Origin of the sequence: Herbaspirillum sp. VT-16-41 (assembly GCF_001994935.1) — a bacterium.
In the GTDB taxonomy this organism is placed as follows: domain Bacteria; phylum Pseudomonadota; class Gammaproteobacteria; order Burkholderiales; family Burkholderiaceae_D; genus Herbaspirillum; species Herbaspirillum frisingense.
On record NZ_MUXB01000103.1, the window covers coordinates 1 to 57,671 of the forward strand.

Consider the following 57,671-nt stretch of genomic DNA (forward strand, 5'->3'; position numbering starts at 1 on the left):
TAGTCGTAAAACTGGTCATAAGACTATCCTCTATTTTAAGAGAGTCTTCGTGTCCTGAGATTCAAGGGGCTATTCCAGACAAGCCGCGGGAGAATTTCCGCCGCGAATGGCACACCGCTATGACTCATCTTGAACAAATAGGTGAGTCTCTTGAAAAATATCGACCGGCTTGGATAACGGTTGACGTTCCTGCCGGATGGCAGGTAGACCAATTTCTACACGCCTATTACTACAACCACGTAGGAGAGGCTAATAGAAAGCCTTATGAAGACTATTTTCGTCGCAACTATCGTGATCCTAAAAGCGCGGTCGAAACAGCAATGCGGTGGTGGAAAAATACGTCTGCAGCACCTTCGAAAGAAGACGATACGCTTTATGTAAATGCTCCGTACATTCGAGAGCAGCTCAGCCGCGAAAAAATTGCGTATTTGAATGACGAAACGTTGACCGGAGTATGCTCCCGCACCCATGCGACGCGAGATCATGTGATCAAGATGAGCCTAGCTACGCTGGGTCGTCCGGATGCAAAAAGCATGACACGTGATGAACGCATGCCCTTGTATGCCAAATGGTTGCTTAAGCAAAAAAATAAGAAGGGGTGGGGAATATCTGAGCTATTGAATCACGTGCTCTACGGTGGAAAGGAGGAAGATACATGGGAGCGTCTTTATCAGGGAGCTCGTGATAAAGAATATCAATTGCCCCATTACGGTTTGAATACCTTAGCCGAGCTAGTTGGATGGGCCCGGCCAGAGGTTGCTCCTCCACGTAACGGTCGGACTAGCAAAGCTTTACGTGCTCTGGGATACGACGTCGAAGTTTATTGAGGAGCCTGCCAAATGCCGATCAAAATATTTATCGATACCGAATTCACGGATTTCATAGACTGCCATCTAATTAGTCTTGGGATGGCCGCCGAATCAGGTGAAGTGTTCTATGCAGAAGTCCCCTATCCTGACGAAGCGTGTAGTGCATTTGTGCGCGAGGCAGTAATTCCTCTCCTGGGAAAAATCCCCCATGCGCAATGCGCACGCGAAGACCTGGCGGATAACGTACTCAGATGGATGGATTTGATAAAGGGTGATGACGACGATGTCGAAATTTGCTTTGATTATCAGACTGATTGGGACCTGTTTATTGATGCGTTAGATTACCGAGTGCCGCAGTGGTGTATGTCCCGACTAGTGGCATCAGACATAGATGACGCACTGGTATATGCATTTCATAGGACGAACGGATTGCCGCCTCACCATGCGCTGTATGATGCTCAAGCCAATCTGTACGCCTTCAACGGACGGCAAGGGGCTACTGACACAGCAAGCGCAGTTCGGGTTACAGCCAGGGAGCCGTAGTTAGAGGTTGATTGGCATAGATAGATCAAGAGCGCTCACGAAATGCATACCGAGTTGCCTGCGCGTCATAAAGAGCATGGTGTTCGGGCAGATTTTTCTTCTTGTGGAAAGCGTAACGAAGAAGTTCATTGATGTTACGAGCGGATATCAAACGTGGTTTGCACCATGTAGGAATGGGGAACCCCAGCGAGTTTGAAAATAAATTCCAATCAGTTTCAAAGTCAAAGCAAATTTCTATATCCTGGTCTCGCCGAATCTTTTCTAACCAAGCAAGAATATTTCCGCCCAATTGAGCAGGTGCGTATTGGGAATCTGGAATACGACCCAGAAGCGGAATGACCATGTCACGGACGAATACGCTGCACTTATCAGAAGGATATGGAACCTCTGCATAGAATTGTTCACCAGAGGTACTGGCCATTCCGATGCTGATCATATGCGGGTCGATGAAGTCCGTAAATTCCGTGTCTAAAAATACCTTCAGGGCCATATGCTCTCCTTGCACCGGTAATCCCATTCTAAGGTAAAAATTGACGCGCCTAGAAGGGATGTGCGCTATATGATGCCCAAGCTAATCTATACGCCTTTAACGGAGGGTGACAGGGGCACGTTATTTATGTATCGGTACATACCGAATATCACCGTGCATCTGCTACTCCTGACTAATACCACGGCCATCTGCCGCGATGGCATCAAGTGTCGCGGTAACGCTGGAGAGTAAATCTGGGTGGTGCCGTTGAAGATGCCGACGAATATTCTCGTTGCGAAGAAGACGATTGATAAATCCTTTAGCAACGACAAGGGAAAGCATTGTGTCTCCAATAGTATCTTCTACAGCTAGGCTGTCATGTTGTAGCCGTTCCATCTCGGCTTCCATTCGAGTAATGTCCTCGGGTGAAATGTCCCTTCCTACCTGGCTTTTCGCTCTTTCTATTAACGCTTCTGGCCGCGTTGTAACAAGTATCATGTCCGCATAACTTTTCGCGAACTTATTCGCAGCAATCATCATTTCTGCAGCTTCAATTTGTCGTATGGGCTTCATTTTTCTGAGTACCCTGAAAACCTCAGGTGAGACTTGCCTATCTCTAAGAAGTCTGGCAGCCTCTGGTGCAATTCCATCGAGCAAATGCGCTTTCTCCCGTACTTTTTTGACGTCTATAGCCAAAACCTTTGCGATTCTTTCCTCGGAGGCTCCCTTCGCTAGCGCTGCGCGAATCATCCGGTATTCCTGAACTGAGGCAATCCGATTTATTTGCTTATTGTAGGTAAAGCTCTCGTCATCCAGCGCAACCATGCAGCGAACGGTACTTTGACCAAGTGACTTCACCGCCTCCAGCCTGAGTCTTCCATCTAAAAGATCGAAATGTTCTGGTTGTCCTTGGGATGGATGCACCGCCAGTGGTTCGATGATGCCAAGCTCTTTCACCGAACTCAAAATGCTTCTAAATTTCGGCGTCACAAGCACTTGCTTCTTAAGTGGTACCAACACGCGAATTTTGTTAATTTCCAAATCTAAGATGTCACGGTCAAAGCAGTGTCTGATATGGCTCATGGCAGCAGATCTCCTGGTAGACGCCTAGCAATGACTTCTGGAATGTCGTTTACCTGTTCAGCACGAAGAAGAGTTCGGAAGTGTTCGTCAGATAAAAAATGTCGTATTGCTGAAATGATGAGTAGAAGGCGTTCTTCTTGAACACGAGCCTTTTGAATATTCAGCTGCTGCCGGCGCACTTCGGTCTTATATATCCGGAGCAACTTCTGCGGTGTTGGACTATCTTGGTCTCTCTTGCGCTTGGGATACGCCGATTTTCCTAGTGCTTCTCGCTTGCTGATTATTTTTCTAACGAGAAGAAGTTCGTCACCCTTTAGTGTGCCGTCTTCATATGCATCCATCAGCGCTTTCTGCACCCCGTCGCTAGACGCACGTGAAATTTCAACGGCAAGCCAGACCGGTACTTGAGACTTTTCAACTGCGCGCAGAAGCCTTTGTTCGCCGTTATCGAGGAGATGGAGAATACTGCGAACATAGCTTGTCTCCAGATTTGTTTTGATGGCAATCTGCTCTAGACTGTATCCTTTTTGTCGTAGCACCAGAATGCCGCTGAGCAGTTCTTCGGTAGTGTGCCTTCGCCTAGCGATATTTTCGGTGAGCGATATTAGGAAGCGATCTATTTCAGGTGCGGCCACGATGCAGCAAGGTATCTCGGTCTCCCCAAGGTGTTTCAATGCCTCAAATCTGCCCTGCCCGCACAGGACCTCGTACCAATCACCAGTTACGTCTTTTCCCCCGATAGCGACCGTAACAGGGCGTTTTAATCCTAGTACAGAAATGTTCTCAACAAGTCGAGAAAAAATGAGTGGATTTCTGCTGCGCGGATTCAAAATCCGAATACGGTCGGCGGGGATAAGCGAAATTTGTTTGGACGCGTCTAGATGTTCCGGATGAAGCTCTTGAGGATTTTCCATATTTCCCTCTTAAAGTGCTATTCGGCGCGCTAAATAGGTAAGCATGGACAGGTCATCATAGCGGTACGCGTCGAACCCATTTTCATTCGTCTCCCCGAGCCGGAGCTTTTGAGAAAAGACGTCTATATGGGGAAGGAGATAATAGTCGCGGATCGCGCATGCGTCCTCGCTCATCCGGACTGCAATAGTGATTTCAGCTCGTACTAAATTGTCGAATCGCAAGATCCATCTGTTGACGCCGTTAGTCAGTCTGCGGCAACGACATAGCACAAGGGCTGCACTAAACTCCCTGTTGATCCACAGTAGATCGGATTTCTGGTCCTGTTCTGCCGTTGCTCCAACCGCATGTATCGCGGTAATCGCCGCGGAGACGATTTTTGGATGAGCTTCCCGGAGCTTTTTGTTGATTTCAAGATAGCGATAGTCCCGTCCAGGATCGTAACCAATAAGTGTATATGTTCTAATGAGGCTGCCGAAGCGGCTGGCGAACGCGCTGCTAGACGGGCAGCCATTAGATTCGTCAATGATTATTCCTGAGAGCCGTCCATGTTGATGCAATAATCGTTTCAGCGCATCCAGCATTTCATCGTCAGTAAGCCGATAAGAGCGGGCCAAAATGATTTGACGTGCTGCATTGAAAATGAGGCGGTCTACAAGAGGAGAAAAAGCTCCCTCAGCGCGGGCCCAAGCAGCTGGCGGGTTGTGAACACGCTCCAACTTAAGTTTGAACGATGTACGGTTCCAGACGTTATCTCCTACATACTTCTCATTAATCAAAATTTGATGAACCGTACCACGTGTCCATGACGTCCGGCGATCTGTCAGCTTACCCTGATCGTTAAGCCTGGCAGCAATTTCAGCCTCACTCAAACCGTCTTCGACAAATGCGCTGTAAATCCATCGAACCGTTTCCGTCTCGTCTTCCGGTCCTGGTACTAAGATTACTCTGTCTGTTTGAATGGATTTATGTTCGCCAGCCTGCAGTATTCCTTTGTGGTTCCCAGTATGATCAACCAGCATTCTTCGTAGGCCGTATCCAGCAGCGCCGCCTTGACGAACTCCAAGCTGAATCAGCCGTAGCTGACCTGCATGAACCTTTACACTTAATTCGCGGCTGTACTCCCCAGCCATTGTCCGTTTGACATTCTTGATGATGCTAGAAACCGCGCTACCGTCATTTTCAAATTGTTCTGCACAGTAAAGAACTCGAACACCCGCTTGCTTGCAACGAATCTCGTAGCTAGCACTCTCATCGGGATCCTGAAAACGCCCCCATCTGCTGACGTCGTAGACTAAAATAACTCCGAATTCAGCGACTCCAGACTCTACGTCAATCAAAAGTGACTTCAACTGGTCACGACCTTCTAGTCGTAATCCACTCTTGCCCGCATCCGTGTAGACCTTAGTAATTTCCAGGTTTCGTGACAGAGCGAACGCTGTTATTACCTCGAGCTGATTTTCGGTCGAATATTGCTGGTGCTCAGTGGACATACGTACATACGCAGCAGCACGCTGCTGAGTAGCTTTGTCCTGGGTGCGATTTGCGGGTCTGTTTGAAGACATCGCCTTCACCTCATCTAATGCATCTGCGCTACGACCTAACCTCCTATGTCTGGGATCAATATACTTTCGCTGAGGTGAAATATGTTGCGAGAAGCACGCAAAAAATTGCGGAATCAAGCTCCCAAAAATTTAACATCTCATGAATATGCGATAGCGATTGAGGTCGCGCTCAAGCAAGAGATTGGAACATCTCGGCACGCTGTGAAGACGCTGTGTAAGCTTACGAACGCAAGCGAGAGGACTGTGCAAAACTGGTTGGCCGGCGTCAGGGGGCCGAGTGCTGTGCATCTGATTTTGCTAGCGCAAAATTTTTCTTCCGTCCGATCTACGTTCATGTTTCTCTCCGGGCAAGAAAGCCAGTATGCCGTTGTATCGGAAATAATCGTTGACCTGTTATTTGAGGCCATTGCACTACTGACACAGCGTTAGGAGTTTAGCGAACCGAATTGAGCGGTCGGCGTTGATGCATACGCGAACAGAGGGAAATGAAGAAATAATCGATAATGGTCAGCAAATAGCGGTGACTGTGCTTGAGGAGTATCCCCAATTTCATTATCTGTGACGCATATTCATTTTTTTTCACTTAATCTGATTCTTTGCAGCTCCGGCGCATATTCACGATTGTGAAAAAAGCCTTTGAAATCAGTGCCCTGGATTTTCACTTACTGTGACTCCCTACAAAACAAACCCATAAACTGAGAAATTTATGGGTTTGTCCTGTTAATAGCTCGAATTTATGGGCTATTAGCAAACTCTTGTCGATACCTCTTGCAAATTGGCTCCAGACAGGAAGCAGTGGCTCCAGTATTCGAGGGGTAGCTAACTGCCCTGTCAGAGCAACAAGTTCATGCTTGGGAGAAGACCCTAACTGACTTCGTTGTGACGGTAGTTATCCATCCTGTGGTCTTCGAGTTTTTGTTGTCCAGAGGCGCTCCGTTTAATCTCGAGAGACTTCTCATCCATCGCCTCAAAAAACTCCGTGTCGTTCGGATAATGGACTGCGAGTACGTCCCAAATCATTTTGTCGCGAACAGCATGGCGGTCCTCACCAAAATGCGCACGGCGATGGTCATCGGCACAGATTGCCACCACGTTGCGAACGTCGTCCGGTCCTCCGCAGTTCAACGGGATGACGTGATGCGCTTCAAGATAGAATCCACCGCTTGCAGTTTTGAAGCCCTCCTGGCCACAAAACTCGCAACAACCATTAGCTGCCCGTTGCTTCACAGCTTTTACAACTTCTGAGTCACGCTCAAAAATCTCTGTGCCTGAACCTTTCACTTTGTTGGGTGGTGTTGGTGCAGCTGTCTGCTTTTGCTGTGGCTGTTCTTCGTTGTAGGGGTCAAAGTTATCTGGTTGCGGTTTGCCCCGAATGACGCGGATGTTGCCATCCGCCTCCTTATGATGCGGATACCAGAGGACTGAGTCGAGCTCCCTTTGTTTTGCTTGGCTGGTTTCGCGAAGCCCAACTGTTTTGCGTGTGCCGTCGAGAATGGCAACATTAACAGGCGCTTTGGTGTAGTAGGCCGTTTGGATTAGCGAAGATACTGCGCTCGCACGGTTCAGTTGCGCCTGCGTGGCTGTAGCTCGGTTTTCCTCCCCCCAGGTGGACGCTCTGTCGACAAAATAAATGACGCCGTTCTCTTCTTGCATTTGGTCATGCCAGATATTGACCAGATAGGGGCCGCTGGGATTACTGAAACACCAGTCATACTTCGTCGTCATTGCGATGCCGAGGTGGTTGACGACGTCCCGGACGCGCTGTCTCGTTGTTGGTGTTAGGTCTTGCACGGTCGACATGGTTGGAAGGAGATAGGTACAAACGCAGATTTATATATTACATTTCACAACGGTCGCTCTTGAACCAACAGCTACCGTTCAATTCTAGCGTTCTAGCCGAATTTTTCATTAGTTGAAGTATTCCGTAATCAGGTCTTTGACCCTGATGTCTTGTTTTCCCTTCCCGCATCAATAAGTACGATGTCCTCCCTGTCTTGGAGCTTCAAGTCACGGAGAATGCCCATGACCTTCTCCAGCTCACTAACGGAAAAATACAAAATCACCTTGATGGCGCGGTCAGTCTGACTGGCCTTGGCGTAGACTTCGACTTGTTTCTCAAGGTTACGCCGTAGGCTTGAATTGCTCGCCAGTTTAAACTCGACCAGGCTGGCGTTCCGCTTTCCTTTCGAGACCTTGTAATCCACTGGCCCGCGACCATTATTGACTTCGGCATTTACATCAAACGCCGTTGCATACCAAGTCAGACGGAACATGGTGTGAAGGTCGCTCTCGCGCTTGACGGGTGCGCCGTCTACGTAAAAGACCCGATATCCGTCGTTGTCTTCGATGACGTGTTTCAGATATTTCACTCGTTCCAGGGCTTCCTCGTATGAGTTGCCTCTCTCATAGAACTCGGTACCAGCAAGATGATTCAGTACCAATTCGCGGATGTTCTCTACGAACTGTGTATGTGTTTCCTGAACCTTCTTGTTGCTGATGGTATGCGCCTCGCCAGCATGGTCCTCTTTCCACTTGATGTAGTGGTCAATCAACTCGGTAAATTTCTCAATGGTGCGTAACGCGGCAGCCTTGCGTTCTTCCGTCGTCGACCGTTCATTGATTTGTCGAAGGAAATGGTCGTTAACTTGGGCACGGAGGTGTTCGTCGGGTAATGACTGTCGAAGCTGGAGGAACTGATTGAGCATGTCGCTTTGGTTAATCCAAGCCTCATCGCGGGTCAGAATCTCGCACGGCGTGAGGATGACGTAGTCGCCGGCATGCCATGGCAACGTGAAGTGTCCGGACTGCCAGCGCCGCGTCTCATAGTTGAAGCTGACTCGCTCGATATGGACTCGCTTCGTTCGGTTCGGTTGCAGATGTGCTTTGGCAAAGTCCTCGGTGTACTTGAGCAAGTGACCTTTGATGAGGTTCGTGGTGAAGTCGCTCAGGTGGTCTCGGCCCACACCACCGCTTAGCAAGCCGAGCTTTTCCAGATGCGAATCCCTTGTGAGCGTCTCTTCACCAAAGTCCCGGAATACCCGTTGAAAGTTTCGGGCAAGCGCCTGGGCAAAATGCTTGCCAAGACCAGTGCCGCTATTTCCCTGTCGGCTGAACCCAAGCCAGTTTTGCTTGACCTCACGGAAGAAGAGCCACTGAGATATTGCGCCCTCGGTTAGTTCGTCGGCCTGAGCTCTGTCCCGCACGAAGACCAGGTACCTGATGATGTTGTCGTGTAAGGCGCGAAATTCGGGCCGCTCGCTGTCGTAGAGGAGAAATGGGTCAACAAATAGCGGTAGGTCGTTCACCAGTGCGATGTTGAAGGCGCCATATGAATCGACAATTTCTGGTTCGATTCCGAACACATCCGAGAAATAAATCACTTGTGATACCTCCCTTTCACGTCTCCCCCTAGACGAAATACGGCAGCATTTTTCCTGCTGCGCATGTGCGGTTATCCGCCGGCAATCCACTCGACGTCCTTATCGTCACCTCCGCGCCAATCAGTCCACTCACCATACGCTGAATTCTTCCTAAATCTCTCGCCTTGATGGTCTCCGTTGGGGCGGCAGCACTCAGCCATTAACTGACAGCATCTGGGCAGGCCTCAAAGCCAAGGGTATCAACTACTACACAATCCCGCGTTCTGCTTCCGGTGACGCCATACCGAGCTAGGCAGCAGCCTTTTTCTTCGTCGTAAAATGCGACTCCCCGCAAAGGCACGTGAGCGATTCCGCCTCACCAAAGTCAGGTGTGATGTACAGCGTCGAATTGCATGTTCGGCACACGAACATTTCCTCAAGCGCCCGGAACGCCTTCACCACATGCTCAAAATCATCCTTATGCATGTTTGCCCACTCGTTATAGTGGACCAATGCATTGAGCTGCCACTGCTCTGCCTGGCTAGCTTGCGTTGCCAAGTTGAATGACTCCTCTCGAGCCGCGATTGCAGCCGTCTTCTGGGATTGCCCCCAAGATTCAGTAGCCACTCGTCCCGCCTTCAGAAGCTTCTTCATCTTGGCAATTGCATTAGGAAGCAGCGCTCCTAAGGTGAATTGCATGTCACCCCGAAATTCAACACTAGCTCGAAGTGACTGGCACAGTTCCTTCGATAAATATTCAAGATAATTTCTCAACAGGGCTGCGGCCGCCCTTACATCATTCTTAGCCAACAACTCGTCAAGTTCTTGCCACACATCCTTTCCGTGCCATTCGGTAGGCCCAGCGTCAACGTTCCAAGTTCGGAAGTGAGCGAACTGCTTTCCATCTACAAGGCCTGCGGAGCGCATGTGCTTCAGCCAAACTTCATCATGAGTTGTGAGCACAAATTGGGTATTAGGGAATTCGCTCTTGAGCATGCGACTTACCTCCCGTCGGTGCCCAGAATCCACAGACATTAATACATCGTCTAACACGGCAAAGATGAATGTATCTCCTGCCAAGTGGCTCATCAACGCTAGATAGAGGCATAGACCCATACCGTCTTGGTGACCTTCGCTGTGATAAGCACCTGGTGGAAAAAAGCCGCGTCCATAAAAATCCACGTCAAAGCCCAGCTTACCCATCGATGGCTTCAGCAACGCCTTGAAGTTATCCTCGTCATCATGATTTACCAACCGATATAGCCGGCTAAACGATTCCTCAACGTCTTTGTAAATCTTATCCAGCGCTGCCGTCGTTGATTCCCCGAACGTATCTAAAACGGTCTTAGCAGTTTCGGCAGCGCTCGTAGCCTTCTTCAAGCGTAGAGATGCATCACGAAAGGTAACCAATCGTTCTTGCCCCACACTCAAGAAGTCACGGGCAGCATCTTGCTGAGAGGGCTCTGGCAGCGCTGCCACTGCCGCTTCAATTTTAGTGAGTTCGTCACCAACTTCAGCAGGTGCGACGGAAATTTCAGCAAGAACAGTCAGCGTCTCCTCCAACGGCAAGAGATTCGCCAGCGTTTGAATTTTCGCGTCAATGCTGGACACGAAACTCTTCAGCTCTGGACACTCTACGGGCGGCAGTAACTGCAGACCATACTTCGCCGCGTTAAGTAATGAACGCTTAAGCTCTCCAAGACCTGTAATTAGTGGCTGTATCTCATTCGCTGCATCGCTCTTCTTCTTAGTTGCCTCTGCGTATTTATTCAGTTTCTCCCTGAGATGCCTTCGGAAATGTTCAGGGGTCCAAGGCGTGTCGCAAACAGGGCATACTTGCTCGTCATAGGTCTTCAGCGCGGCCTGAATCAGCTGAGATTTGGATGCTTCTCTCAGGAACTCTACATCTGACGTCAGTTGCGCCACTTTTATCGAGACCGCTGCAATCGATGCCTTGTGCTCCTCGCCGACCAGATTTTTGAGCGCCAATCGTGTCGTCTCCAAGTCTGCCTTGGCCACGTCTTTCGCGACCTTAGAAGCTTGAACTGGTGCAGCTGTCCTCGAAACCAGACCGTCCTTAATGGATGTATTCGCTTCCAGCTCCGCAATTGGTGGAAGACCAAGGACCGCACGCTTGGCGTTTGCCGCCTCGAGGATGCTTGCCGCAGACAGCTTGGGGACAGCTAGAGCCGAAGTTAAGGCGACGCCGGCGTGCTCCCGCGCATCCTTCTGATTGGTAAGGTCCCGCGAGCATGCATTGGATATCTTCTGCAACAGAGTACGAGTTGCCTCAATCTCATCAAGTCGGAGAAGCTCTTGCACTTCCTGTGAACGCTTACCGGGCTCAGCTAGGACATATCGAATCAGCTCGCGCCGGGACAGCTTGAATTCGGGGTGAAGCGAAACCTTATTCAGTACCGCACGGATTTCCGGGTTATCTGGAACGAATTTGGGCGTCTTCGCGGCCTTTACCGTGCGAACGATAGTGACGTCCTGCTTCAGCGACGGGATATGAACGACAAGTGAAACTTGAGCATTTTCCGGCTTGTTTCTGCTGTCGACGTGCGGCCCATGCTCTTTAACGGTCAATCCACCGGTGCCGGCACCAGATAGGCGCGAAATATTTCCGGTTAGCGCAAACTCAATCGCGTCCACGATGCCGCTTTTGCCAGTGCCATTCGGACCGCAAATAGCGAAGTTTTTTTCATTCAGGTTCAGCGTAAGCTCGCGCACACCGCGGAACTCACGGATGGAGATTTGTTTGGCCCGAATCACAGGATGTCCTCCCCAAACATGGCCAGCCGTAACGTGATATCCGTCGGCTTGGCGCCAGAGAGTAGTGCCTCTTCTAGTTTTTTTGCGATGTCAGCATAACCTTCCTTCTTGGCTAGGTCGTCAATGAATCCGCCGATAATGTTGTGCGCAATGCTGCCGTTACCCCGCACCATTGGCTCTTCCCCGTTTTCAGTGGCTTGTGCATCTGAACTCATGCGCTTCTTCCCCTAAAGAGATGCTGCAATTGAGCGGCGACCTTGCGTCACCTCGTAATCCTGACACCCCGACAGGAATTGTAAATTTACTATGTTTCATAAACTATTGTCTTGATTCAGGATGGGCATCAATGAAATTGAAAATAGGCAACATTTCGGCGACTTTATCGCCGCGTGAAAACACAATAAGGGGAAGAAATTGGCGAAACGTTTGATGGCGGCTTTCGCTGCTAGCGCGACGTTGCAGTCTTCAAAGCCAAGGCCGACTGCGCTTTCATCTTGCACATGGTCGATACCATGAAGCCAGGCACCGGCCGCATGGTCGTGGAGGTGCCACACGGCGTACTCTTTCGCGGTGCGGCCGAGGGCCAGATCCGTCAGAAGCTGATCGAAGAGAACCTGCTCGACGCGGTCATCGGTCTGCCGGAGAAGCTGTTCTATGGCACTGGCATTCCCGCCGCCGTTCTGGTTCTGCGCAAGAAAAAGAGCGATGACAAGATGCTCTTCATCGACGCCAGCCGCGATTATCAGGACGGTAAGAACGAGAACGTATTGCGCCCGCAAGACCTCGACCGCATCGAACAAACCGTGCGCGCAAGGCAGAGCGTCGAGAAGTACGCCTACCTGGCCAGCCCCGCCGAAATGGCCGAGAACGAATTCAACCTCAACATCCCCCGCTACGTGAACACCTTCGAGGAGGCCGAGGCCATTGACCTGAAGGCAGTTCGGGAAGAGCGCCTCAAGCTCAAAGCCGAGCTGGCGGTGCTGGAGAAAAAAATGGCCGGCTACTTGAAGGAGCTGGGCTATGAGTGAGGCGACGCCCCGTGCCGAACTGGGGATGGAAGTGTCTGGCTAACCAAACTGGAACTCGCAACACTCTTTCAGACAACCAAACAGAACATCAGTCTGCATGTGCGGAATGTGCTGACTAAAGGAGAGTTGCAGATCAAGGCAGTTGTCAAGGAAGACTTGACAACTGCCGCAGACGGAAAGCGCTACCGCACACAGCTCTACAACCTCGATATGATCCTGGCCATCGGTTACCGGGTGAAGTCGCCACGCGGCACCCAGTTCCGGCAGTGGGCCACCACCCACCTCAAGCAATATCTGATCAAGGGCTTCGTCATGGATGACGAGCGGCTGAAGGGTGGCGACCGCTGGGATTACTTCGGCGAATTGCTAGAACGCATCCGCGACATACGCTTGTCGGAAAAGCGCTTCTATCTCTCTCGCCCGACGCGGCGCGTGTCGATCCACTTCACCTCGGAAGGGGCAGTCCAGGTGGATGCGCCTGAAGGGGCGTCTCTGCCAGAGGTCAAGCAAGCCATGCGGAGTCAGTGGGGCAGTTGCTCTCCCAAAGGCGAAATCCTGCTCAATCCACATTTGGTGAAGGCACCCAGGCCATGCATCGAGTATGTGCTTGCTCATGAGTTGTGCCACCTGAGGGAGCACAACCACAGCGACCGCTTTTACAGGCTTCTGAGCCGAGTCTTGCAAGATTGGGAGGCCCGCAAGGCGGAACTCGACGGATTGGCCGAACTGTTGCTCAACCGGTGATGCGCTCTCCTTGATGCAAGAGGCGGCGCAGATTCGGACGCACTTCGACCTTGCTTCCCTTTACAGCAGCAAAGAAGATGAATTTGCTTCCTGTTGATGAAGCAAAATCTCGGATGGCGCCGGTCGGTGAATATCCACCTGAAACGCAAAATCCCAGCTCCCCCCCCCCCCCCTCACACAAAACCTCACTCCCCCACCCCAACACCCCTTTACACCAACGATTTCCCCCCCATTCCCCACAGCTGTCCCATCCCGCCACACCCCACCCCCTCCCCCCCCCCCAAAATCCTCCACATCCCCTGATGCTTGCATACCATCCAATCTCAATTCGATCACACCGCCCTGTATGAGTAACATCAAGACGAGCGCCCGAACAGTTGCCGCAGTCTTGCTCGTCCTGATGATGGGTCCGTTCTGCGCCAATGTTGCCCGCGCCCAATCCCCTGCCAGCCCCGACCCCGCCCATCACGTCATCGAGATCAAGCTGGCCGATCTCAACGATGACAACCCCCTCATCGATTATCGCAAGGCCATTCTGGAGCTGGCGCTGCGTGCTGCCGGCCGGCGCTTCACCATCACCAATTGTCGGGTCGCCGATGTCGTTACCTCCGACCAGCGCTTCGTCCAGCTGATCCGGGCCGGCCAGTACTGCAACCTGATGACCACCTCCGCCGGCAGTTCCATGACCCGCGGGCTGGAAGGCATTCCCTTTCCGATCTACCTCGGCGGCGGTGGCTACCGCGTGCTGATGGCCAATGCCGCCAGCCTGCAGCGCGCCCGGGATATCCGTACCCTCGACGATCTGCGCAGGTTCCGCATCGGCTCCGGTATCGGCTGGACCGACACCCACATCATGCAGGCCAATGGCCTGGACGTTGTGCAGGGCAACTATCTCAATCTCTTCGAGATGCTCAAGGCCAGGCGCTTCGACTTCTATAACCGCTCGGTCTTCGAAGCGGGCGGCGAGCTGGAGACCTATGACCGCGACCACCAGCTGGCCATCGTGCCGGACCTGGTGCTGTACTACCCGGTGGACCTGTTCTTCTACACCACGCCGGGGCGCGACGATATCCGCGACGCCCTGCTGGAAGGCCTGCGCAAGATCCACCGCAGCGGCGAGCTTGGCCGAGCTGATCCGCCAGCATCGCTCCACGCGCCAGGCGCGGCAGTTGCTGAAGTCGACCCATCCACGCGTCATCGTCCTCAACAATGATCGCCTCACGCCCCTGGAGCGCAAGGCCATCGAGACCTATCGCCTGGACTGGTTCAAATAAGAGGGGCTTCGCCCTCGTCACGTTCTCTGCAAGACCATGAATAAGAAACTCAATAGCCTCGGCGTCTATATCGTCATTGCCATGCTGGTGGCGCTGTGCCTGCCGGTGGTGCTGGCGCTGACCGTGCTCAACGGCGTGCGCGAAAAGCAGATCGGTATCGAGATGCAGGCACTGATCAACGAAAAGGCGCAGACCATGCAGCACAGCTTGGTGCTGCCGGTGTGGAGCCTGGACAAGTCCGACATCAATGCCGTGCTGCAAGGGGCAATGCTCGATCCGCAGGTGGTGTCGGCCGAGATCACCGATCCCGATGAAAAGATCATCGCCCGCGTGGAAGACGGCCAGCGCCGCCTGGGCAATATCATCTCGCGCAGCGTGCCTTTGGTGATGCAGCAGAACCATCAAAACGTGAGCCTGGGCAGCCTGCAGCTGATCGTGTCGGACTACCAGCTGCAACGCAAGCTGGCCGCTGACAAGAGCTTCCACACCCTGGTACTGCTGGCGCAGGCGGTGGCCTCGCTGATCATCATCGGGCTGCTGGTCTATCGTCGCATCCTCCGGCCCATCGGCATGTTGACCGCAGCGACCGAGCGCATTGAGCGCGGCAGCTTCGATGAACGCATCGCCATCCCGCAGCAGGATGAAATCGGTCAGCTGGCGCGCCATATGGAATCGATGCAAAGCAGCCTGAAGGCGCTCTTCGATGAACAGGCGGCCATTCTCGGCAACATCCCTGCGGGGGTGCTGTTCGTGCGCGACGGCAGCATCGTCTTCGTCAACGAGGCCGCCCAGGTCCTGCTCGGCAGTGCGGACAGGAATCTCGTCGGCCAGCCTGCCGAAGAGGTGTTCGTCGAACCGGCCCAGCAGGCGGCCTACGTGGCGCAGGCGGTGGCCCGTTCCAGTGGGGCGGCCGGCGAGATCGTACTGTTGCGCCGGGGTGATGGCGGCAGCTTCCCGGCGGAATTGCATACCTCGCTGATCGATCCGGCGCGGCCGGCGGACCAGATCTGGGTGGTCATCGATGTCAGTGCACGGCTGGATGCGGAGAACCGTATCGACCGCCTGGCCTTCTATGACCCGGTCACCCAGCTGCCCAACAAAACGCTCTTCATGGACCGCCTGCGACGCGGTCTGGCGCGACGTCGCAGCAACGGTACGGCCGGGGCGGTCTTTGTGATGGAGATCAGTCGGGCCGATCTCTCCTATGGCGGCGCCAGTTCGGAGGAGATCGAGCAGTTGCTGGTCGAATGTGCGCGCCGCTTCTCCGGGTGTGTCACGCCCGAGCAGACCGTGGCACGCCTGGAGGGCGCGAAGTTCGCGCTGGGCAGCGAGATCCGGACCCAGGACCTGGCCGAATGCCTCCGCTTCTGCGAGGCGCTGGCCCATCGCATCATCGCCACCTTCACCGATCCCCATGCCCTCGCCGCTGCGCGCTTCCCTTGCGCGGTCAACCTGGGTATCAATATCGTCCATGACGATCACCACGGCGCGGCCGAACTGCTGATGCAGGCCGAGCTGGCGATGGTGCAGTCGCGCCTGGCCGGCCGCAATACCTTCCGCTTCTTCGATCCCGCGATGCAGGCGCTGGCCAACCAGCGCAGCCTGCTGGAAGCCGAACTGCGCCAGGCGGTCGCGCAGCGCCAGTTCATCGTGTATTACCAGCCGCAGGTGACCTATGAGGGTGAAGTGGTGGGGGCTGAGGCCTTGCTGCGCTGGAAGCATCCGGAGAAGGGCATCGTCGCGCCGGGCGGCTTTATCTCGGTGGCCGAAGACATGGGCCTGATGGAGCAGATCGGTCAGCAGGCATTGCATGCCATCTGTGCCGATCTGCAGGCCTGGCAGCGCCGGGGGCTGGCGCATGAGCTGGTGGTGGCGGTGAATGTGTCGGCGCAGGAATTCAAGGTGGACAATTTCGTGGGCCGCTTCCGCGAGATCATTGGCAAGTATCGCCTCCACAGCCATGCACTGAAGGTGGAGCTGACCGAAAGCATGATGGTGGACCAGGTCGAAGACGTGATCGCCAAGATGCAGATGCTGAGGTCCAGCGATATCTCGATCTCGCTGGATGATTTCGGGACTGGTTACTCGTCGTTGGCGTACCTCGGGCGCTTCCCCATCGACCAGATCAAGATCGACCAGAGCTTCGTGCGCGAGATGGAGAAGGATGCGGCCATGGCCAGCATCGTGCGCAGCATCATCATGCTGGGCCAGAGCCTGAACCTGTCCATCATCGCCGAAGGGGTGGAGACGCAGCAGCAGCGCGACCTGCTGCATGCGCAAGGCTGTTCGCTGTACCAGGGCTACTGGTACGGCAAGCCCATGCCGGGCGAGCAATTCGTCGAACTGCTGACGACGCCGGATCGTTTCCGCTGATCCGCCCGGCCGGGCTGCCGCTGGACATCAGCGCCGGGCAGTCCGATAGCCAGGCAACCACTTCATCCAGCGCGAGCGGCGCGTCGTTCCGCCCGGGCGCTCAGCTTCGCCCTCCTCGTCCCTCCTATGCGCCATCCGATACAGCAGCGGCAGCACCAGCAGCGTCAATGCGGTGGAGGACAGGATGCCGCCGATCACCACGGTGGCCAGCGGACGCTGTACCTCGGCGCCGGTGCCGGTGGCCAGTGCCATCGGCACGAAGCCCAGTGATGCCACCAGCGCCGTCATCAGCACCGGGCGCAGGCGCGTCATGGCGCCCTCGTGGATGGCCACGTCCAGGCTGCGCCCTTCCTCGCGCAGGCTGCGGATGAAGGAGATCATCACCAGCCCGTTGAGCACCGCCACGCCCGACAGCGCGATGAAGCCCACCGCTGCCGAGATCGACATCGGAATGCCGCGTGCGGCCAGCGCCAGGATGCCACCGGTCAGCGCGAAGGGAATGCCGGTGAAGACCAGCAAGCCATCCTTGACGTTGTTGAACATCGCAAACAGCAGCACAAACACCATCAGCAGCGCCACCGGGATGACGATCTGCAGGCGTTGCGTGGCCGATTGCAGGTTCTCGAACTGGCCGCCCCAGGTGGTCCAGTAACCGGTGGGGATGCGTACCTGCGCCTGCAGGGCCTGTTCCGCATCGGCCACGAAGGAGCCCAGATCGCGGCCCCGCACGTTGGCGCTGACCACGATGCGGCGCTTGCCGTCTTCGCGGCTGACCTGGTTGGGACCGGGGGCGATGTTGAGCGTCGCCACCTCGGCCAGCGGGACATAGCTGATGCGGCTGGCGCCCTCCTGCAGCGGCAGCGCGATGGGCAGGCGGCGCAGGGCGTCCAGATCGGCGCGGGCGGCCTCGGGCAGGCGCACCACGATGGCGAAGCGGCGGTCGCCCTGGAACAGCGTGCCGGCCTGGGTGCCGCCGATGGCGGTGGCGATCGTGTCCTGCAGGTCGGACACGTTCAGGCCGTAGCGCGCCAGTTTCTGACGGTCGATGTCCACGCTCAGCATCGGCAGGCCGGTGGTCTGCTCCACCTTCACTTCGGTGGCACCGCTGGTCTTCTGCAGCACGGCGGCGACCTTGGTGGCGGTGTCGTTGAGCACGGCCATGTCGTCGCCGAAGATCTTGACCGCGACATCGCTACGCACGCCCGAGATCAGTTCGTTGAAGCGCAGCTGGATGGGCTGCGAGAACTCGTAGCTGTTGCCGGGGATGCGGGCTACAGCCTGCTGGATCGCCTCGCGCAGTTGTTCATGCGTCTTGCGTGGCTGCGGCCATTGCGACTCGGGCTTCAACATGATGTAGCCGTCGGAGATATTGGGCGGCATCGGGTCCGAGGCCACCTCGGCGGTGCCGGTGCGGGCGAAGACGCGTTCGATCTCGGGGAATTGCCGCATCAGCGTCTTCTCGATCTGCTGCTGCATCTCCAGCGATTGCGACAGGCTGGTGCCGGGGATGCGCAAGGCCTGGATCGCCATGTCACCCTCGTTCAGGCTGGGGACGAATTCAGTGCCCAGGCGCGTGGCCAGCACCGCGCACACCACGATCAGCGCACCGGCAAAACTGAGCACCACCGGCTTGTTGTCCATGACGCGTACCAGCAGCGGCGCATAGAGGCGCTTGGCCCATTGCATCAGAATGTTCTCCTTCTCCGAGACGCGTTCGCCGATGAACAGGGCAATGGCCGCCGGGATGAAGGTCACCGACAGGATCATCGCGCCCAGCAGTGCCGCCACCACGGTGAAGGCCATGGGCGTGAACATCTTGCCTTCCACCCCGGTCAGCGCAAACATGGGCAGGTACACGATCATGATGATCAGTTGGCCGAACAGCAGCGCCCGGCGCGCCTCGCGGGCGGCGGCGAAGACCTCATGGAAGCGCTCGCTGCGCGTGAGCGGGCGGCCGTGATGTTGCTGCGCATGGGCCAGGCGGCGTACGCAGTTTTCCACGATCACCACCGCGCCATCGATGATGATGCCGAAGTCCAGCGCACCCAGGCTCAGCAGGTTGGCGCTGACCTTGTTCGAGACCATGCCGGTGAAAGTGAATAGCATGGCCAGTGGAATCACCATGGCCGTGATGATGGCCGCGCGGATGTTGCCGAGGAAGACGAACAGCACCCCAATCACCAGCAGCGCGCCTTCGATCAGGTTTTTCTTGACCGTGGCGATGGCCTTGTCCACCAGCACGGTGCGGTCATAGACGGTGATGGCCTCGACCCCGGCCGGCAGGTTGCGGTTGATTTCGCGCAGTTTCTTGTCCACCGCCTGCGAGACCGTGCGGCTGTTCTCGCCGATCAGCATGAAGACTGTGCCCAGCACCACTTCGCGCCCGTTCTCGGTGGCCGCACCGGTGCGCAGTTCACGTCCCATGCCGACCTCGGCCACATCACGGATGCGAATGGGCACGCCGCGCACATTGGCCAGGATGATATTGCCGATGTCTTCCAGCGAGGCCACCTGGCCCGGTGCGCGGATCAGGTACTGCTCGCCGCGCCGCTCGATGTAGCCGGCGCCGACATTGCTGTTGTTCTTTTCCAGGGCCTTGATGATGCTCTCCATGGTCATGCCATAGGAGGCCAGGCGTTCAGCCGAGGGGGCCACGTGGTATTCGCGGGCGTAGCCGCCGATGGTGTTGATCTCGGTCACGCCGGGCACCAGCCGCAGTTGCGGCTTGATGACCCAGTCCTGGATCTCGCGCAGGTCGGCTGCGCCATAGGGCGTGCCATCGGGTTTGCGGGCGTCCTCGCGGGCTTCCACGGTCCACAGATAGATTTCACCGAGGCCGGTGGAGATCGGCCCCATGGCCGGATCAATGCCGTTGGGCAGCTGGCTCCTGGCCTGCTGGATGCGCTCGTTGACCAGTTGCCGCGCAAAGTAGATGTCGGTGCCGTCCTTGAAGATGACCGTTACCTGCGACAATCCGTAGCGCGACAGCGAGCGCACCTGTTCCAGTTGCGGCAGGCCCGACATGGCGGTCTCGATGGGGTAGCTGATGCGCTGCTCGGTTTCCAGCGGTGAATAGCCGGGGGCGGCGGTGTTGATCTGCACCTGCACGTTGGTTATGTCGGGCACGGCGTCGATGGGCAGCTTCTGGTAGTTGTAGACCCCATAGGCCGCCATGCCCAGCACCGCCAGCAGGACCAGCCATCGATGCTCGATGGCGAAGCGAATGATGCGTTCAAACATGATCGTCGTCTTTCAGAATGGTGGGAGTGGCGTGACGCGATGGTCGCGATCCGCGTCAATGGCTATGCTCGGCCGCGCCCTTGCCCAGCTCGGCCTTGATGGCGAAGCTGCCGCTGGCGGCGTACTGCTGTCCGGCTTGCAGGCCGGAGAGGATTTCCACCGACCTGCCGTCGCTGCGCCCGGTGCGCACTTCCTGCGCCTTGAAGCCATCGTCCACCCGCACGAAGACCACGCTCTTGTTGTCCACCGTCTGTATCGCTTCCGCATCCACGGCCAGTGCTACCTCGCTGGCCTCGGTCATCACGTCGACGGTGACGAACAGGCCCGGGCGCCAGCTCTCCTGCGGATTGGGCAAGACCACATGGGCCTTGGCGGTGCGGGTTTGCTCCCCGATCAGGGCGCCGACATAGGAGATGCGACCGGTGGCGCTGGCCTCGAAGGCGGTGGCGCGCACCACGGCGGCGCTGCCCGCGCGGACCGTCTGCAAGTCCTTGGGCGAGACGATGATCTCGGCCCATACGCTGGAGAGGTCGGCGATGATGAAGGCGTTGGCATCCTCGCGTACGGCTTCGCCCAGGCCCAGGTGCTTCTCGACCACGGTGCCGTCGAAGGGGGCGCGGATCTCGTGCCGGCTGAGGGCACCGCTACCCGTTCCGGTGACGCCGATGGCGCGCAGCTTCTGGCGTGCATTGCGCACGGCGACCTCGGCTTCCTGCAGGGAGAGTTGCGCCTGCTGGTAATCCTGTTCGGCCGAGATCTTCTGTTCCCACAACTGTTTCTCGCGTTGCCAGGTGCTGCGTGCCAGGCTCAGGCGCTGTTCGGCGTTGAGCAGTTCGGAACGTTGCTCGGAGACCGCGCTGCTGCTGATGACGGCCAGTACCTGGCCCTTGCGCACCTTCTGGCCCAGCGTGGCGGAGACCGATTCGACCACGCCGGCCACCTGCGGCACCACATGCGCGGTGCGGTCTTCGTTGAAGCGAATCTCGCCCGGCAGTTGCAGCCCGCTTTCGATGCGCGCTGCGCCGACCTGCTTCAGGGCGATGCCGGCGGCAGTGATCTGTTCCTGGCTGAGGGCGACCTTGCCTTCCTCCTCGCCATGTCCTTCCTTGTCCTCGTCGTGGCCTTGATGGGCTCCGTGGTCGTCATGGGCTGGCTTGCCGTCGGACCCGTTTTTATCCTGATGGTCGTCCTCCTTGTGGGCGCCCTCTTCCTGATGCGTAGAGGTGGCTTCGGTGCCGCCCTGGCCCTTCATCAGGGTCCATCCGCACAGCAGCGCGGTAATGGCGATGATCGCGGTGATGGCGAGTTTCTGTTTGCTGGTCATGGTGGTTCTCATTGCAGGTTGAGGGTGGCGTCGCCGGCCAGGCGATCGAGTTCGGCGGCGGCCTGGAAGGCGGTCGACAGGGCTTTCCAGTACTGCGCCCTGGCCTGGAAGTAGGTGCGCTGCGCGTCGAGCACGTCGAGGAAGCCGAACTTGCCCAGCGTGAAGCCGGTGCGGGCGGCCAGATAGGCGCTCTGTGCGCCGGGGACGATGTCCTGGCGCAATGCCAGTGCTTCGGCCCGTGCATTGCGCAGGCGCTCGTAGGATTGCGCGGCGTCGTTCTGCATCTGCAGTTCGACCAGGGCCAGTTCGTCACGGGCCTTGTCGGTGCGCTTGATGGCTTCCAGTTCATTGCCGCGATTGCTGTCCAATACCGGGATGGGCAGCGAGAAGCCGACCACCCACATGTTGCGTGCGGCCTCTTCGTCGCGCTTGTTGCCCAGCGAGAGCGTCAGGTCGGGAACGCGCTTGCTGCTTTCGATGCGTGCCAGCGCGGCGCGCCGTTCCACCTCCAGCCGCGCCAGCTGCACCGCCGGCCCGTTGCCCACGCGTGCGGTGAGGTCGGCGATGGCCGGCAGTGGCGGCAGGGTCTCAAGCGCGGTATCGGCCAGCACGAAGTCGGCCTGCCGGGCGTTCCACAGGCTGGCCAACTGGCCGCGGGCCAGGGTGGCGTCACTCTCGGCCTGCTGGCGTTCCAGTTGGGCCGTGGAGAGCGCCAGTTGTGCCTTGGTCTGCTCTACCGGCGAGACCTTGCCGGCTTGCACGCGCCGCGCCGTCATGTCGGCAGCGGTCTGCGCCAGCTGCACCAGTTCGGCCGCCAGACGCTGGCGTTCACCGGCCAGCAAGGCGTCGTGATAGGCGCTGGTGACGCGGCTGCGCATCTGCTGGCGCAGGCTGGCGTATTCCAGCCTGGCCATGTCCAGCTGGCGCTGTGCCGCATCGATGCGGGCGCTGCGCTTGCCACCCAGTTCGATGGGCTGGTTGATCTGGTAGGTGGTGGTGCGGCTGGCCTTGCGGGTGTCTTCCATCAGGGCAGAAAACTCGGGATTGGGGCGCGCGCCGGCTTGCATCAGGCTGCCTTCGACCGCTTCGATTTCCAGGCGGGCGGCCGACAAGGCCTTGTTGTGGGAGGCCGCCAGGTCCAGTGCGGCGGTCAGGGTGAGGACGGGCGCCGCGTCGGTGGGTGCCGAAAACGGGGCAGCAACTGGCGGCGTGGCTTGGGCCACGGCCAGGGCTGGCGCGAGCAGGGCAAGCGCCAGCATGGGGATATGCCGGTACATCGAATTCTCCAGTGGTGAAAAGGGGAATCCGGCGAGTGCAGAAAGAAGGGAAGCGTGCTCGCCGGGCTAGGCGGCGAGCGGCCAGTTGGGCTTGTCCGGCCCGTCGGCGATGTGGGAGTTGGGATGGGGCGCGATGGTGCTGAAAACGTCAAGCGTGGTGCAGGTCTGGTCGGCCATTGGCGCGCCCTGCCATTGCATGGATTTCATGCAGGACAGCTGGCAGACCGCGCAGGCCGCATCGGCGTCGCCACCCTGCCCCGCGTTGCCGCGGCCGTCGGGTGAGGCTTCGTCGCCGGCTGGTGCAGCGGCATGTTCATGGTGGCCGGGATGGCCGGGATGGTCGGTGGGTGCGGCACCGTGGCTTTCCTTTTCCGGCTGGCAATAGCTGGCCACTGCAGCCCACGAGAGCTGCAACGGCAACAACAAGGCCAGGAAAAGAATCAATGCACGCATGAAGGAGACGTGGGTTTGGCTACCGGCCCGGGACAGGCAGGTAGCCACGATGTGTCGCTGTCACCGTAGCCATAGCCATAGCCACAGCCACAGTTGCCGTTACCGCTGCGGTAACGACCGGCGCCGATTATGCTCCGTTGTAGAGCGAGGAGTCAAAGGCCTGGTTCTGGGTGCTGCTGTCCTGCAGGGAGGGCTTGGCGCCGGCGGTCTGCATCGGCTGGCCGAGTTCGGCCGCCTTCAGTTCTGCAACCACGTCGGCGCGGGTCTTGGTGCCTTGGTATTGCACCACCGGATAGTTGTTGCGGGCCGACAGGTTGGCCTGGTCGCGGGCTGCTTCGGTGGGGACGGTGGACTGGGCGAAGGCCGACAGGGAGAAAGCGCTGACCAGGGTGCCGATGACGAGATGCGAGATTTTCATGATGAAGCTCCTTTGAAATGTGGTTCCACAAGGCCCTGTTCGATGCCCGCCCGGATGGGTGGCGTACATCGGCCAGGGCCGACGCGATGACCAGTGGTGTGTCTGGCGTATCGTTGGAATGGATTCTAAGGAGCCGGTCCGCTCAGAAAGATTGCCCAGTCATTACAGATTTGTAATGAATGCCCGACGGGCCTGGTTCACAATATCGGCTTATCCGTCAGGAATCCGATCATGCATATCTTGTTGGTGGAAGACGAGCCCAAATCCGGCGACTATCTGCAGCGCGGGCTGACCGAGTCCGGCTTTGTCGTGGACTGGGTGCAGACCGGCGTGGATGGCCTGCACCATGCGCGCACGCTGGACTACAAGCTGATCATCCTGGATGTGATGCTGCCTGGCATGAACGGCTGGGACATCCTGCGCGAACTGCGGCGCAGCCACGATACACCGGTCCTGTTCCTGACCGCGCGCGACGAGGTGGAAGACCGCGTCAAGGGGCTGGAACTGGGCGCCGACGATTATCTGGTCAAGCCCTTTGCCTTCACCGAACTGCTGGCGCGGGTGCGCACCCTGCTGCGCCGTGGCCCCAGCCGCGAGGCCGATGTCATTGATTACGACGATGTCGTGGTCGATGTGGTCAGGCGCAAGGTGACGCGGGCCGGCCAGCGCATCGACCTCACCGCCAAGGAATTTGCGCTTTTGCACATGCTGATCCGGCGGCCGGGCGAAGTGTTGTCGCGCCCGCAGATCGCCTCCCAGGTGTGGGACATGAATTTCGACAGCGATACCAATGTGGTCGACGTTGCCGTGCGCCGCCTGCGTGCCAAGCTCGATGACGGTTTCGACAAGAAGCTGCTGCATACCGTCTGGGGCATGGGCTACGTCTTCGAGGCGCGCCAGTGAGCCAGCGCGCACCGGCCTCGATGAGCCTGCGGCTGGTGGTGCTGTTCGGGCTGCTGGCCTTGCTCATTTTCACGGCGGTGGGCAGCTATCTCTCGCATTCGCTGCATGTGCAGCTGGAGCGGCGCGACGATGAGGAACTGGCCGGCAAGTGCCGCTCCATCAATCATCTGGTCGAACATGCGGCGTCGCTGGACGACATCCTGGCGCGCCGTCATCTGGTACTCGATACCCTCTCCGGTCACGATCAGCTGCTGGTGCGCATCGCCCGTGCCGACGGCAGTACGCTCATGGAAAGCCACGACCCGTCCAGCGGCACGCCGGGTCTGGACCTCTCGCGCATCGACCTGCGCACCTGGGACAGTATCCAGTCGCTGCACATCGGCGATCTGCGCGCGCGCTATATCGCCAGCAGGCCCGTCACGCGCTCGGGGGAGCAGGCGGTGGTGCTGGTGGTGCGCACCGCCTCGGACCGCATGCAGTTGCTGGCCGACTATCGTTCCGACGTATGGTGGGCGGCCAGCATCGGGACGGTCCTGGCGACCTTGCTTGGATTTTTCCTGGTGCGCAGCGGCTTGCGGCCCTTGCGCATGATGGCCCTGCAGACGCGCGCCATTTCCGCCAATCGTCTTGATACCCGGCTCGATCTGCAGGCCGCGCCGCGTGAACTGCACGAGATCGTGCAATCCTTCAATGAGATGCTGGACCGGCTGCATCGCAGCTTCCAGCAACTGAGCCAGTTTTCGGCCGATCTGGCGCACGACCTGCGTACGCCATTGAACAACCTGATGGTGCAGACCCAGGTGGCGTTGGGCAAGCCTCGCGGAATCGATGAATACCAGGCCCTGCTCAGTTCCAATATCGAGGAGTACGAGCGTCTGTCGCGGATGATGGAGAGCATGCTGTTCCTGGCCCGTGCCGAGAACGCCCATGTGGTGCTGCAGATTCAGGACCTCGATGTGGCGCAGGAATTGAATCGCATCGCCGAGTATTTCGAGGGCATCGCCGAAGACGCCCAGGTGGGCATCGCGGTCATCGGCAACGGGCGCATCCAGGCCGACGTGATGTTGCTGCGGCGCGCCGTCGGCAATCTGGTAGCCAATGCCATCCGCTTTACGCCGGCGCAGGGCAGCATCACGATCGAAGCCAGCACCGTCGATGGTGCCACCGTCATCGCGGTGTCCAACCCCGGCCCGGGCATCCAGGCCGACCTGCTGGAGCGCATCTTTGATCGCTTCTATCGGGCCGATCCCTCACGCAGCAGCGCCAGTGGCTCCAGCGGACTGGGACTGGCGATCGTGCGGTCGATCATGGTGTTGCATGGTGGCCAGGCGGGCGTGAGCAGCATGCCGGGCCGTGAGACGGTGTTCACCCTGCGCTTTCCCATGGCGCAGGCAGGTTCGTCAGGTAAGGCCTGAAGGCCAGGGGCATCGGCCGGACCGGGGTCTCAGCGGGAATCCTCGCTGGGCAGCGCCAGCAGGGTATGCCGCATGAGATCGGGCAGTTCCATCTCCAGGGCGATGGCGAGGGCTTCCATGTTGTCCACGGAGATATTGCGATCTCCGCGTTCAACCTCGCTCAGGTAGGTGCGACTGATGTCAGCGCGGAATGCCAGTTCTTCTTGTGACATCTCTTTAAGCCGGCGAACTCTGCGAACGTTTTGTCCGAAGATGATGCGGGCGCTTGGTGGAGTCTCTGTATTTTTCATGTGCGCAAGGATCGGGCGGCTAGGGGTGACGGTCGATTAGCTACAATTACAAACGCACAAACTATCCGTGACAAACACTTATACCTGCGAATCTCTCGCGGAATAATCGAAAAATAACGAGATTGTTATCGTAGTTTGGTTGAGTATTTCTTCGAAAAAGCTCTAGTTTTTCTTCGAAATAATCAGAACTTTCGCTGTTGATTGTTGCTCTTTGTCTCATCCCGCGAGCAAAAGGACCTTCATCACACGCACTGCATCGACATGGACAAATCACAAGCCTTGCGTCGCGCCAAACGATTGGCCCTGATCTGCCTGCTGGCGGCGGTGGCGCTGTTCGTCGGCGCGTCGCTGGCGCCGCCTTCGCTGTGGAGCGGCCTGCTGCGGGCCATGGCCGAAGCGGCGATGGTGGGCGCGCTGGCCGACTGGTTCGCGGTGAGCGCCTTGTTCCGCCACCTGCCCTTGCCCTGGTTGTCGCGGCACACCGCTATCATCCCGCGCAACAAGGATCGCATCGCCGACAACCTGGCGGTGTTCGTCGAAGAGAAATTCCTGAGCCCGCAATCGCTCGCTACGCTGGTGCGTCGGCACGATCCGGCGCAGCGCCTGTCGGCCTGGATGGCCGCGCCCGAGAATGCCGCCCGCCTGGGCAGCTACATGGCGCAGGCGGTCGGTGCCGTGCTCACGCTCACCGACGACCGTCGCATCCAGGCCTTCGTGCGCGACGCCTTGCATGCGGCATTGGGCAAGCTGGACCTGTCGCGCTCGCTGGCCACCGTCCTCGATACCCTCACCCTGGACGGCCGCCACCAGCAGTTGCTGGACCGTGCCATCGTGGCACTGGCCGAACTGCTCAATCGCGAAGAGACCCGCGCCTTCATCGCCGAACGCATGGTGGAATGGTTGCAGCGCGAATATCCCAAGATCGAAAAGCTGCTGCCGTCCAGCTGGATCGGCGAGAAATCCGCCGCCACCCTGGCCGACATCCTGGACAAACTGCTGAGCGGCATCGCCGAGGACCCGCAACACTCGCTGCGCCAGGCCTTCGACCGCCAATTGGCAGGCTTCATCGAGCGTCTGAAGCAGGACCCCGCCCTGCGCGAGCGTGCCGAGCAGATCAAGCGCGAGGTCCTGCAAGGCGAGGCCGTGAACGCCTATGTCGGCAGTCTCTGGGAGAGCTTGCGCACCTGGCTACGGCAAGACCTGGAACGACCCGATTCGGCCCTGCACGCGCAGGCTGCTGCCGCCACGCAATGGATAGGTCGCGCCCTGCAGGAGGACGCGGCTTTGCGCGCCTCCCTCAACGATCATCTGGAACAGGCCATGGCCAGCCTCAGCCCGGAGGTAGCGCAACTGCTTACGCGCCACATCAGCGACACCATCAAGCAGTGGGACAGCGCCGAGCTGTCGCGCCAGATCGAACTGAACATCGGGCGCGACCTTCAGTACATCCGCATCAATGGCACGCTGGTGGGGGGATTGATCGGCGCCCTGCTGTTCGGCCTGTCATGGTTGATGCAATGGGCCGCACACGGGCCATGACGCCTGGGCAGGGTGAACCGGACTACTGATCCATCTCCTTGAGGGTCTTGCGCATGATCTTGCCGGTGGCCGTGGTGGGCAGCGCATCGACGAAGGCGATCACGCGGGGATATTCATGGGCCGCCAATTGTGCCCGCACATGCTGCTGCAGCTCGGCCACCAGTGCCTGGCCCGGTGCGTGGCCCTCCTTGAGCACCACGAAGGCTTTCACCACCTCGGTCCGCAATGCATCCTTGATGCCCACCACCGCAGCGATGCGCACCGCCGGATGGCGCATGATGCACTCCTCAATCGGCGCCGGCCCGATGCGATAACCGGCGCAGGTGATGACATCGTCATTGCGGCCCAGGTAGCGGATATAGCCCTGCTCATCCATGTTGCCCAGGTCACCCGTGAGGAGGAAGTCGCCGGCGAATTTCTCCTGCGTGGCCTCTTCATTGCGCCAGTAACGCAGGAACATCACCGGGTCCGGCGCACGGATGGCGATGTTGCCGACGGCACCACGCGCCACGATCCGGCCATCCTCGTCGACGATCTGCACGTCGTGCCCCGGCACGGCACGGCCCATGCTGCCCGAAGCACTGGGATAGAGCTTCGACGAGGATGAGACCACCAGATTGCATTCGGTCTGGCCATAGAATTCGTTGATGGTAACGCCCAGTGCTTCGCGTCCCCAGGCGATCAGGTCATCACCCAGTGTCTCGCCGCCGCTGGCCACGCTGCGCAGCGAGAAAGGCCATTGCTCCCGGGGCGAGGGTGTCCCGCGCAGCATCTTCAGGGCGGTCGGCGGGAAGAACACATTGCGGATGTCATGCCGCGCCAGCAGGCCGAACACGGCCTCGGCATCGAACTTCTCCAGGCGCCGCGCCACCACCGCCACACCGTGGTATAGCGACGGCAGCAGCACGTCCAGCAGCCCCCCGATCCAGGCCCAGTCGGCCGGCGTCCAGAAGCGGTCGCCAGGCTGCGGGAAACTGTCGTGCGAGACCTCCACGCCCGGCAGATGCCCCAGCAGCACACGGTGTGCATGCAGCGCTCCCTTGGCCTTGCCGGTGGTGCCGGAGGTATAGATGATCATGGCCGGATCGTCGGCCCGTGTTGCCACCGCCTGCGGCAGCGGTGCCGCCGCGCGCAGGCGATCCCAGAAGTCGGTGGTCTGCGGCAGCACGATATCGGACTGCTCCACACAGAACACCACCTTCAGCGCCGGCAGTTCGCCGGCCAGGTGGACCTTGTCCATGCCGCTGCTGTCGGTCACCAGCGCCGCCGCTTCGCTGTTCTGCAGCCGATAGGCGATGGCCTCCGGCCCGAACAGGTAGAACAGCGGCACCGTGATCGCCCCCAGCTTGTAGGCGGCGATATGGGTGATCACCGTCTCGATGCGTTGCGACAGGTAGATACCGATGCGGTCCCCGCGCCCGATGCCGGCCTCCGCCAGCACCTGGGCAAACTGGTCGCTCAGGGTCTTGAGCTGGTCGTAGCTCCAGGTGGTGACGCTGCCGTCGGCCTCCTCGCTGATGATGGCGGGACGGCCACTGCCATCGGCCCAGCGGTCGCAGGTGGCGATGCCGATGTTGAAGAATTCGGGGATCTGCCAGTGGTACGGCGCCGCTTCGTCGTGGCGGTAGTGCGTGCCATTGATCACGGTGCGTGGCGGGATGGTGGGATTCACTTCTGGTCTCCTTCGGGTGTCGGGGCCGTGCGGTCCCGGTTGATCCGGCGGGCGCTGCCTACGCGGGCGCGCCTCTGATTCGTGGGTCAGGCCGGTATGAGCCTGTCTTTCACCGCCTTGGCCTTGTCGCAGCACGCGGGACTGCGTGCAGGCCGTCCATTGCTGCATGCATGCGCGGCAATGAATGTTATCGAATTCTAACGAAAATACCCTTCAACAGTCTTCCTCGCCTCGAAGCTTGCGTATGCCGCCGCTAGCATAACCGCCTCAATCGCATTGCGTCCTACCCCATTCCATCTATAGCTCTGCCGTCCTGCATGCCCCCGGCACCCAGGCGGATTCGCATCGAGGACCCTGGCATGGTTTTCCGCTCTCTGAAGGAGTCGCTTACGGGCTACTCCGACATCGCACGCAGTATCCATTTGCGGCTGATGCAGCCGCCACCCGCCGAACCCGGGCCGGCTTCCGCGCCGCGCCTGGACGAGCTCCTGCTGGTGACCCGCGTCTCAGGCCATGAGGCCGTCTGCGGTGCATTCGAATACCGCCTGCACTGCATCTCTGCCCAGCCCGATCTGCCACTCAAGGACTTTATCGCGTTGCCCGCCGAGATCCGCTTCGTGACCGATCGTGGCCAATTGCGCAGGGTGTCTGGCCTGATTGCCGAGGCCAGTGCCGGTGAAGTCGAGGACGGCCTCGCCAGCTATCGGCTGATCCTGCGCGACGCCCTGGCGCTGATGGGCCAGCGCAGCAATACGCGGGTCTTCCTGCATGCCAATGAGCTTGATGTCACGCAGGTGTTGCTTTCCGAGTGGCGCACCATCAATCCCGTGCTCACGTCCTGCTTCGACGTCGACTGGAGCTTGCTGGCCGAAGGTTATCCCTTGCGCGAATTCACCATGCAGCACAACGAGTCCGATGGCGACTTCCTGCGCCGGCTCTGGAAGCGGCGCGGCATAGGCTGGTTCATCCGCCCGGGCGAGCCGACACCGGAGGACCGCACAGGCCGGCCGACCCACACCCTGGTGTTATTCAACGATGCCTTCCAGTTGCCGGCCAACGCCGCCGGCATGGTGCGCTATCACCGCGATCATGCGCCCGGCGAACAGGACAGCATCACGCACTGGAGCGCGATGAGAACCCTGCGGCCCGGCAGCGTCAATCGCTATGGCTGGGACCACGCCAAGGGCGGCCCCATGCACAGCCGGGAAACGACCCGGGCGGACCAGGGCATCCTCGGCAGCCGCTTCGCCGCCAGTGTGGATGACTACCGGATCGATGCCCCGCGTACCGGCAACGACGCGGAAGACTATCGCCAGCTTGGCAAATTGCGCATGCAGCGCCACGCGTACGAATCCAAATCCTTCCAGGCCCGCTCCACCGTGCGCGCACTGCGCGTGGGCGAGTGGATCACCATCGAAGATCATCCGGAGCTGGACCGGCATCCCGCCCACGAGCGGGAATTCATCGTCACCAGCCTCGACGTCGAGGCCGAGAACAACCTGCCGCATAGCCTGGCGACCAAAGTGAAGGCCTTGTCGGTTCGAAACCGGTGGGAAATAGGCAACGAGGATGGACACCAGGGCGTTGAAAGCCCGAATCAAGGTGCGCCCACGCGGGCGTTCCGCTACCGCAACCATTTTTCCTGCGTACGGCGCGGCACCCCGGTGGTACCGGCCTTCGATCCCCGACAGGATGTGCCGTCGCCCCGCCTGCAGAACGCGCACGTGGTCGGTCCCCCCAACGAGGCAGTGTTCTGCGACCCGCTTGGCCGGGTCAAGATCCGGTTTCCCGGCACCCGCATCGAGGATCATCGCCACGCCAATGGCGCCGGTGCCAGCGACAGCGGGCGCGATTCGGCCTGGGTGCGCGTGGCCAGTACCTGGGCTGGCAACCAGTGGGGCGCGATCAGTCTGCCCCGGGTGGGCGAGGAAGTCATCGTCGACTTTCTCGGCGGTGATCCCGACAAGCCCATCATCATCGGTCGCGTGCACGGCGCCACCTCCCTGCCGCCCAGCTTCAGCGACATCGGCGCCCTACCGGCCAACCGCTTCCTGGCCGGCATCAAAAGCAAGGAAGTCCGAGGCCACCGCTACAACCAGCTACGGCTGGACGATACGCCGCGCGAAATCAGCGCGCAGCTCGCCTCCCAGCATGGCTACAGCGAACTGAACCTGGGCTGGCTCACCCATCCCCGCGACCAGGGTTTTGGGACCGCGCGGGGTGAAGGCGCGGAGTTGCGCACCGACCAGTCACTGGCCTTGCGGGGTGGACAAGGCGTACTGATCAGCGCCGCCGCACGCCCGGCCGCCGCTGGAGGGCAACTCGACAGGCAGGAATTGCTCGGCCTCATGACAGCGCTGCAGGACGTCCAGCAGCAACTGGCCACCCTGGCACAGACCCACCGTGCCGGCGACACCGAGGCCCGCGCCCTGAGCACATTGCGTGAACGCCTCGAACGCTGGGAAGCCGGCAGCAACACCGACAAGGAAGGCAGCGGCGGCGGGCGTCCCCTGGTCGCCATGACCGCGCCCGCTGGTGTCGCCATCAGCAGCGAAGACAGTATCGCCATCGGCGCACAGACCCAGATCGACATGATCAGTGTGGGCAACACCCAGCTTTCAGTGGGCAAGAAGCTGCTGGCCCGCGTGGCCGAAAGCATCAGCCTGTTCGCCCATCGGTTGGGGATCAAGCTGGTCGCCGCCAGCGGCAAGCTGGAACTGCAGACGGACGCCGACAACATCGAAGCCACCTCTGCCAAACGCATCGTTCTCACCGCCGCAGAAGAAATCGTGCTGCAGGCACCGCGTCTGCGCTTCGTTGCACAGGGCGCGCAGATTGATCTCGGCGGCGGCGCCATCACCCAGCAGAGCAGCGGCGACCACGTCATCCGCTCGGCCGATTTCCATCACCTGGGCGGTGCAGACGCGCACGTTCCCGAGATCACCCTGCCGGTCAGCAATGTGCCGACTGACGAGCGCTTCATATTGGCCCGCCGCGGCAGCGGGCGACCCCATGCGCACCAGCGCTACCGCATCGAACTTGATGATGGCAGCGCCATGGAAGGCATCACCGACGAGCAGGGCCGCACCGAGCTGAGCCAGGACATGGCCTTGCGCATCGCCCGGCTGCATCTACTGAAGGAGTAGGCAATGAATCAGACAGTGAAGCAGGCAAACAACCCGGAACCCACCCGCCTGGTCGGCACCAGCTGGGACGATCAGGGCAACGATGTGGCGCAGTCGGTCCTGACCGGCAAGAGCATGAAGGTACGCGCCCTGTGCCTCACCTCGCCGGATGCGGTGCTGCCCATCGTCTTCGTGCCGGGGATCATGGGGACGCGGCTCAAGGTCAAGGGCCGTGATAAAGGGGCGGCATGGTTTCCGCCGGAAGGTAAATGGGACGGCATCGCCCTTCTGCTTGGGCATACAAGACGCACCGCAGCAGACCGGCAGCGGCTACTTAATCCCAACAATACCGAGGTCGATGACGAAGGCCCCGCCTACCCTGATGACATAAGTAAAACTTTGTTATCGTTTGCGCCGGGCAAGACCGACGCCGAGCGCGTCCGATGGCGGGGCTGGGGACAGCTACATGGCGATAGCTATGAAAAGATCCTGGATTTTTTGGAAAAGAGCATGGCGCTCATTTTTGACCCGGCCAGCCAAGGCAAGAAGCTCACTTCGCAGTGGCAGGAACTGGTGATGAATCGTCAGGATGCCGGGAAGCTGGGCGCGCAGAAGCCCTTCGTTGTGTTGAAGGAGCAGCAGCTCCGCGACGCGGCCGAATTACTTTATCCAGTACATGCGGTGGGTTACAACTGGTTGCAGAGTAACAAGGTCTCGGCGAAGCGACTGGCTACAGAGATCGAGCGCATTACCGCCTATTACCGTAGTAAGAGGAAGTCTTGCGAGCAAGTGATCCTGGTCACGCACAGTATGGGCGGTCTGGTCGCCCGCGCGTGTGTACAGCTACCAGAAATGCAGGAGCGCATCCTTGGTGTAGTGCATGGAGTTATGCCGGCCTTGGGAGCACCGGCCACCTACAAGCGCATACGCGCTGGCTTCGAAGGGGCGGCACAGGTGATCCTCGGTCGCAATGGCGCTGAGTGTACCGCCGTAATGGCGAACGCCGCAGGGCCACTGGAACTGCTTCCTACCAATCAATACCGGACCTGGGCCAACGGCGGAGAGCGGCATTGGCTACGGGTCAGCTATATCAGTATGGGGCAGCGTGGGTTCCCTGAAGAGATGGAGAGCTTTTTGGGTGAAGGCGATCCTTACGCGAACATCTATCTCAACAATACGACTGATTGGTGGAAACTGGTGAGGGAGGATTTGATTGATCCGGTGGGCAGGGAGGTTCAGGCGAGAGCTAAGTCCGATGGCAAGCGGACGGCTACAGGTGGCCCCGACAACGCGGACTTTGATAAGTATGTAAAAAATATGAAGATAGCGATGGAGCTCCACCAGATGATCGCCGATAAGTATCACCCGACGACTTACGCTTATTACGCTGCTGATCCTCAGAAGCCATCGTGGAATGAAGTGACGTGGAAAAGTCCATTACCTGTACCAAGCACTCCAAGATCAGCCGTACTGAAACTCGATGATCTAAACGGAACGGTAGAACTCGCCATCGCGGGAAAGCATCGAGCGCGCTTCAGCATTCAGGATGGGACTGGTCCAGGAGACGGCACGGTACCTGCCGAGTCGGGCGCGGCACCTAAGCCGCATGCAATTCAGATATTCAGGCACGAAGGAAAATCGAAATCGCATGATAGTTACGAACATCAACATTCATATAACGCCCCAATTGCACAGGCAGTAACTCTGTATTCCATTGTCAGCATTGTTTCCTCGTCTCCATGGGTGAGGCGCCAATCGGCGAAGACATGAAACGACGATACCTTGTCCATCTCGTATTTTATTCTTCGCTATTGTTTGCAACACGTGGCGATAACGACAGCGCTGACCGGCGTTCCAATTATATGAACATGCAAGCTAACTTCACTTCCCCGGCCGTATCAACATTCTGCGTAGGTCGATTTCTTATCGATGTACCACTGGGATCCGCCCTTAGCGGTGGTAACTTCAATTACGACTATCTTCAGATTGAACGCCCTGTTGGGAAGTCGTTTGAGGAGTTTCAGCGCGAACTAAGCCAAAAGGAAATCAACCTCAAGGCGGAGAAGCACGAGCAGGATCCGAGCCTGCTGCGCGAATTGCGGACGCCGAGTATGGAGTCTCGTGTTTTTTCTTTCTGGGAATTTCCTACGGCAGCAGGTTTGATTGAAGTTGAGGGGTATCGCTGGATCGATGGAACACAATATCTGTTCAAGGCGCAAGCTGGGACCAGCCCGCCTGTCGAGGGAACGATGAGTCGGGAAGAGCTTGTTCTCGGCAAGATGGAGAAGGCCCTCACGCATCTTCGGCCGCGCCTCGAAACGGAAATCCCTGCGGAACCCGGCTACTGTTTTGAAGGAGGTTTTATTGCTAGCGCCGAGTGGGAGGCCGAAGAAGCAGGTATCGATATCGATATTGCAGATCATCCCGACGCATTCGTTTCAGTTTGGTTCTATCCCTTAGCCATGAGCAAACATGACCTCCCGCTACTGGAGCGCATGGATGGAGTTCTGCAATCGCTCGGTCGCCTCGCCACATCAGTGCGGGTCCTGCGCAGCGGTAATCGCCAAGTCGGCCCCTATCGTGGCCAGGAACATCTGGCGACGGCACCGAACAGTGGTGGCATGCGCGGCCACAGCTTCATCTGGGAAACCGAAGGCGAAGGTACCCTGGATACACCAGCACTCAAGATCGAACTCACTACCGGTCATCGAGACAAGGATGGCAACCCGCAAAAGACAAAATTGACGGATGAGCAAGCTATGAAGCTCTGGGACGAAGTTCTCAACAGCTTCCGCGTGCGTCCGACCACGGACCCGCAGAAAACCAGCCAGAACAATCCTCCATCCTCCCCCTTGCGTCCTCTCGGTGAGCTCGCCGGGACCGGCAGTATTTGCCCACAGAATGGCTGGTGGAGATGCGTTGACACCGGCAATGTGGCCGGCGGTCGTCGGCGCTTCTTCAAGGCTGGCGAGACGATGCCCTCCGTTGTCCTGCTGGGTCCGCCGAACCTGTGGCAGGCCTTGCGCAAGAAACCACCGACATATGAAACCAAGACCGTATGGGCCCTGGTCGATTACGAAGAAGGGGCCGACGTCCCCAGTTCGGAAAGCGGCTCGGCCGGTGAAAGTCCCGATACGCAAGGCGGGAGCAAGTCGTGATGCGACGCGCACTCTCTTGGTTGATCTTCTCACTAGCGGTGCTGGTCGCGACCGCCTGCGCTGTTGATAGTGGTGACCAGCGATCAGAACTGATGAACGACCGTCCAGCTCCTTCTGTGTCCACTTTCTGCGTCGGTCGATTTCTTGTCGACGTACCCCAGGGATCTAAGCTTAGCGGAGCAGACTACAAGTACGATTACCTGCAGATCAAGCGTCCTGAGCAGAAGTCGTTCGAGGATTTTCAAAGTAAACTCAATCAAAAGGAAGCAAGGCTAAAAGCAGAAAAGCACGAAAGGGATCCCAGCCTATTGCGCGTATCGAAAACCCTGGATGCAGGAACTCGTGTGTTCTCATTCTGGAAATTTGGAAGGGCTAGAGGTCTCATCGAAGTCGAAGGATACCGATGGATCGATGGCACGCAGTATTTTTTGAAGGCACAAGCCGGAACCAGCCCACCGGTAGAGGGAACCATGAGCCGGGAAGAACTTGTTCTCGGCAAAATGGAAAGGGCGCTAATACATCTTCGGCCGCGCCTCGATAGCGAAATCCCGACAGAGCCTGGCTACTGCTTTGAGGGTGGCTTCATCGCCAGCCCGGAGTGGGAGCTGGAAGAGGCTGGCATCGATATCGACATCGCCGGTCATCCCGATGCGTTTGTCTCCGTCTGGTTTTACCCTCTACACATGAGCAAGCACGACCGCCCACTGCTGGAACGCATGGGCGGGGTGCTGCAATTTCTGGGTCGCCTGGCCACGTCAGTACGGGTTTTGCGCAGCGGCAATCGACAAGTCGGCCCCTACCGTGGTCAGGAACATCTGGCAACGGCGCCGAACAGTGGTGGCATGCGCGGCCATAGCTTCATCTGGGAGACCGAAGGCGAAGGTACCCTGGACACGCCAGCTTTCAAGATCGAACTCACCACCGGTCACCGCGACAAAGACCGCAATCCGCAAAAGACAAAACTAACGGATGAGCAAGCCATGAAGCTCTGGGACGAAGTTCTCAACAGCTTCCGCGTACGCCCCACCGCAAGCCCCGAAAAGCTGCTTCACCGCGATCCCCCTGCCGGGATGCCCCAGCCTGCCGAGACTCCACAATCCGGCGTTGCCCACCCCGCCGAGTCCGCCTCCTGATCACTCTCTCCAATCCCTGCCCGAAAGGAAATCCCCATGCCCAAGATCATTCGTCTCGGTGACGCCACCTCCCACGGCGGCAAGGTCACCAGCGTCAGCGCCTCACACTTCAAGGTCAATGGCATTGCCGTGGCCCGTGTAGGCGACCCCTGCAGTTGCCCGCAGAAGGGTCACGAGAATTGCACCATCGTCGAAGGCCATGCCCATCACAAGATCAATGGCGTCGCCGTCGCCTACGAGGGCCACAAGACCAGTTGCGGCGCGACCCTGATTGCCAGTGCCAACAACTTCAGCGCTCAATAGCGGTCGACTTACGCATAGGCCAGCCGACCCCTTGTCGGCAACTCCAGCACCGCCAACCCCGGCGTTCCTCCTTCCAGCCTGAACACCGACACCAGCCGCGCCAGTTGCGCGGCCTGGTCCTGCAACGACTGCGCCGCCGCAGCGGCTTGCTCTACGAGCGCCGCATTCTGCTGGGTCACCTGGTCCATCTGCACGATAGCCAGGTTCACCTGTTCGATGCCGGCGCTCTGTTCCTGCCCGGCTGAGCTGATCTCGTTGACCACGGCGCCCACCCGCTGCACGCTTTGCACCACCTCCTGCATGGTCAGCCCGGCCTGCTCCACCAGCTTGCTGCCATCGCTGACCCGCTGTACCGAGTCGGCGATGAGGCCTTTGATCTCGTGGGCCGCCGTGGCCGAGCGTTGCGCCAGCGCACGCTCCTCCGAGGCCACCACCGCAAAGCCGCGGCCCTGCTCGCCGGCGCGGGCCGCTTCCACCGCTGCGTTCAGGGCGAGGATGTTGGTCTGGAAGGCGATGCCATCGATGACACCGATGATGTCCACGATCTTCCTGGAAGAATCGTCGATGGCTCCCATGGTCTTTACCACCTGGCTGACCACGTCCCCTCCCTGGCGCGCGATGTCCGAGGCCGAGCCCGCAAGTTGATCGGCCTGGCCGGCGTGGCTGGCGTTTTGCCGGACGGTGGCGGTGAGCTGCTCCATCGAGGAGGCGGTCTCCTCCAGCGAAGCTGCCTGCTCTTCGGTGCGGGAAGACAAGTCCAGGTTGCCTCGCGCAATCTCGCTGCTTGCCGTGGCGATGGTGTCGGTGGAGACGCGCACCTGGCTCACGATCTCCAGCAGCCGGTCATTCATCTTCTTCAAGGCACGCAGGAGCATGCTGGTCTCATCGCGCCCATGGGCGTCGATGGCCGAGGTCAGGTCGCCGGCCGCCACCGTCTCGGCCACGCGTACGGCGCGGTCCAGGGGCCGGGTGATGCTGCGCGTGATCATCCAGGCGATGGCGGTGGCGGCCGCCAGACCGACGACGGCCAGCGTCAGCAGCAGCGCGCGCGCTTGCTGGTAGTTGTCCTCGACTTCGTCGCCCGCCCTTTTCATCATGTCGTGCTGCAGCTTGATGAGGGCGTCGGCGGCGCTCATGGTGGCGCTCTGTACCGGGCGCACTTCGTCGATGAGCACATCGATGGCGCCCTCCTTGCCACCCTGCTGCACCATGGTCAGGACCTTGTCGCGTTTTTCCATGTAGGCCGTCTGGGCGCTGATCAGCTTGCCCAGGGCGGCACGGCTGTCGGCGTCGGTAAGCAGGCGGTCCAGTTGCGCCAGGTCCTCGCGCACGGCCTTGTCGGCCCCGCTGATGCGCTCGTACTCGCTCTTGATCTGCGCTTCCTTCTTGAGCAGCACGATGTTGCGCACCGAGCGTGCCACCAGATTGAGCTGGTCGACAATGTCGCCGGCTACTACGGTCTTGGGATACTTGTCGTGGATCACATCCTTCATCTGGCCATTCAGCTGAGCCAGCCGCACGATGCCGCTGGCGGCCATGGCCAGCATCAGTACCATCAGCAGGCCGAAGCCCAACCACAGACGCACACGGATGGTGACGTTGGAAAGTTGCATGGAATTCCCCCTGTTATCGTTTCATTGTCGGTAGGCAAGGAGGCTGGGCGACGTAACCGGAAAGCAAGGCACGGGCAGCAGTCCGGTTGTGCCCTGCCTTCTCCAGCATAGAAGACGATGCAGTTGAAACCAAGCACGGCCTTGTTGCGGGCGAGCGCCGACAGGCCCAAGACTCAGGCGTCCCGACGCAACTCGGCGGGGAGAGAATGTGAAGGTGGAACGGGGACCGGGCGTGGGATCGCTCAGTCGCCCAGGTCGATGGTCCCGGCCAGGCGGATGGCCGTCGGGGTTTCGTACATCGCCACCACCCACGCCTGCTGGGCATCATCGGCATGCGCATCGAGCGTGGCGGCGACGAAGTTGATCGAGGCCCGGTCGAGGCTGGCGTAGGGGTCGTCCAGCAGCGTGAGCCTGGCGTGGGCGGCAAAGGCGGCAGCCAGGTAGACCTTGCGCTTGCTGCCGGTGGAGAGCATGAAGAGCTTCTTTTCCAGATGGGGCGTCAGCGACAGGCCCTCGGTCAGGGCCGGCAACAGGCTGTGGTCGAAGTGCGGAAACCGCTCGGCCATCGCCGCGAATACCTCCGCCGGCAACATCTGGTCGTAGGCCTCGGTACGCGGGTCGATGAAGAAGACCTGACGTCGATAGGCTTCGCCATCGCTGTCCAGGCGCATGCCGTCCAGTTCCAGAACCCCATCGCGTGCCGGCATGAAGCCGCCCAGCAGGTTCAGCAGCGTGGTCTTGCCGCGCCCATCGCCGCCGCGCACCAGCGTCACGCCGGAGGTGATGCGAGCCGAGAAATCCTGGAACAGATCCAGACCGGGATAGGAAAAATTGAGGCGGGAAGCCAGCAGCAGGGCAGCACGATCAGCAGCTTGGGTCATCGGATGGATTGGGTGAGGCCGTTTCAACGGCGTTGGCGACGGGCGGCTTGTCGTTCAGCTTCCTGGGCGGCGCGTTTCTCCTTGCGGGCATCGGCCAGCATCGCCAGCGCCAGCGCCAGTGGCGGATACAGGAGGATCAGACCGCTCCAGTCGTGATCGGACAGAAACATCAGGGCCGCAATGCAGAGGTCGACGGCCATCAGCAACATCAGTGGCCAGCCCACGGGCGCACCAAGGAAGGTCTTCTGTCGCTTGTTCTTGAAATACAGGGCCATGCCGTTCACCGTGCCGTGTTGTTCGCCGCGTGGCCGCCGCGCCGCGCCGGATGGGCGCTATCACTGGCCGGGATCATGCTGGCGATGGGTTGTCTCCTGGGCTGGATTATAGAAGATGTGGCCGAGGCCAGGGATATTGCAGGCCGATGTTCCCGCCCGGTAGCAGCCATGAGGCTGCGCCGTCACCTCCTGCCGCCTGCAGACGAAAAAAAACGGCCCCGGCAAAGCCGGGACCGTCGTTGTTTCAGTCAATCTCAGGGCAAACAGATCTTGCTGAAGGCTCAGTGTGCCTTGGCCGCCCCCGGCCACATCCGCACCACCAGGGCCAGCAGGGCCGACAGGGTTGCCAGGGCGACTACCGCGATCCAGCCCCACTGGGCCAGCGCCAGGCTGCCCAGGGCGGCACCGGCGGCCATGCCGATGAACATGCCTACGAACAGCACGGCATTCAGACGGCTGCGGGCGCCCGGTTCGATGCTGTAGACGATGGTCTGGTGTGCCACCAGGGTAGCCTGCACGCCGAGGTCGAAGCCGATGGCGGCCAGCGCCAGCAAGACCAGTTGACCCTGGGTCGAGAACCACGGTGCCAGCGCCATCGAGGCGAAGGCCAGGGCAGCCAGTGTCACGCCCAGACGGGTCACCAGTTCCGGACCTTTCTTGTCGGAAATGCGGCCAGCCAGGGGAGCGGCCAGCGCACCGGCCGCACCGGCCAGGCCGAAGGCACCGGCAGCGGCGCTACCCAGATGGAAGGGTGCGCCATGCAGCATCACCGCGAGGGTCGACCAGAAGGCCGAGAAACCAACCGACAGCAGGCCCTGGGCCAGGGCGGCACGACGCAGGGCGCCATGCTTGCTGACCAGCGTACCCAGCGAGCCCAGCAGCGCGCCATACGACAGACGCGAAGTCGGGTGGAAGCGCGGCAGGCCACGCCACGCGGCCAGGCCGACCAGGGCGATGCTGGCCGAGGCACCCACGAACATGGCGCGCCAGCCGAAGTGTTCAGCCACGAAGCCGCTGACCACCCGCGAGAGCAGGATGCCCAGCAGCAAGCCGGTCATGACGGTGCCGACGATGCGGCCGCGATGCTGTTCCGGTGCCAGGGTGGCGGCAGCCGGGACGATGTCCTGGGCCATGGTGGCGGTCAGGCCGATGGCCAGACTGGCCGCCAGCAGCGTGGCTACGCCGGAGGCGGCGCCGGCCAGCAGCAGCGCCACCGTCAGGATGGCGGCCTTGATCAGGATGATGCGGCGGCGGTCGTAGCGGTCGCCCAGCGGTGCCAGCAGCAGGATGCCCAGGGCATAGCCGAGCTGGGTCGACATCGGCACCATGCCCACCGCGCGCTCGGAAGCGCCGATGTCATCGGCCAGCACGCCCAGCATGGGCTGCGAATAGTAGAGGGACGCCACGGCCAGGCCGGCGCCAGTGGCCAGCAGGCCGATCAGGGCCGGCGACAGGCCATTGGCATGCGCGGCCGGCTGGGCAGAAGCCGGGGCAGCGGTATGCGTCTTTTGAATGCTGTTCATGATGGAACTCCGTAGGGTTTGTCTTGCGGCCGGCCCGGGAAACCCCCTCTTTGCCAGCGTTGGAACGGATTCTCCGCCTCCTGGCTCGCATCCGGTAGTAGCGCACGCGGCAGAATTGTTATACGTTAGCCGTATGAGCAAGCCTATCCCCCCCACCCCTGGCGCGTCCGATCAGCCCAATACGGCCAGCTTTTCCGCGGCCGGGCTGACCGACCGCATCGAGCTGATCCAGACCTTCGTGCGCATCGTCGATGCCGGCAGCCTGTCGGCGGCGGCGGCGCAGCTGGCCACCACCCAACCCACCATCAGTCGTCGCCTGCAGACCCTGGAGCGCTCGCTGGGCGTACGCCTGCTGCAGCGTTCCACCCATGCGATGAAGATGACCGAGGATGGCGAGCGCTGTTATGAACGGGCCAAGGAATTGCTGGCCGGCTGGGATGAGTTCGAGAACGAGTTGCGCGGTGCCCGCCAGCATGCCGAAGGGACCCTGCGGGTGGCCGTGCCGCACGCCTTCGGCCAGGAGCAGCTGATCGGCCCGCTGGCGCAGTTCATGCGCAACCATCCGCGCATCACGGTGGAATGGCTGCTGCACGACCGTGCCGCCGATTTCATCAGCCAGGGGATAGACTGCGCGATCCAGGTCGGTGAGGTGGCTGACCCCTCGGTGGTGGCGATCCATCTGGCCGAGGTGCCGCGCATGACGGTGGTCGCCCCTACCCTTCTGCAGGGACGGGCATTGCCGCAGTCGCCGGCCGAGCTGGCGGACCTGCCATGGATCGCCATTCCCGCCTTCTACCGCCGCGAAGTGACGCTGACCCACGCCCACAGTGGGGAGCGCAGCCAGGTGGCGTTCCGGCCCCAGTTGGTCACCGATAGCCTCTACGCCCTGCGCAATGCGGCCATCGCCGGCATGGGTGCGGCCGTAGGTTCATCCTGGGTACTGTCCGAGGATGTGGCTGCCGGTCGGCTGGTGCAATTGCTGCCGGAATGGGAGCCGGCACCCCTGCCGGTCTCGCTGTTGTACCCCTACGCCCGCTTCTACCCGGCGCGCCTGCGCCACTTCATCGATACCATGAAGGAAGCCATGCCCGGTGTGGTCCACAAGGCCGTCGGCCGGACTTGACCGGTAGCCGCCCGGCGGTCGGCCGATGTCAGTCCAGACGCATGGTCTGGTGCGTGGCAAAGTGCTGATGCCAGGAGAACGCCTCGCCCAGCAGATGCGGCGTATGCCCACCGGCGCGGCAGGCGCGCTCGAAATAGTCGCGCAGCTGCGGGCGGTAATCCGGATGGCAGCACTGCTCGATCACCTTCACGGCGCGTTCGCGCGGCGCCAGGCCACGCAGGTCGGCCAGACCCCATTCGGTGACCAGTACATCGACGTCATGCTCGCTGTGGTCCACATGCGAGACCATCGGCACCACGCTGGAAATCGCACCGTCCTTGGCCACCGATTTGGAGACGAAGATCGAAATCTGCCCGTTGCGCGCAAAGTCGCCCGAGCCGCCGATGCCGTTCATCATGTGCGTGCCGCCTACGTGGGTGGAATTGACGTTGCCGTAGAGGTCGAACTCCAGCGCCGTGTTCAGCCCGATGATGCCCAATCGGCGCACCAGCTCCGGATGATTGCTGATCTCCTGCGGGCGCAGCACCAGCTTGTCGCGGTAACGCTCGATATTGGCCAGGAAGTGCGCATACTTGGCCTGCGACAACGTGATCGAGGAAGCCGAGGCAAAGGCCAGCTGGCCCGAATCGAGCAGGTCGATGGCGCTGTCCTGCAAGACCTCCGAATACATCACCAGATCGCGGAATGGCGAATCGACCAGGCCGTGCAGCACCGCATTGGCAATCGTGCCGATGCCGGCCTGCAGCGGCGCCAGCGTATGCGGCAGGCGACCGGCCTCGACTTCGCATTCCAGGAAGTGGATCACATGGCCGGCGATGGCCCGGGTCTCGTCATCCGGCGGCAGCACCGAAGACGGACTGTCGGGTGTCTCGGTGAGCACGATGGCCACCACCTTGGCCGGATCGAAGGGGATCGTGGGATGGCCGATGCGGTCGCCGGCAGCGGTCAGCGCAATGGGTTTGCGCTCCGGGCGCGCGGCCGGGAGGTAGATGTCGTGCAGACCTTCCAGTGCCAGCGGCATGCTGGTGTTGAGTTCGATGACGATCTGCGCGGCCTGCTCCACGAAACTGGCCGAATTGCCTACCGACATGGTCGGCACGATGCCCTCCTCGGTGATGGCTGCGGCTTCGATGACCGCGATGTCGATGCGCGAAGGCGTACCGCTGCGCAACTGCTCGGCCGTTTCGGAGAGGTGCTGGTCGATGAACATCACCTCGCCGGCATTGATCTTCTTGCGCAGCGTGGGATCGACCTGGAACGGCAGACGCCGCGCCAGCAGGCCCGCTTCGGCCATGAGGCCGTCGCTGCCATTGCCCAGCGAGGCGCCGGTGATGACGGTGAAATGCAGTTCTTCATGCGCGGCCCGATCGGCCAGCGCACGGGGCATGGCCTTGGCGTCGCCGGCACGGGTGAACCCGCTCAGGCCGATGGTCATGCCGTTGTGGAAAAATGTCGCCGCCTCTGCGGCCGACATCACTTTGCCGGCCAATGCGGGCTGGCGGATGCGCTGGCTATCCATGGATGGTGTGCTCCTGCTCGGGTTCTTTAGGGGGTGTGCAGTGCATCCTCGACGGACTTCTCGCATTCTTGTTTGTATCAAGTGTAGGAGCGGATCGCTATGCACTGTATGATTAAAATTCCCGCATTCCAGTCGTAAAACGCATAGGTGGGCCGGCCCGCCTTCCCGCTGCAGAAAGCCCTCGCCATGGACATCCGCGCCCTGCGCTATTTCACCGAAACGGTGCGTCTGAACAGCTTCAGCCGCGCCGCCGACGCCTTGCACGTGACCCAGTCCACCGTCAGCAAGATGGTGCGGCAGCTGGAGGACGAGATGGATGCCCCCCTGCTCATTCGCGATGGCCGCCGCCTGCAGCTGACCGACACCGGCCGCGTGGTCTATGAGCAGGGGCAGCAGATCCTGGCTTCGATGCAGCGCCTGGATGCCGAGGTACGCGATACCAAGGCCTTGCGCAGCGGCCGGCTGGAGATCGGCATCCCGCCCATGATCAACATCCTCTGCACCCCGGTCCTGAAGGCCTTCCGCGAGCGACATCCCGAGATCGCCATCGTGCTCCAGGAAGATACCGGCCCGCAGATCGAGCAGCGCGTCGCCAGCGGTGAGCTGGAGATCGGCATGACGGTCTTGCCGGCCGACCCCGCGCTGGAGTTGCAGACCATGCCGGTGGCGCGCTATCCGATGTGGGCGGTGGCCCAGGCCGGCAGCTTCCAGAAGAACCGCTCTACCCTGCGCTGCGCCCAGCTCGACGGCATGCCGCTGGTGCTGCTCAACAATGAATTCGGTCTGACCCGCAGCCTGCGCGGCGTGTTCCGCGAACAGGGCATCGCGCCCGAGATTGTGGCCCAGAGCGCGCAATGGGATTGGCTGGTGGCCATGGCCCTGGCCGGCATGGGCGCCGCGCTGCTGCCGGAACCCTTCATCCACCGCCTGGCCACCGACCAGTTGCAGGCGGTGCGCCTGGTCGAGCCGGAGGTGCAGTGGCAGGTGGCCTACGTCACCCGGGGCGGCTATCTCTCGCATGCGGCCAGGGCATGGATGGACCTGAGCGGCGAGCTGTTCGCCGGTGGCAAGGGCCGCAAGTAGGGTTGACTGACAAGGACCGCCCTCTGGCCGCAGGACGGCGACTACCCCATCTCTCACTGGCTGGGTGGCGTCTCCCCATGCATTCCTGAATATTCTCAAATGGAATGCAAAGCCGGAATTTAAGTCATGCCGTGCATGAGCGCAGCTTCCTATACTGAGCACTGCCGATGCCTGCCGCCCCTCCTCACCCGTGACGGCGGAACCGGAATGACGTCGTTGCGACCGTGAGTGCGCAGGTGTCGGCAATCTTCATGGCCAGTTTCCAGGCCGCCTGCACCCCAGCCCTCTACGTCAGCACGTGATCATGCCGCCGCCTTTGTCGTCGCTCCCGTTTTTGCAATCCCTGTCGCTGCTGTCATCGCGGTTTTCGCTCTACCGATTTCTGCTGCTGACCCATTGCCGTCGTTGTCGCACCCGGGTCGAACGCTGGCGCATGCAGTTCCCGTTGCGTCACGCCAATCTCTCCGAAGGCCTGCGTGCCGCCTGCGGTGCGGCGGCCATGCTGTTGCTGGGCGAATGGCTGGGCAATCCGCTCTTCTCCTGGGCCGCCATCGGTGCCTTTCTCACCTCGCTGGCCGACAGCGCCGGCTCCAACCGGGCCAGGCTGGCGTCCATGGGCGGTTTCGCCCTGGCCTCCACCCTGGGCGGCATGGTCGCCGCCAGCGCTGCCGGCCTGAGCGTGGAAGCAGGTTTGCTGGCCATCATGGCCTGCGCTGGTGCGGCCGGGTTTTCGCGTATCTATGGTGCAGCCGTCGGCCTGGTGCTGATGCTGGCGGCCGGGGTCTCGGCCATCATGGCCGATGCGCCGGTGGTGTTGTGGCCGCTTTCGCAAAGCCATGTCCTGATCTATTTCGCGGGCTGCCTGTGGGCGCTGCTGCTGGGCCTGACGGTCTGGCGCATCCACCCCTTCGCCCCGGCACGCCAGGCAGTCGCACGCGCCTATGGCACCCTGGCCGAACTGGCCGCCATTGCGGCCGCCAATGACCTGGACGACCCGGCCTATGCGGTGCATGCCGCCGAACTGGCCGCCCACACCCGCCGTCACGCCCGCTTCGACCTGGCCAGTGCGCATCGCGCCCTGGAGGCGGTGGCCGTGGAGCGCACCGAATCGCGCCGTCTGTATGAAAACCTGCTGGTTCGCCTGGCCCGTGCCGAGGTGCTGCTCGATGGCATCACCGTGCTGGCCGACCTGCAGCTGACGCATTATCAGGCGCCCCGCGCCCGGCAGCGCACCGGCCGCGTGCTGGCCGCCATTGCCCGCCAGTTGCAGGCCATGCAACGCGACATGCAGCGCGGTGATGCCATTGCCGCCGATGACGATGCCCGCATCATGTTGCGCCTGCGGCAACTGGTGGCACGACTGCCCAGCGGCACCGGCCGTCTGTTGCAGCGTGTGGACACGCCACTGGCCCATGGCGGCGATGATCCCGCCCGCCTGAAGCAGGCCGCCCGCGCCGAGCGCGCACAGCGGGTGGGGGTATCGGCCTGGTTTCATCTGCTGAGCGCGGCCGCCCGCAAGGCCGCCCTGCACGTGCGCGCCGGTTCGGCCGAATGGCATCACGCCTGGCGCTGCGCCGCCGCCGCCGGGGCCACCTATCTGATCGTGCATCTGCTGGAACTGCCCTTCGGCTACTGGGCCACCATGGCCACCATGCTGGTGATGCAACCCAGCATCTCCGACAGCTGGTCGCGCAGCATGGAGCGCGCCGTCGGCAGCGTGGTCGGTGGCGTGCTGGCGGTGGCGGTCTGTCTGGTGGTGCATTCGCCGCTGGGGCTGGCCTTGCTGGTGTTCCCGCTGACCGTGCTGACCATGGCCCTGCGGCCGGTCAGCTATGGCCTGTATGCCACCTTCCTGACACCGGTATTCGTGCTGGTGGCCGATGTCGGCGGCGATCCGGCCCATGAACTGGCCAATGCCGCGCTGCGTGCCGGCAACAACGTCATTGGCGCGGTGGTGGCGGTCCTGGCCAGCTACCTGTTCTGGCCGCGTCGCCAGCAGGAAGACCCGCAGGCGCAACTGCGCCGCATGGCCCAGCTCAACCTGGACTACCTGGCCGCGGCATTGGTACCGGCCATGCCGGCTGGCGCCGGTGGAACGGACAAGGCCGGTATCGCGCAGTTGCATGCCCACCGTCGCGACGCCTGCGTGGCCAATGTCGAAGCCGGCCTGCTGCTGCAACGGGTGGCGCGCGAACGGGGCTGGCACGAGCGTGACCATGGGCGTGGCCGCACGGCAGTCGCCCTGTCGCGCCGCCTGGCGGCTGCCGCCAGCCACCTGTGGGCGCATCCCCAGCCTGTCGCACCGGAACTGCTGGAGTGGCTGCACGCGCTGGCCCAGGCTCTGCAGGCGCGCGATGCGCCGGCCCTGCAGGCCCTTACCCGTCAGCGCCCAGCCCCGGTGCAGCTGGCCCAGGCCGCTGCCGTCGAGACTGCCTGCCTGCTGGTGGCCACCCTGGAGGCAACCGGGCCGGTGCCCGGAAATTAGCGGAAACAAAATCCCCCTTCCCTGTTCGAACTGGAAAAACGCCTGCGGGCGTACCGATTCGACAACACAACAGATGGAAGGGAACGGATGAGCCTGGACCTCGATTTTCTTTACAACATGAACGAAGGCCCGCTGCGTTCGGGCCTGATCGTGCTCGGCGTCGCCCTGGTGGCGGTGCTGGTGGCGATCTTCCTGCATCGGCTGGGGGTGGCGCTGGTCAGGCGCCTGGCACGCGGCCGGCCCTTTACCACCACCGCCACGCAGGTCACCTTCAACGCCAGCCGTGCCTGTGTGATCCTGTTCATGCTGCGTATCGTGCTGGCCGGTGCGCCCGACAATACACCGGGCCTGACTCGTATTTCCTATCTCACCTCGATCGCCTTCATCCTGGCGCTGACCTGGTTCCTGATGCGCTGCGTGAAATCGGTGAGCCTGACGGTCGTCAATTTGAATCCCTATGACGTGGCCGACAACCTCAAGGCCCGTCGCATCCTGACCCAGACCCGGGTGCTCTCGCGCAGTGCCTACTTCCTCATCGCCCTGCTGGGCCTGGCCTTCGTGCTGCTGACCCTGCCCGGTGCGCGCCAGTTCGGCGCCAGCCTGCTGGCCTCGGCCGGGGTGGCCGGTATCGTCGCCGGTATCGCCGCCAAGCCGGTGCTGGGGAATTTCTTCGCCGGCCTGCAGATTGCCTTCTCGCAACCGATCCGCATCGACGATGTGCTCATCGTCAAGGGCGAATGGGGGCGCGTGGAGGAAATCACCGGGACCTTCGTCGTGGTCAGGATCTGGGATGAGCGACGCATGATCGTGCCGCTGCAATGGTTCATCGAAAACCCCTTCGAGAACTGGACCCACACCTCCTCCACCATTCTCGGCACGGTATTCCTGTGGCTGGATTTTTCGGTTCCCACGCAGGCAGTGCGCGCCGAATTCGAGCGCATCTGCCAGACCCTGCCGCTCTGGGACAAGCGGGTCTGCGTCATGCACGTCACCGACGCCAGCGAACGCACCATGCAGATTCGCCTGCTGGTTTCGGCCAGGGATTCGGGCAGTGCTTTTGACCTGCGCTGCCAGATTCGCGAGCACATGATCAACTTCATCGCCAGCCATTACCCGGATGCCCTGCCCCGCATGCGTGCAGAACTGAGCTCGCGCAATCAGCCGGATGCTTTGGATACCCTCATCGATGGCGCGCCCGGAGAGCCGCTGAAGGGGCAACCATGAGTTCGCCGGAGGTCGCATTTTTACAACACCGGCGTGGCATGAAAAACTTAGAAAGTCAGATGGTTGAAACTAAGTAATCACAGGGGCTAAAACTTAGAAAAATTGTCACCGTGATTTTCTGATGCGTGCTGTCGACGCCTGATGAGGCCACACGCAAAAAAGATCAGGCGGATCTCACGACTGGCGACCGAGGGGAGAGAGTGTCGCTGTCATGGACCCGCCTGCAGGGGAGAGACTGGTGTGCCGGACAACCCGGCTTGTTGCCCGCCAAGGCTTATTGATCGGTGACGTGCATTTCGCCATTGGCGCGGGCCTGGGCCAGCTCGGCGCGCACCTCGTCACGGGTCTTGGCAGAGGCGATCTGCTTGTCGTCGCGATTGCGATCGCTCACCAGCAGTTCGCCGTTGGCACGGGCTTGTTGCAGTTCGGCGACCACTTCGGCACGGCTCTTGGTGGAGACGAAGCGGGTTTCGGCAGGATACGGTGCTTCAGCCATGGCGGTGCCGATGGCGGAAGTCAACAGCAGGCCGGCAAACAGGTTCTTGGCAATGTTCTTGGTGTTCATGATGGTTCCTTTGTGTGAGAGAAGGGATGAGCACTTCAACCCGGTCCAAGGTCTTGGTTCAGTCGTTGTGTGCTGTCATCGTGAAACCAAGTTTAGAGATCAACGGATGACGGATAAAGACGCGAAATCGGAATTCATCGTTCCGGATTTCAGAACAAGCCCATCCATTGTTGCCAGGCGCAGGCACCGTGGCATCCCTGTGATCGGGTGATCCGGCCGCTTGTCAAAAACTTAGAAACACAGATTATGAAAACTTAGAAGTCGAAAACAGTAAAACTTAGAAAATGAAAAAGGAAATGCTCCGCCGAATTGTTCAAAAACTGAGCAGATTGCAGAGTGAAAATCGTGCTTTGGGAGGGGAAAAATTCCGGATAGAGACCGCTGGAAAAACTTAGAAAAATGTCGAAATTTTTCTAATGCGGCTGGCGGCGTGGCAGCGTCAGGGCGGTAGCGGGAATTGTCCGGAATCGAGATGGCGAGCTGGGCGCAGAAAGCAGGCAGGCGGACCTCACTACCGGCGACCGAGGGGAGAGAACGTCGCTTTCATGAGGCCCGCCTGGGGAGAGACTGACGCACCGGGATCGCCGGTGCGGGTGATGCGCAGCCAGGGGCGCGGATGGCGCCAGCCTGGCATCAGGGCATGCGGATTACAGCGGAGCGTTGCTGTTGCTTACAGCAGTGCCCTGGTTGCGGGCTTGCTGCAGTTCTTCTTGCACTTGCTGACGGGTCAGGGTCGAGTGGAAGGGCTTTTCCACCGGATATTGTTCGGTCACCAGCAGGTCGCCGTTGGCGCGGGCCTGGATCAGTTCGGCGCGTACGTCAGCGCGGGTCTTGGTCGAGACGAAAGGCTTGTCGACCGGATATTGGTCGGTCACCAGCAGGTCGCCATTGGCACGGGCTTGCTTCAACTCGGCGACCACTTCGGCGCGGCTCTTGGTCGAGACGATCTGGGTCTCGGCGGGATACGGGGCTTCAGCCATGGCGGCACCGACAGCGGTAGTCAACAGCAGGCCTGCAAACAGGTTCTTGGCAATATTCTTGGTGTTCATGATCATTCCTTTGTGAGTGAGGGGATGAGCACTGCAACCTGGGCCGACACTTGTGGTTCAGTCGTTGTGTGCTGTCATCGTGGAACCAAGTTTAGAGATCCAAGCGCGGCAGAAAAAGCAGACAAACCGGAATACATCATTCCAGAAACGCGAACAATCAGTTTTTTCGAGCCTGTACTGCTCTTTTTACACCGCATCTGCACATGGAAAATGTTGCATAAATTTCTACTTATGAAGTAGTTGAAGTTAATTAAGTTATTGATTTATTTGGAGAAAAATGGAATTGATCATCTGCTGGCAATAATCGCTGGTTGATCCATTTTGCGGTGCGATAAAAAAATTCCTATCGATCCAATACAAAATCGCATTAACTTGTTCAATGGATTTGACAGAGTTTTTCAGGCCTTCGTTATATGTTGAAGAACATAGCGAATTGGCGCCTTTGAGCAAGCATCTTTCTCCGCCTGACATTTGCGCATTCCCCATATAGGTCGATTTGCAGAAGCCGTGTGGTGGCGAACATTCATTGCTTGCCGCGTTGTTGTTTCATTTGGTTTCGTTGCATCGCATCTCCTTGCATCGCCATCTGCCGGCGACAAGGAGCGACGGTTCCCCCTTGTTACGATTGCTTGCAAGCCTCACCAACGCTTGCACTTCTCCTCGAACCTTCCTGTCGAAAAAGGCTTCAGAGATTCACGCGTTACGCAGAACAGGCAGGCCCACAGGCTCCCCATTTTGCGTAATCGGGGAAGCGGAGAATCAGTCCTTGTCCGACATAGCGCGACCGCAAGCTTGCCTATAGTGATGACACGGATCTGCGATCCCGCATCCTGTAATTTTCTTGAGTATCCAAGCCTCGGGCTTTTCCGAAAAACATAACGCAAGGAGGTACACATGAAGACTCGTCATATTCTGATCTCGTCCCTGTTCATGGCCCTGGCCGGTAGCGCCATGGCGCAGAATGCACCGACCAATGGCAACGCCGTGGGCGCTGCACCGACCGCGCCGATGTCGTCGGCTTCGACCGCATCGCCTTCGGCCGTGCCTTCCAATGACCCGTTCGTCCAGAAGCGTCAGGCTGATGCCGATGCCAAGGCCGAGTACAAGGCGCAGAAGAAGGCCGCCAAGCAGGAATACAAGTCCGACAAGAAGGCTGCCAAGGCGCAGCTGAAGCAAGAGAAGAAGGAGTCCACTGCCGAGCGTAATGCAGCTCTGGCGGCCACTCCTGACAAGTCCGACAAGACTCCGTAATCTGCGGCGATCATGTCGTGATGAAGATCCCCGGCTGCGGCCGGGGATTTTCTTTGCCTGCCCTCGTTCAGCGCTTGTCAGCGCGGTCGAAAACGACAAGGCCGGCATTGTGCCGGCCTTGTCGTTTCTGCTTTCACAGAGGTGTCAGTTGCGACCCTGCCGCCATAGGCAGCGGGCCAGCCATGCGGCCGTCACGACCTGCAGCAGCATGAAGGCGGCTACGGCGTTCCAGCCTGCGTGTTCCCAGAACCAGCCGCCGACCGAGCCCAGCACGCTGCCGCCCAGGTAATACGCCAGCAGGTACAGCGAAGCGGCATGCCCCTTGCCCTGCCCCGCCAGCCGACCGACCCAGCTGCTGGCGGCCGAATGGGTGGTGAAAAAGCCGATGGTCAACAGCACGATGCCGGCGATGACCACTGCCAGCCAGGGCGTGCAGGTCAGGAACAGGCCCACGCAGGAAGTGCCGATGCCCGCTGTCACCAGCGGGGCGCGGCCATAGCGGTCAGCCAGGGCACCGGCCCACGAAGAGGACACGATGCCGAAGATGTAGGCGCTGAAGATGAGCCCGGTCAGCGTGGCTGACAACGAGAACGGCGGGCTCATCAGGCGAAAGCCGGCGTAGTTGTACGAGGTAGCGAAGATGCCCATGTTCAGCGCCGCGATGCCGAAGGTCAGCGGCAGGCGGGCGTGGCCGAGGTGGCGGCGCCACAGGCCGAAGTGATCGCGCAGGCGCAGCGTGCCGTTGCGCACGAAGTTGCGCGAGCCCGGCAGCATCATCACGAAGGCCACTGCCAGCACCAGGTCCAGCGCGCCGATGGCGAGCATGGCGTGGCGCCAGCCGAAGGCTTCGGCCAGGGTGCTCATGGCGACCCGGCCGACCATGCCGCCGAAGGCGTTGCCGCCCACATACAGCCCCATGGCGTAGCCCAGGCCACCGGCGTCGATTTCCTCGGCCAGATAGGCCATGGCCACGGCCGGCACGCCGCCCAGGGCGATGCCTTCCAGCGCACGGGCGACCAGGATCAGGTGCCAGCTCGGTGCGATGCCGGCCAGCAGGTTGCAGCAGGCGGCGGTGGCCAGGGAGGCGAACATCAGTTCCTTGCGGCCGAAGCGCTCCGACACCATGCCTGCCACCAGGATGGAGACCGCCAGGAAACCCGTCGACAGCGATAGCGCCAGCGAGGCGCTGGCCGCGCCGATGTGGAATTCCTGCGCAAAGGCCGGCAGCAACGGCTGCACGCAGTACAGCAGCGAGAACGTGGCGAAGCCCGAGCAGAACAGCGCCAGCACGATATGGCGGTAGGCGGCGGAGCCGCGGACCGCGCCACCATTGGCATGGCTGGCATGGCTGGCCGGGGCGGCAGAGATGGCATGGTGCGCGGTGGGTGCCGCTTCCGGGCGCGGGACAGTGGAAGACGGTGAATCGGAGAGCGACTGCATGGCAAGGGGACGGCAGACGCGCCGGAGGAAGGCGTACCGCCATGTGTTGTGGAGAGGGGTAGTCTGGGATAGATGCGCTATATTGTCCAATATATGGAAGGTGGCATGGCCATCTATGAAACAGATATCAGGTGAGCAAAATGGAACTGCGACATCTCCGCTATTTCCTGGCCGTGGCCGAACAGCGCAGCTTTACCCGGGCGGCCGAGAAGGTCGGCATCGGCCAGCCCCCCCTGTCGATGCAGATCAAGGACCTGGAGCAGGAGGTGGGCGGCGCGCTGTTCATCCGCACCTCGCATGGCGTGGAGTTGTCGGAGGTGGGACGGGTGTTGCTGCCACACGCCCAGACGGCGGTGGACAATGCCGAGCAGGCGCTGCGCGCCGCGCAACAGGCCGCCAGCGGCGAGGTGGGATTGCTGCGCATGGGTTTTACCTCGTCGGCGGTATTCCATCCGCTGGTGTCGCATGCGCTCCAGCAATTCCGCGAGCGCCATCGCAAGCTGGAAATCTCCCTCAGCGAAGGAATCACCGAGCAGTTGCTGGCCGATATCGCCGCTTCCCAACTGGATGCGGCCTTCGTGCGCATCGTGACGACGCCGTCAGCCGAGCTGGGGGTGGTGGAACTGCCGGCCGAGAAGCTGAAGGTGGCCTTGCCGCGTTCGCATCCACTGGCACGACGCAAATCGCTGCGCCTGCAGGACCTGGCGGGGGAAAACTTCATCATGGTGCCGCGTGGCAAGGGATCGGCGCTGTACGACAACATCTTCAGCGCGTGCCAGGCGGCCGGCTTCGATCCGCAGGTGATCCAGCTGGCGCCGCAGCTGACCTCGGCCATCAATCTGGTGGCCGCCGGGCTGGGGATTTCCATCGTCCCGGAAGCCATCGAACAGGTACAACTGGCACAGGTGCGCTACATCGAGATCCGCGAACCGGCGCCGCGGGCGCAGCTGTCGCTGGCCTACCACCGGCAATCGATTGCCGCGGCACGCTTTGCTGCGCACCTGCAGCGTTCGCTCAGGCGCGTCGGGGGCGAACGGGATGTGTCGTGAAGCGCCGTGAAGCTGTATGGGCGACGGGCAGCGGGCGAAGTCTGCCTCAGTTGCTTTTGAAGCGTCCCAGCAGCTTGTTGGCCTGTTGCAGGAAGGCCTGAGGATAGGCCTCCACCAGTTGTTCGAGCGCCGGCAGCATGCGTTCGAGGGCAATGGTCAGGGCGATATCGCTGATTTCCTCGCCCCACAGGACCTTTTGCACGAAGGCAGCTGGTCCGATCTCGGCGATCAGGCTCATGCTCATCTGGCGTTCAAGGGTGTCGATACGCGGGCCGAAGACCTCATCGAAGATGCGCATGATGGCTTCTTCCAGCTGTACCCGCTCGCTGCGTTGCAGGCGATCGTCCCGTCCTAGCGGCTCGGGATCGACCGGCGCCGGCATCTGGCTGTTCTCGATGAGTGCGCTGGCCTCCCCCGCCATGCGACTCAGTTGCTGCACATGCAGCGTCAAGGCACTGATTTCAGCGAGCAACGAGCGCAGCGGCATTTGCTGCGGCATGTCGGATTCGGCTGGACCTGCTGGATGTGGATTCATATTGTTGTTGTTGCTCAGCCTGCCAGGGCAGAGACCGGGCAAGCTGCTTGAATCGATCGTTCCGGCGATGCCGCCCCCATGCGGTTGTATCGCCGGTGCCTGTGTACTGAACCGACGAGGCCCAGTACAAATTTCCCCAAGGAAACTAAATTAAGTATAGTGCGCTGCAAAAATTTACGCATGAAAAAATCCGTCACTTGGACGCAGAAGCGACACTTTCAGCGACTTTGTTGTTCGAATAATAAAAGAAAATCACAGAGTTGCGTTTTTTAGTTGTCTGTAATCCAACACTTTCGTGTGGATTGCACCCCGGGATTGCGACATATCGTCGCAGCTGATATGCGCAAACAGCCCTGGCCCGGCCCGCGATGCCCGTCGGAAATCCCCGTGATCGCCTCGAATTCCGCCAGCTGGCGGGCTTGAGCGTCTCTTGCTGACTGTCAGTACCCTCCTCCGCTGCTGTTGGGCTTCCGTCAGGCAAGTGTCAAAGTGAAGGAATATAATGAGAATCGTTCCTGATTTCTTCGACTGAAGCACACCATCATGCGTCTCACCGAACTTCCCAAGGGCATTGCCGCCATTGTCGATCATGTTGCCGACCTGCACGCCGCCGATGCCGTCGCCGCCCGTCTGCGCGACCTCGGTTTCGTCACCGGTGAACCGGTACGGGTGGTGGCGACGGCGCCCTTTGGTGGCGATCCCATCGTGGTCCAGATCGGCTCCACCCGTTTTGCCTTGCGGCGGGCCGAAGCGCAGCGGGTGTCGCTGCAGGCCGGTTCGGAAATGGCAGCATGAGCGCGGGCGCACTCAACATTGCTCTGGTCGGCAACCCAAACTGCGGCAAGACCGCACTGTTCAACCAGATGACCGGGGCGCGCCAGAAGGTGGCCAACTATGCCGGCGTGACCGTGGAACGCAAGTCGGGCAGCTTTACTTCCCCTTCCGGCCGTCAGGTGCGGGTGGTGGACCTGCCCGGCGCCTACAGCCTGCAGTCGGTCAGCCCCGACGAACGGGTGACGCAGGCGGTGCTGCAGGGACGCTACCCGGGCGAGGCGGTGCCGGATCTGATCGTCTGCGTGGCCGATGCCACCAACCTGCGCCTGCACCTGCGCTTCGTGCTGGAAGTGCGGCGCCTGGGGCGGCCCATGGTATTGGCCTTGAACATGATGGACGCCGCTGCCAGGCGCGGTATCCGGGTCGACGTGGCGGTACTGTCGCAGCGGCTGGGCATGCCAGTCATCGAAACCATCGCCGTCAGGCGTGGTGGTGCCGATGCCTTGCAGGCGGCCATCGACGACGCCAAATCGCTGGCGGCACCGACGGTGCCGGCAGTGGCCGACCTGCACGTGGAGGTGCGCGCCCTGCTGGCGGACACCGTCGTGATGCCGGCACCGACCGACCGGCGTGATGACGCAATCGACCGCATCGCCCTGCATCCGGTGCTGGGCGTGCTGCTGCTGGCGCTGACCATGTTCCTGGTGTTCCAGGCCGTATATGCCATCGGCAAGCCGATGACGGATGCCATTGCCGATGGCTTCGGCACGCTCGGTGGCGTGGTCGGTGAATGGTTGCCCGAGGGGCCGCTGCGCGGCCTGGTGACCGATGGCCTGGTGGCCGGGCTGGGGACGGTACTGGGGTTCCTGCCGCAGATCCTGGTGCTGTTCTTCTTCATCCTGCTGCTGGAAGAATCCGGCTACCTGCCGCGCGCGGCTTTCGTGCTGGACCGGGTGATGGTGTCGGTGGGCCTGTCCGGGCGCTCGTTCATTCCGCTCTTGTCCAGTTTCGCCTGCGCCATCCCCGGCATCATGGGGGCACGCAGCATCACCGATCCACGCGACCGGCTGGCCACCATCCTGGTGGCACCACTGATGACCTGCTCGGCGCGCCTGCCGGTGTATGCCTTGCTGATCGGCGCCTTCATTCCGCATCGTGCGGTGCTGGGTTTCTTCAATCTGCAAGGACTGGCGCTGTTCTGCCTGTATGTGGCGGGCATCGCCGCCGCCATGCTGGTGGCCTGGGTGGCCAAGCGCATTGGCCGTGCGCGCCAGGAGCGTGCGCTGTTGATGGAACTGCCCTCCTATCGCCTGCCGCACTGGCGCGATATCGCGCTGGGTTTGTGGGAGCGCGGCGCCATCTTCCTCAAGCGCCTGACCGGCGTGATGCTGGCGCTGACGGTCTTGATGTGGGCCATCTGCACCTTCCCTGCCCCGCCGGCCGGCGCCACCGAAGCGGCCATCGACTATTCCATCGCCGGCCATATCGGCCATAGCCTGCAGTACCTGTTTGCACCGCTGGGATTCAACTGGCAGATCAGCCTGTCGCTGATTCCGGCCTTCGCCGCCCGCGAAACGGCGGTGGCGACGCTGGCCACCGTCTACGCCGTCGGTGGCGACGAGGGGGCAGCCTTGCAGACGGCGCTGGCTGCGCATATCTCGCTGGCCAGCGCGCTGTCGCTGATGGTGTGGTTCGCCTTCGCGCCGCAGTGCATGTCCACGCTGGCCATCATCCGGCGCGAGACACAGTCCTGGCGCATGGTGGCGTTGTCCTTCGGCTACATGTTCGTGCTGGCCTACGCAGCGTCTTTCCTTACCTATCGGATCGCGGGGTGGCTGGCATGAGCAGCTTGTGGTGGCAATACCTGATCATCGGCCTGCTGGTCGCCGGCAGCCTGCTCTACATGGCACGCAAGCTGGCGCCTGCGATGAGCTGGCGCTGGCAGGCGCGGCTGGGGAGCTGGCTGGTGCGGCGTCGTGGCGCACCCTGGCAGGCGCTGGGCCGGCGCATCCTGCCACCGGCCAGGGCTGGCGGTTGCGGCGGCGGCGCCTGTGATGGTTGCGGTGACAGTGGCGACACCTTGCCGCCACTGGAACAG

The 57,671-nt window shown here is 60.5% G+C and carries 45 protein-coding genes and 2 pseudogenes (1 of these 47 running past the window's edge); 23 read left to right on the plus strand and 24 right to left on the minus strand.

Annotated features, from left to right (window positions below; all coding sequences use genetic code 11):
* Positions 1-827 (plus strand): annotated as a pseudogene (locus BTM36_RS29000) (hypothetical protein); the annotation flags it as partial.
* Positions 828-839: 12 nt separating this feature from the next.
* Positions 840-1,352: a hypothetical protein gene (locus tag BTM36_RS12145; RefSeq protein WP_077236477.1), complete on the plus strand. Its 513-nt coding sequence runs from the start codon at positions 840-842 to the stop codon at positions 1,350-1,352.
* 25 nt (positions 1,353-1,377) lie between these two features.
* On the opposite strand, the gene BTM36_RS12150 is transcribed toward BTM36_RS12145, so the two are convergent.
* The 8 genes from BTM36_RS12150 to BTM36_RS27795 form a co-directional block, all read right to left on the minus strand.
* On the minus strand, positions 1,378-1,842 hold the full coding sequence (locus tag BTM36_RS12150) for a hypothetical protein (RefSeq protein ID WP_077236478.1): 465 nt from the start codon (positions 1,840-1,842) through the stop codon (positions 1,378-1,380).
* 162 nt (positions 1,843-2,004) lie between these two features.
* A complete protein-coding gene (locus tag BTM36_RS12155) occupies positions 2,005-2,904 on the minus strand; it encodes a plasmid partitioning protein RepB C-terminal domain-containing protein (RefSeq protein ID WP_077236479.1) in 900 nt (299 codons plus the stop codon).
* A complete protein-coding gene (locus BTM36_RS12160) occupies positions 2,901-3,818 on the minus strand; it encodes a ParB/RepB/Spo0J family partition protein (RefSeq protein ID WP_077236480.1) in 918 nt (305 codons plus the stop codon). Before BTM36_RS12160 ends, BTM36_RS12155 begins: the two co-directional genes overlap by 4 nt.
* Positions 3,819-3,827: 9 nt before the next feature.
* Positions 3,828-5,381: a recombinase family protein gene (locus BTM36_RS12165; protein ID WP_077236481.1), complete on the minus strand. Its 1,554-nt coding sequence runs from the start codon at positions 5,379-5,381 to the stop codon at positions 3,828-3,830.
* Positions 5,382-6,245: 864 nt separating this feature from the next.
* The gene (locus BTM36_RS12175; protein ID WP_168189783.1) at positions 6,246-7,106 is read right to left on the minus strand and encodes an HNH endonuclease signature motif containing protein; all 861 of its coding nucleotides are present in this window, start codon (positions 7,104-7,106) and stop codon (positions 6,246-6,248) included.
* Positions 7,107-7,309: 203 nt separating this feature from the next.
* A complete protein-coding gene (locus BTM36_RS12180) occupies positions 7,310-8,761 on the minus strand; it encodes a hypothetical protein (RefSeq protein ID WP_077236484.1) in 1,452 nt (483 codons plus the stop codon).
* 288 nt (positions 8,762-9,049) lie between these two features.
* Entirely contained in the window at positions 9,050-11,515 is a 2,466-nt protein-coding gene (locus tag BTM36_RS12185; protein ID WP_077236485.1) for an AAA family ATPase, read from the minus strand.
* Complete coding sequence (locus BTM36_RS27795) at positions 11,512-11,730, minus strand: hypothetical protein (RefSeq protein ID WP_139347138.1); 219 nt, start codon at positions 11,728-11,730, stop codon at positions 11,512-11,514. Before BTM36_RS27795 ends, BTM36_RS12185 begins: the two co-directional genes overlap by 4 nt.
* 264 nt (positions 11,731-11,994) lie before the next feature.
* Between BTM36_RS27795 and BTM36_RS12190 the strand changes: the two are divergent.
* The 4 genes and pseudogenes from BTM36_RS12190 to BTM36_RS12205 all read left to right on the plus strand — a co-directional run.
* Positions 11,995-12,543: pseudogene (locus BTM36_RS12190) on the plus strand (N-6 DNA methylase); the annotation flags it as partial.
* Between the two features lie 126 nt (positions 12,544-12,669).
* Complete coding sequence (gene rhuM / locus BTM36_RS29005) at positions 12,670-13,287, plus strand: RhuM family protein (RefSeq protein ID WP_254426989.1); 618 nt, start codon at positions 12,670-12,672, stop codon at positions 13,285-13,287.
* A 400-nt stretch (positions 13,288-13,687) separates the two neighbouring features.
* A complete protein-coding gene (locus tag BTM36_RS12200; RefSeq protein ID WP_254426990.1) occupies positions 13,688-14,500 on the plus strand; it encodes a hypothetical protein in 813 nt (270 codons plus the stop codon).
* A gap of 97 nt (positions 14,501-14,597) precedes the next feature.
* Positions 14,598-16,934, plus strand: coding sequence for a bifunctional diguanylate cyclase/phosphodiesterase (locus BTM36_RS12205; RefSeq protein WP_077236487.1), 2,337 nt, complete (start codon positions 14,598-14,600; stop codon positions 16,932-16,934).
* Positions 16,935-16,961: 27 nt separating this feature from the next.
* Here BTM36_RS12205 and BTM36_RS12210 read toward each other — a convergent pair whose 3' ends face one another.
* The 5 genes from BTM36_RS12210 to BTM36_RS12230 form a co-directional block, all read right to left on the minus strand.
* The gene (locus BTM36_RS12210; protein WP_077236488.1) at positions 16,962-20,174 is read right to left on the minus strand and encodes a CusA/CzcA family heavy metal efflux RND transporter; all 3,213 of its coding nucleotides are present in this window, start codon (positions 20,172-20,174) and stop codon (positions 16,962-16,964) included.
* A 55-nt stretch (positions 20,175-20,229) separates the two neighbouring features.
* Positions 20,230-21,498, minus strand: a complete 1,269-nt coding sequence (locus BTM36_RS12215; protein WP_077236489.1) for an efflux RND transporter periplasmic adaptor subunit — start codon at positions 21,496-21,498, stop codon at positions 20,230-20,232.
* A gap of 8 nt (positions 21,499-21,506) precedes the next feature.
* Positions 21,507-22,775, minus strand: a complete 1,269-nt coding sequence (locus BTM36_RS12220; RefSeq protein ID WP_077236490.1) for a TolC family protein — start codon at positions 22,773-22,775, stop codon at positions 21,507-21,509.
* Between the two features lie 66 nt (positions 22,776-22,841).
* Positions 22,842-23,228, minus strand: coding sequence for a hypothetical protein (locus BTM36_RS12225; protein WP_077236491.1), 387 nt, complete (start codon positions 23,226-23,228; stop codon positions 22,842-22,844).
* Positions 23,229-23,355: 127 nt separating this feature from the next.
* Positions 23,356-23,646, minus strand: coding sequence for a DUF4148 domain-containing protein (locus BTM36_RS12230; RefSeq protein ID WP_006463461.1), 291 nt, complete (start codon positions 23,644-23,646; stop codon positions 23,356-23,358).
* A gap of 231 nt (positions 23,647-23,877) precedes the next feature.
* On the opposite strand from BTM36_RS12230, the gene BTM36_RS12235 reads away from it, so the two are divergent.
* Positions 23,878-24,549: a heavy metal response regulator transcription factor gene (locus tag BTM36_RS12235; RefSeq protein WP_006463462.1), complete on the plus strand. Its 672-nt coding sequence runs from the start codon at positions 23,878-23,880 to the stop codon at positions 24,547-24,549.
* Entirely contained in the window at positions 24,546-25,964 is a 1,419-nt protein-coding gene (locus BTM36_RS12240) for a heavy metal sensor histidine kinase (protein ID WP_174616845.1), read from the plus strand. The genes BTM36_RS12235 and BTM36_RS12240 overlap by 4 nt, the downstream gene beginning before the upstream one ends.
* A gap of 29 nt (positions 25,965-25,993) precedes the next feature.
* On the opposite strand, the gene BTM36_RS12245 is transcribed toward BTM36_RS12240, so the two are convergent.
* On the minus strand, positions 25,994-26,254 hold the full coding sequence (locus tag BTM36_RS12245; RefSeq protein WP_077236492.1) for a helix-turn-helix domain-containing protein: 261 nt from the start codon (positions 26,252-26,254) through the stop codon (positions 25,994-25,996).
* 261 nt (positions 26,255-26,515) lie between these two features.
* On the opposite strand from BTM36_RS12245, the gene BTM36_RS12250 reads away from it, so the two are divergent.
* The gene (locus BTM36_RS12250; protein WP_077236493.1) at positions 26,516-27,793 is read left to right on the plus strand and encodes a DUF445 domain-containing protein; all 1,278 of its coding nucleotides are present in this window, start codon (positions 26,516-26,518) and stop codon (positions 27,791-27,793) included.
* A 22-nt stretch (positions 27,794-27,815) separates the two neighbouring features.
* On the opposite strand, the gene BTM36_RS12255 is transcribed toward BTM36_RS12250, so the two are convergent.
* Positions 27,816-29,438 (minus strand): acyl-CoA synthetase, encoded by a 1,623-nt coding sequence (locus tag BTM36_RS12255; protein WP_139347140.1) that lies wholly within the window; start codon positions 29,436-29,438, stop codon positions 27,816-27,818.
* Positions 29,439-29,824: 386 nt separating this feature from the next.
* Here BTM36_RS12255 and BTM36_RS12260 point away from each other — a divergent pair, with 386 nt between their 5' ends.
* Genes BTM36_RS12260 through BTM36_RS12280 form a run of 5 tightly spaced genes read left to right on the plus strand, consistent with a single transcriptional unit; the run spans position 29,825 to position 37,184 of the window.
* Positions 29,825-32,611 carry a type VI secretion system Vgr family protein gene (locus BTM36_RS12260; protein WP_077236494.1) on the plus strand — a complete coding sequence of 929 codons (2,787 nt, stop codon included), beginning with the start codon at positions 29,825-29,827 and terminating at the stop codon, positions 32,609-32,611.
* A gap of 3 nt (positions 32,612-32,614) precedes the next feature.
* Entirely contained in the window at positions 32,615-34,360 is a 1,746-nt protein-coding gene (locus BTM36_RS12265) for a triacylglycerol lipase (RefSeq protein ID WP_077236495.1), read from the plus strand.
* Positions 34,357-35,748 carry a T6SS immunity protein Tli4 family protein gene (locus BTM36_RS12270; protein WP_254426991.1) on the plus strand — a complete coding sequence of 464 codons (1,392 nt, stop codon included), beginning with the start codon at positions 34,357-34,359 and terminating at the stop codon, positions 35,746-35,748. Before BTM36_RS12265 ends, BTM36_RS12270 begins: the two co-directional genes overlap by 4 nt.
* On the plus strand, positions 35,748-36,881 hold the full coding sequence (locus BTM36_RS12275; protein ID WP_077236497.1) for a T6SS immunity protein Tli4 family protein: 1,134 nt from the start codon (positions 35,748-35,750) through the stop codon (positions 36,879-36,881). The genes BTM36_RS12270 and BTM36_RS12275 overlap by 1 nt, the downstream gene beginning before the upstream one ends.
* Before the next feature lie 36 nt (positions 36,882-36,917).
* Positions 36,918-37,184 (plus strand): PAAR domain-containing protein, encoded by a 267-nt coding sequence (locus BTM36_RS12280; protein WP_006463471.1) that lies wholly within the window; start codon positions 36,918-36,920, stop codon positions 37,182-37,184.
* Between the two features lie 8 nt (positions 37,185-37,192).
* Here the strand turns inward: BTM36_RS12280 and BTM36_RS12285 are convergent, their stop codons facing one another.
* From BTM36_RS12285 to BTM36_RS12300, 4 genes are all read right to left on the minus strand, one after another.
* The gene (locus tag BTM36_RS12285; protein WP_077236498.1) at positions 37,193-38,797 is read right to left on the minus strand and encodes a methyl-accepting chemotaxis protein; all 1,605 of its coding nucleotides are present in this window, start codon (positions 38,795-38,797) and stop codon (positions 37,193-37,195) included.
* 242 nt (positions 38,798-39,039) lie between these two features.
* Complete coding sequence (locus BTM36_RS12290) at positions 39,040-39,678, minus strand: ATP-binding cassette domain-containing protein (protein WP_077236499.1); 639 nt, start codon at positions 39,676-39,678, stop codon at positions 39,040-39,042.
* A 23-nt stretch (positions 39,679-39,701) separates the two neighbouring features.
* Complete coding sequence (locus BTM36_RS12295; protein WP_006463474.1) at positions 39,702-39,953, minus strand: hypothetical protein; 252 nt, start codon at positions 39,951-39,953, stop codon at positions 39,702-39,704.
* Between the two features lie 281 nt (positions 39,954-40,234).
* A complete protein-coding gene (locus BTM36_RS12300) occupies positions 40,235-41,476 on the minus strand; it encodes an MFS transporter (protein ID WP_077236500.1) in 1,242 nt (413 codons plus the stop codon).
* Between the two features lie 133 nt (positions 41,477-41,609).
* Between BTM36_RS12300 and BTM36_RS12305 the strand changes: the two genes are divergently transcribed.
* Positions 41,610-42,599 (plus strand): LysR family transcriptional regulator, encoded by a 990-nt coding sequence (locus tag BTM36_RS12305; protein WP_077236501.1) that lies wholly within the window; start codon positions 41,610-41,612, stop codon positions 42,597-42,599.
* A gap of 28 nt (positions 42,600-42,627) precedes the next feature.
* On the opposite strand, the gene BTM36_RS12310 is transcribed toward BTM36_RS12305, so the two are convergent.
* A complete protein-coding gene (locus BTM36_RS12310) occupies positions 42,628-44,118 on the minus strand; it encodes an acetyl-CoA hydrolase/transferase family protein (protein WP_077236502.1) in 1,491 nt (496 codons plus the stop codon).
* A 186-nt stretch (positions 44,119-44,304) separates the two neighbouring features.
* Here BTM36_RS12310 and BTM36_RS12315 point away from each other — a divergent pair, with 186 nt between their 5' ends.
* The 3 genes from BTM36_RS12315 to BTM36_RS12325 all read left to right on the plus strand — a co-directional run bounded on the left by BTM36_RS12315 (position 44,305) and on the right by BTM36_RS12325 (position 48,910).
* Complete coding sequence (locus BTM36_RS12315; RefSeq protein WP_077236503.1) at positions 44,305-45,201, plus strand: LysR substrate-binding domain-containing protein; 897 nt, start codon at positions 44,305-44,307, stop codon at positions 45,199-45,201.
* A 304-nt stretch (positions 45,202-45,505) separates the two neighbouring features.
* A complete protein-coding gene (locus tag BTM36_RS12320) occupies positions 45,506-47,686 on the plus strand; it encodes an FUSC family protein (protein WP_077236504.1) in 2,181 nt (726 codons plus the stop codon).
* Positions 47,687-47,773: 87 nt separating this feature from the next.
* Positions 47,774-48,910 (plus strand): mechanosensitive ion channel family protein, encoded by a 1,137-nt coding sequence (locus BTM36_RS12325; protein WP_077236505.1) that lies wholly within the window; start codon positions 47,774-47,776, stop codon positions 48,908-48,910.
* Positions 48,911-49,184: 274 nt separating this feature from the next.
* Here BTM36_RS12325 and BTM36_RS12330 read toward each other — a convergent pair whose 3' ends face one another.
* Both BTM36_RS12330 and BTM36_RS12335 read right to left on the minus strand, forming a co-directional pair.
* The gene (locus BTM36_RS12330; protein WP_006465675.1) at positions 49,185-49,475 is read right to left on the minus strand and encodes a DUF4148 domain-containing protein; all 291 of its coding nucleotides are present in this window, start codon (positions 49,473-49,475) and stop codon (positions 49,185-49,187) included.
* Positions 49,476-50,122: 647 nt separating this feature from the next.
* Entirely contained in the window at positions 50,123-50,524 is a 402-nt protein-coding gene (locus tag BTM36_RS12335; protein WP_077236506.1) for a DUF4148 domain-containing protein, read from the minus strand.
* Between the two features lie 894 nt (positions 50,525-51,418).
* Here BTM36_RS12335 and BTM36_RS12340 point away from each other — a divergent pair.
* Positions 51,419-51,775: a hypothetical protein gene (locus BTM36_RS12340; protein ID WP_077236507.1), complete on the plus strand. Its 357-nt coding sequence runs from the start codon at positions 51,419-51,421 to the stop codon at positions 51,773-51,775.
* 144 nt (positions 51,776-51,919) lie between these two features.
* On the opposite strand, the gene BTM36_RS12345 is transcribed toward BTM36_RS12340, so the two are convergent.
* Entirely contained in the window at positions 51,920-53,215 is a 1,296-nt protein-coding gene (locus BTM36_RS12345; protein WP_077236508.1) for an MFS transporter, read from the minus strand.
* Between the two features lie 140 nt (positions 53,216-53,355).
* Between BTM36_RS12345 and BTM36_RS12350 the strand changes: the two genes are divergently transcribed.
* Complete coding sequence (locus BTM36_RS12350) at positions 53,356-54,264, plus strand: LysR family transcriptional regulator (RefSeq protein ID WP_077236509.1); 909 nt, start codon at positions 53,356-53,358, stop codon at positions 54,262-54,264.
* Positions 54,265-54,310: 46 nt separating this feature from the next.
* On the opposite strand, the gene BTM36_RS12355 is transcribed toward BTM36_RS12350, so the two are convergent.
* Positions 54,311-54,763, minus strand: a complete 453-nt coding sequence (locus BTM36_RS12355) for a hypothetical protein (protein WP_039877031.1) — start codon at positions 54,761-54,763, stop codon at positions 54,311-54,313.
* 579 nt (positions 54,764-55,342) lie between these two features.
* Here BTM36_RS12355 and BTM36_RS12360 point away from each other — a divergent pair.
* The 3 genes in view from BTM36_RS12360 to BTM36_RS12370 are tightly spaced (each overlapping or abutting the next) and all read left to right on the plus strand, a layout consistent with a single transcriptional unit that may run on beyond the window.
* The gene (locus tag BTM36_RS12360; RefSeq protein WP_006465337.1) at positions 55,343-55,594 is read left to right on the plus strand and encodes a FeoA family protein; all 252 of its coding nucleotides are present in this window, start codon (positions 55,343-55,345) and stop codon (positions 55,592-55,594) included.
* Entirely contained in the window at positions 55,591-57,417 is a 1,827-nt protein-coding gene (locus BTM36_RS12365) for a ferrous iron transporter B (protein ID WP_077236510.1), read from the plus strand. The genes BTM36_RS12360 and BTM36_RS12365 overlap by 4 nt, the downstream gene beginning before the upstream one ends.
* Positions 57,414-57,671, plus strand: the 5' portion of a protein-coding gene (locus BTM36_RS12370; protein WP_006465339.1) for a DUF6587 family protein. 27 nt of this gene lie beyond the right edge of the window; 258 of the gene's 285 nt are visible here — the first part of the coding sequence; it begins with the start codon at positions 57,414-57,416; the stop codon falls past the right edge of the window. Before BTM36_RS12365 ends, BTM36_RS12370 begins: the two co-directional genes overlap by 4 nt.

What these genes read in the sequence shown, in the direction of transcription:
- BTM36_RS12220 (WP_077236490.1), bottom strand. Translation starts at nt 22,775, where the DNA reads ATGTACCGGCATATCCCCATGCTGGCGCTTGCCCTGCTCGCGCCAGCC.
- BTM36_RS12305 (WP_077236501.1), top strand. Translation starts at nt 41,610, where the DNA reads ATGAGCAAGCCTATCCCCCCCACCCCTGGCGCGTCCGATCAGCCCAAT.
- BTM36_RS12365 (WP_077236510.1), top strand. Translation starts at nt 55,591, where the DNA reads ATGAGCGCGGGCGCACTCAACATTGCTCTGGTCGGCAACCCAAACTGC.
- BTM36_RS12145 (WP_077236477.1), top strand. Translation starts at nt 840, where the DNA reads ATGCCGATCAAAATATTTATCGATACCGAATTCACGGATTTCATAGAC.
- BTM36_RS12225 (WP_077236491.1), bottom strand. Translation starts at nt 23,228, where the DNA reads ATGCGTGCATTGATTCTTTTCCTGGCCTTGTTGTTGCCGTTGCAGCTC.
- BTM36_RS12200 (WP_254426990.1), top strand. Translation starts at nt 13,688, where the DNA reads ATGATGGGTCCGTTCTGCGCCAATGTTGCCCGCGCCCAATCCCCTGCC.
- BTM36_RS12290 (WP_077236499.1), bottom strand. Translation starts at nt 39,678, where the DNA reads ATGACCCAAGCTGCTGATCGTGCTGCCCTGCTGCTGGCTTCCCGCCTC.
- BTM36_RS12250 (WP_077236493.1), top strand. Translation starts at nt 26,516, where the DNA reads ATGGACAAATCACAAGCCTTGCGTCGCGCCAAACGATTGGCCCTGATC.
- BTM36_RS12315 (WP_077236503.1), top strand. Translation starts at nt 44,305, where the DNA reads ATGGACATCCGCGCCCTGCGCTATTTCACCGAAACGGTGCGTCTGAAC.
- BTM36_RS12270 (WP_254426991.1), top strand. Translation starts at nt 34,357, where the DNA reads ATGAAACGACGATACCTTGTCCATCTCGTATTTTATTCTTCGCTATTG.
- BTM36_RS27795 (WP_139347138.1), bottom strand. Translation starts at nt 11,730, where the DNA reads ATGAGTTCAGATGCACAAGCCACTGAAAACGGGGAAGAGCCAATGGTG.
- BTM36_RS12300 (WP_077236500.1), bottom strand. Translation starts at nt 41,476, where the DNA reads ATGAACAGCATTCAAAAGACGCATACCGCTGCCCCGGCTTCTGCCCAG.
- BTM36_RS12265 (WP_077236495.1), top strand. Translation starts at nt 32,615, where the DNA reads ATGAATCAGACAGTGAAGCAGGCAAACAACCCGGAACCCACCCGCCTG.
- BTM36_RS12280 (WP_006463471.1), top strand. Translation starts at nt 36,918, where the DNA reads ATGCCCAAGATCATTCGTCTCGGTGACGCCACCTCCCACGGCGGCAAG.
- BTM36_RS12340 (WP_077236507.1), top strand. Translation starts at nt 51,419, where the DNA reads ATGAAGACTCGTCATATTCTGATCTCGTCCCTGTTCATGGCCCTGGCC.
- BTM36_RS12360 (WP_006465337.1), top strand. Translation starts at nt 55,343, where the DNA reads ATGCGTCTCACCGAACTTCCCAAGGGCATTGCCGCCATTGTCGATCAT.
- BTM36_RS12150 (WP_077236478.1), bottom strand. Translation starts at nt 1,842, where the DNA reads ATGGCCCTGAAGGTATTTTTAGACACGGAATTTACGGACTTCATCGAC.
- BTM36_RS12205 (WP_077236487.1), top strand. Translation starts at nt 14,598, where the DNA reads ATGAATAAGAAACTCAATAGCCTCGGCGTCTATATCGTCATTGCCATG.
- BTM36_RS12230 (WP_006463461.1), bottom strand. Translation starts at nt 23,646, where the DNA reads ATGAAAATCTCGCATCTCGTCATCGGCACCCTGGTCAGCGCTTTCTCC.
- BTM36_RS12275 (WP_077236497.1), top strand. Translation starts at nt 35,748, where the DNA reads ATGCGACGCGCACTCTCTTGGTTGATCTTCTCACTAGCGGTGCTGGTC.
- BTM36_RS12260 (WP_077236494.1), top strand. Translation starts at nt 29,825, where the DNA reads ATGGTTTTCCGCTCTCTGAAGGAGTCGCTTACGGGCTACTCCGACATC.
- BTM36_RS12285 (WP_077236498.1), bottom strand. Translation starts at nt 38,797, where the DNA reads ATGCAACTTTCCAACGTCACCATCCGTGTGCGTCTGTGGTTGGGCTTC.
- BTM36_RS12165 (WP_077236481.1), bottom strand. Translation starts at nt 5,381, where the DNA reads ATGTCTTCAAACAGACCCGCAAATCGCACCCAGGACAAAGCTACTCAG.
- BTM36_RS12345 (WP_077236508.1), bottom strand. Translation starts at nt 53,215, where the DNA reads ATGCAGTCGCTCTCCGATTCACCGTCTTCCACTGTCCCGCGCCCGGAA.
- BTM36_RS12335 (WP_077236506.1), bottom strand. Translation starts at nt 50,524, where the DNA reads ATGAACACCAAGAATATTGCCAAGAACCTGTTTGCAGGCCTGCTGTTG.
- BTM36_RS12295 (WP_006463474.1), bottom strand. Translation starts at nt 39,953, where the DNA reads ATGGCCCTGTATTTCAAGAACAAGCGACAGAAGACCTTCCTTGGTGCG.
- BTM36_RS12310 (WP_077236502.1), bottom strand. Translation starts at nt 44,118, where the DNA reads ATGGATAGCCAGCGCATCCGCCAGCCCGCATTGGCCGGCAAAGTGATG.
- BTM36_RS12350 (WP_077236509.1), top strand. Translation starts at nt 53,356, where the DNA reads ATGGAACTGCGACATCTCCGCTATTTCCTGGCCGTGGCCGAACAGCGC.
- BTM36_RS12210 (WP_077236488.1), bottom strand. Translation starts at nt 20,174, where the DNA reads ATGTTTGAACGCATCATTCGCTTCGCCATCGAGCATCGATGGCTGGTC.
- BTM36_RS12330 (WP_006465675.1), bottom strand. Translation starts at nt 49,475, where the DNA reads ATGAACACCAAGAACATTGCCAAGAACCTGTTTGCCGGCCTGCTGTTG.
- BTM36_RS12320 (WP_077236504.1), top strand. Translation starts at nt 45,506, where the DNA reads ATGCCGCCGCCTTTGTCGTCGCTCCCGTTTTTGCAATCCCTGTCGCTG.
- BTM36_RS12325 (WP_077236505.1), top strand. Translation starts at nt 47,774, where the DNA reads ATGAGCCTGGACCTCGATTTTCTTTACAACATGAACGAAGGCCCGCTG.
- BTM36_RS12245 (WP_077236492.1), bottom strand. Translation starts at nt 26,254, where the DNA reads ATGAAAAATACAGAGACTCCACCAAGCGCCCGCATCATCTTCGGACAA.
- BTM36_RS12160 (WP_077236480.1), bottom strand. Translation starts at nt 3,818, where the DNA reads ATGGAAAATCCTCAAGAGCTTCATCCGGAACATCTAGACGCGTCCAAA.
- BTM36_RS12355 (WP_039877031.1), bottom strand. Translation starts at nt 54,763, where the DNA reads ATGCCGCAGCAAATGCCGCTGCGCTCGTTGCTCGCTGAAATCAGTGCC.
- BTM36_RS12235 (WP_006463462.1), top strand. Translation starts at nt 23,878, where the DNA reads ATGCATATCTTGTTGGTGGAAGACGAGCCCAAATCCGGCGACTATCTG.
- BTM36_RS12155 (WP_077236479.1), bottom strand. Translation starts at nt 2,904, where the DNA reads ATGAGCCATATCAGACACTGCTTTGACCGTGACATCTTAGATTTGGAA.
- BTM36_RS12215 (WP_077236489.1), bottom strand. Translation starts at nt 21,498, where the DNA reads ATGACCAGCAAACAGAAACTCGCCATCACCGCGATCATCGCCATTACC.
- BTM36_RS12175 (WP_168189783.1), bottom strand. Translation starts at nt 7,106, where the DNA reads ATGACGACGAAGTATGACTGGTGTTTCAGTAATCCCAGCGGCCCCTAT.